The organism is Methylobacterium sp. Leaf91, from assembly GCF_001422815.1.
Taxonomy (GTDB): domain Bacteria; phylum Pseudomonadota; class Alphaproteobacteria; order Rhizobiales; family Beijerinckiaceae; genus Methylobacterium.
In genome coordinates this window covers 109,998-160,113 of sequence record NZ_LMMP01000004.1, presented here as the reverse complement: position 1 = coordinate 160,113, position 50,116 = coordinate 109,998, and the positions used below count along the sequence as shown (strand labels likewise).

The window sequence follows — 50,116 nt, the reverse complement described above, 5'->3', positions numbered from 1 at the left end:
TGGGACATGGACTGTCTCCCGGCCTCGAGGAATCGGTCGATTCATTCTTTCGGAGTAGGTAGTGTTAATCGGGCGTTCATCCGCCGCAAGTGTGGCAGACGCCTATGCAGTCTACATTCGTCATTGCATCGCACTTCGACACTAGCGGTTCTCACACGCCACCGGCACGAGAACACGTTCACGATCAACGACGGACGGCAGATTGGTGCATCGCACAACGATGCATATTCCGCCTCGGTAGTACTCCGTGCTCAGGCCGATTTGGGCAGTGGCGAAAACTCTTACGGATCATGAGAGCGACCTGAGGGCCGACCCTGCGCTGAGCATTCCGCCGGGCGGACGCCTCTTAAATCGATGCGGATGAAGCCGTGAGGGGATCATATAGGCCGCTGCCGGAAAGGTGCGGTGATGGGCTGTCAGAACACAACTGGAAACGACATCGTCACCACCGTGCCGCGCTCGAACCGCGACGCGATCTCGAACTCGCCCGACCATCCCATGACGATCCCCTTGACGATGGCGAGGCCTAAGCCGGTGCCCTGACCCTCGGTCTTTGTGGTGAAGAAAGGATCGGTCGCACAGGCCGCGACCTCTTCGGACATGCCACACCCGTCGTCGATCACCACGAGCTGAAGGCATGGCACCTCGGCAGGACCCTCGGTGAAGCGCCGGTTGCAACGGTCGACCCGCACCGTGATGCGCGATGCCTCGGCCTGCATGGCGTTCTGGACGAGATTGAGCAGGATCTGGGTGACCTCGCTCTCCGTGGCGAGAACCGGGCTCTCGGTATCCCGAATCGCGACATCGAGAGGCGGACGCAGCATTGGCTGGAGGAACGCGCAGGCATTCTCCACCGCATGGCCCAAGGGTATGGCTTCGGGTACCCTGCGCTCCTGTCTGACATAGGCCAGGATGTTGCGGATGACCCCGACCGCCTGATCGCTGCAGGCGAGGATGGTTTCGAGGTCTGCCCGCTCGGGCGCATTCGCCTCGAAATCCGCGAGCATGATCTCCGTCATGCCATGGACCGGCTGAAGCAGGTTATTCAGTTCGTGCGCCACCGAGCCAACCATCTGGCCGAGGGTCTCGAGGCGCTGACGCTCCCGTTCCGTTCGCTTGCTCTCCTCCTGCCGCTGCCGTTCAAGCAGTTCGAGCTTGCTCCCGAAGGCAATGGCCGCCGCGATGGCCAGGGCGCTCAGACAGGCCGACATCCGGCGGATCATGGCCGGCTCGCTGATGGCGATTCCCATCTCCGACAGGGATAGAGTGGCCCCCTCGTGAAGGCCGACAATGTCTTCGAGCGAGACACCTGTCGCGATGGCCTCGCGGCCAAGCTCCTCGATATCGACGAGAGCGGCCTCCCCCTCGGTCATCACGTAGGAGGCCATCCCGGCGGCATAGCGGTCGAGGAAGGCCTTCACACCACGGCTCCGTCGAAGGCGACGCAGAGGACGGAGCAATCGTCGCTCTCGCATCCGAAGCGTGCGAGCAGGCAATCCGCGAGCCTTTGTGGTTCGTCGCGAAACCGCCAGCAGGTCTCGTCGATATCCACGTGCCGCAGGCCGTCGCTCCATAGAACCAGCACATCCGCCGGATCGAACGCGAATGTGAGGGGGCGGATCGCTCGGATTCCTGCCCCGACGATGCCTGCGGCCCCGTCGAAGCGCCGCGTTCGAGCGCCGAATATCCCGCCCTGAATGTTGCCGACCCCCGCAACGGTCAATGTCATCGCGGCAAGGTCGATCTGCACGAGGGTGGCCGCCACGCCCCGTGTGCGCACGATCGCCCGATCGGCCCGTTGCATCCGTTCGGCCAGGCCGAGGCCGGAAGAATCCTCCACGGCGGCCATGAAGGATTCGGCGGCGAGCCGCGCGGAGGTGCCATGCCCGAGGCCGTCCGCCACGGCGATGAGCGTCGAGTCATTCTCCCGCCACCAGGCGACGACGTCACCGCAAGCGGTCTCACCCGGGAATGAGCGCAGGGACGAGGCGATCTTCATATACGGGTCAGGCTGCAGGCGATGCGGGTTCCCTCGCCGGGACGCGTCGTCACCGCGAAGGTGTCGACGAGGCGCCTTGTCCCGGGCAACCCGCATCCCAGGCCTCCGAGGGTCGAGTAGCCATCCTGCATGGCCAGAGCGAGATCGGGTATGCCGGGGCCGTCGTCCTCTGCGGTGAAGCCGATGGTTGGAATGCCGTTCACCAGCGCGGCTGTCAGGTGGATGACGCCGCCACGGTCGGCATGGAGGACGAGATTGGTCGCGATCTCGGACACCGCCGTGGCGAAGCCATAGGCCTGCACCGTCTTGAAGCCATGTCGGCCGGCTATATGCCGTGCGGCCCGCCGGGCCTCGGCCACGTCGATCTCCGCGATGATTCGGAACATCAGCGTTTCGAGGGGGGCCTCGTCCGGACGTTCGGATCCGATGGGCGTCGTCATGTATGCCGCACCATCTGCGCCCGGATCATGGTTCGTCCCGGCCGCGTCTCCACGATCATGTCGTCCATCAACCTGAGGACGGCGGACATGCCGAGACCGAGTCCTCCGCCGGTCGAGAAGCCCGGAGTGAGGGCGGCGGTCACGTTGTCGATGCCGGGTCCCCGATCCTCGATTTCCAGCACGATGGTGCGGGTCAGGACCGCCACCTGTGTGGTGATGCGGCATTGGCCACCGCCGGCGTAGCGGAGGGCGTTGCGGGCCAGTTCGGAGATCACCGTGGCGAGGCGGGTCTGATCGACGGTGCCGAGCCCTATGTTCCGGGCTGCGTCCCGCCCGGCCTGACGCGCGATCAGGATGTCTTCCTGTCCGTGAATCTCCACGACCGATACCAGGATCGCCGACGTCTCGTCGGGAAACTCAGACCTCGGGTGGTTCGTCACGGTGACCTCCGCGGGTGGCCATCGCCCTCTGAACCTTCGCGACGCCGCCTTCGAGGTCGAACGCCGTTTCCATCTGAATCAGGTTCTGGCCCATCTCCACCAGAGTCAGCGCCACGGCGGGGCGCATGCCGGCCAGTACCGCGACACCGCCCATGATGCCGACCATCTTGGCGGTCTCCGACAGCACCCGCGCCATGTACGAATCCACTACGTCGACGGCGGTGATGTCGATGACGAGCCCATCCGCGCGGTCGTCGCGGAGCAGGGCCAGCGCATCGATCTGCAGATCCATGACCTGCTGGTCCGTCAGGTCGGCGGGCAGGGAGGTCAGCAGGACGCGCCCGAGCTTCAGGATCGGGACGCGCATCAGAACCCCGCCTTGCTGGGCGGTGCCTGGCCATCGGCGGAGAGCAGGCGGAAAGCTTCGCCGAGGCCGGCCCGCAAGGTGCCGCGGGTGATCATGCTCGTGAGGTTCACATCGAGCTTCACCAAAGTCTGCGCTGCATCCGGGCTGATGCCGGTGACGATGACCTTGGCGCCCAGAAGGCGTGCCGCCTCCACGGTCTTTGTGAGATGGAGGGCGACGCGGCTGTCGATCACCGGCACTCCCGTCACGTCGAGGATGGCGATGTGGGCTTCCTCCCGCGTCAACGCTTCGAGCAGCCATTCCATGATCTGTCGCGCCCGCTGCGTATCGACGATGCCCACGAGCGGCATCAGCACGATGTGGCGCCAGATCGGCAGGGCCGGTGTCGCAAGGTCGAGAAGCGCACGGCTCTGGCGCTCGATCAGCCGCTCGCGGGTCTCGACGAAGGCCGAGAAGGTCACGAGGGCAACTCTGTCCACCGTGGCATTCAGGTGCGCGAGAGTCTCGAGGAGTTCGGACGAAAGACCGCCGGCTTCGCGCTGGATGACCGCGCTGACGACGGGTTTCAGCGACATGACGAGGGTCGCGGTCTGGGCGGGGGTGTAGCCGTCCCGAGCCCGCGCCGAGCTGATGATGGTTGCCTGTGAGGCGACCTCGCGGAAGCTGTCCTCGGTTCCTTCAATGCCGCTGAGGAAGAACGCCGTCAGCGCGTCGAGAAAGGCGGCGAGTTCGATTCGCAGAACGCGGGGTGAAGCACTCGGTGTCACGCCGGCACCGCGATCGTCGCGTAAACGCTCGATCCATGAATCGATCACCGCATCGCGGTGCTCCGACAGGATACGTCCGAGACTGTGCATCAATTCACTCCCTTCAGACGGGCGGCGAGCAGTTCCGTCACGCAGTTCAAGAGCTCTTGCATGCCCACGGGCTTCATCAGCACGCGGTCGGCTCCGGCCCGGATCGCCTCTTCGGTAGAGAAGAGCTGGGGCATCCGTGGCGCCCCGCCCGTGATCGCCACCAGGGGAAGCGGCCGGGTGCGCGATTTCACGTGCTGGATCAGCGTCAATCCATCCTGTCCCGGCATCCAGAGATCGGTCACGATCAGGTCGAATGAACCCGATCCCAGCGCCTGTTCCGCTTCGCCCACGGAACCGCATTCGGTCACCAAATGACCGCCGCGTTCGAGGAATTTGCGGATGGTCCGCCTGACGACAGGGATGTCGTCCACCACCAGGACGGTTGCCATGCGCGCGTGATCACTTTCTGCTTGTAAACGGTACCAGCGGAGCCGAGAGACCGGACGTTAATGTAGGTTACCATTATCCCGCTCTAGGCGCAGCACGGTGACCCATGGTTTGTGGTTCAGGCCCCATGCGTTTCATATGCAGGGAGCCTAGAAAAGCTCGATCTCGTCGCCGCCTCCGACAACGAGTTTGCGCGGTGGAGATGGGCCATCGGCGTTCGCCACGGCGGCGAACTCATCGAGATCGGGCAACTCGCCCGTGGACTGGGCGGCGTTGCCCAACGCATCGAGATTGTGGCGTGCCGCCGCGAAGATCGTCTCGAGATGTTCGAGACGCTGGCGCGTGACATCCTGGAACTGAATCGAAGCCATGAGCTCGACCACCGGCTGAGCGATGCGTGCGCTTTCGTCCTGAACCTTCACCAGCGTGTCGCGCTGATGCGAGATCAGTCGCTCCATGTTCTCGGTCAGGTCCGATATTGCCGTCGAGATCTTCCCGAGTTCCACACGCTCACCCGCGATGCGGTGACTGACGAGGGTCGTCAGGTTTTCCCGAATCGAGCCACGCAGCGTCATCAAACCCTCGTTGATGCGGGTCGCCGCCTGATCGGAGGCTTGCGACAGCTGCTTGACCTCGGATGCGACAACGCCGAAGCCGGCCCCGAACTCCCCAGCGCGCGCCGCCTCGATAGCGGCGTTGAGAGCGAGGAGATTCGTCCGCCTTGCTATGTCGCGGATACCGCCGACCAGGCCGCTCAGTTGATCCGTCGCGGTTTCCACATCCTCGAGCCGCACGCGGCACTCCTCGATGTCCCGGTCACGGCTTTCGAGAAAGGCCGCGATCAGGTTCCGGTTCGTCACGAGTTGCCGGTCGGTCTCCTCCACGATCTCGATCACGCGGGTGTTGGACCCGGACGAATCGAGGAAGCTCAGAAGGTCCGACATGGCGATGTCGACCGCTCGCAGGCTCATCATGATGTTATAGGCCGCCGCTTCGGTCTCGGATGTCACCGAAGCGGTGTCACGCGAGGCCCGCGCGAAGAGCTGATCGTAGACGCCGAAATGCTGCGTCAAGGCATGGTTGAATGGCGGAGGCTCGGTGCCAGACGGCCTGTCCGGCTCCTCCTCACCCGCCTTCGTCTCAGTCTGCTCATGGACGTCGTCGTCCGCGGCAGGGGCGGAAGCAGGATCGTCGGTTCGACCGCCGGACAGGCGTGTCGCGGTGGAAGCCAGCCACGTCGTCGCGAACCCTGCCGCCGCGATGGCGAGGAGGGCCGGCGTGAGACCGAGCGTGGGCAATCCGGCCGCGCCGACGACGAGGGCCGAAAATCCGGCCGCGAGCGGTGCGATCCGCTCCGGCGGTGGAAGGATGGCTTCCCGCCTCATGATTCAGGCGCCCGGCACGAGCTGGCGAATGACCTTGATGAGGGCGGTCGCATCGACTGGTTTCACAATCCAACCGGTGGCTCCGGCCGATTTAGCTTCGTTCCGTTTGTCCTGCTGCGACTCCGTCGTCAGCATCAGGATCGGCGTGAATTGAAGGCCAGGAAGCTTACGTACACGGCGGATCAGCTCGATCCCGTCCATCGCGCCCATATTGAGATCGGTGATGACGAGAGAAGGCTTGGTTCCGGTCTTTAAAGTCTCGAGCGCCTGCTCACCGTTCGCTGCTTTGACAACGCCGAGTCCAGCTTTGGTCAGAATTCCCTCGATGCTCATGAGCATCGTAGGGGAATCATCGACGATCATGATGGTCGCTGCCATGAATGCTCCTTAGACAAATTATAGAAGTCGAGATCAGTCGTAATTTTCTGGAAACCAATCAATAGGTGCAAAATCATTGATTAGTGGTTTCATTGTTCCAGATCCATCTTCTTTCCCCAGCGCATTTCAGGATAAACGGGTATCAAAAGCCTGATCGGGGTTGAGTTCAGGCCAGAGCCCCCCCAGTTCATCCGCCAGCACGCGATAATCAGCCGCACCACGACTGCGCGGGGCGTAATCGTGGATTGGCCGCCGGGCAGCGAAGGCCTCCGCGAGCTGAATGTCGGATCGGATCCCGCTGAGCAGGCGGTTGAAGCCGAACTCCGTGCCGACATCCTGCAGGGTATCCCGGTGATGGCTCGTGCGCGGATTCAGCATCACGGGAAGCAGGCCCGCCAGCGTCAGCCCCGCATTCACCGTCATGGCGATCCGGAAGAACAGCCGCGTCAGTTGCCGCACGCCTTCGGCTGACAAGGCGTGGGGGATCATTGGGATCAGGACGCTATCGGCGGCCGCCAGGGCATTGACCAGGACCATGTCGAGAGAGGGCGGCGTATCGAGGATGACGAGATCGAACCGCTCGGCGATGGCGGGGGACCGTAAGTTACGTCGCAGAGCCGAGACACTTCGGTCGGCTACGCCCGTCCCGTCGAAGAGCGGGTCGGCGGGCGCCACCGCGACATTGGCCGATACGCTCGGCCGGATGGCCTCCTCGATCGAGAAGCCCGTCTTGGAGAAGATGTGATGCGCCGTCGGCTCGTCCCGGCCCGCCACCACGCCGAAGCCGAGCCCGGCATGCCCCTGTGTGTCGAGATCGACGAGCAAGATGCGATGGCCGCGTGCCCCCCACTCCGCCGCGAGGTTGACAGCCGTCGTGGTCTTGCCGCTGCCTCCCTTCCGGTTGGAGATGGCGAGAATGGCGGTCACCTGTCGGCTCCGATCCCGCTGAGGAACGGCATGATTGCCTGGGCGAGCGTGGGATCCGACGGCGGCGCGATGCTGGCCGGCCGTGCGGCCGCCAGCACTTGGAGCAGGGCCGTGTGCAGGCCGGCGCATTGCGTCAGCACGACCTTGGGCACCTTGACCCGGCCGAAGAAGGCCTGGAGGTCGAGGGCTTCCTCCACCGAGCAATGACCTTCGAAATGCACGGTCGTGCGAGCAATTCTCAGCGGCATCAGATCAATTCCTTGAGGTCCAGGATGAGCAGGACGCGGCCGTCTCCCAGGAGCGCGGTCCCCGAATAGCCCCGCATGCCCGCCAGGGCGCCCTGGAGGGGCTTGAGGATCACGTCCATTCCCTCGCGGAAATCGTCGATGACGAGGCCCACATGACGGCCGTCGATCTGGCAGACGAGGACCGCCTCCTCGGCTTCCTCGTCGCTGTTCCGCTGGCGCGCCGGCACGCCCAGCAGGGTCGACATCCGCATCAGAGGGATGACGATGTCGCGCAGGACGAAGGCTTCGGCGCGCTTGATCCGCTGGATCCGGCTTTCCGGCACCCGGACCGTCTCGGCGATCATGTCCATGGGCACGCCGTAGACGCCATCCGCGGCCTCCACGACCATCACCCGCGTCACCGCCATGCTGAGCGGCAGTGTGAGTCGGGTGGTGGTGCCTTCGCCCAGGCGCGATGTCACGGAAACACGGCCGCCGAGCTTCTCGACCGTGGTCAGCACCACGTCCATGCCGACGCCGCGACCGGACAGGTCGGAGATCTCATGCGCCGTGGAGAAGCCCGGCCTGTAGATCAGGTTGATCGCCTCCTGATCGGACAGGCGGCCGGCCTCATCGGCATCGATGACACCCTTCTCGATCGCCGCGGCGCGGATCCGGGCCGGATCGATACCGCGCCCGTCATCCTGCACCTCGATGACCACGCCGTCGGCTTCCTGGCGGGCCCGCAGACGCAGGCTCGCCGTGCGTGCCTTGCCGGCGGCCTCGCGTATCTCGGGCTGCTCGATGCCGTGATCGAGGGAGTTGCGGACGATATGCAGTAGCGGGTCGCCGAGCGCTTCGATGATCGTCTTGTCGGCCGCCGTGTCTTCCCCTTCCACGGACAGGTCGATCTGCTTGCCGAGCTTGCGGGCGAGATCGCGTACCAGACGTGGGAATCGATCGAAAATGTCCGAGACCGGAAGCATCTGGACCTGCATGATCGCGCCCTGCATTTCCTGCGCGAGGCGGTCGATGACAGCGTATTGCTCCTTGATCTCCCGCGACATGTCCCGGGAGCCGTAGGTTTCCTCTGCCCGTTTGGCCAGGAAGGGCAGGCTGTTCTTCGAGACTACGAGCTCGCCGATCAGATTCATCAGCAGATCGACTTTGGCTTGCTCGACCTTGAGGGTCTTCTGCGGCGCGCGCACCTCCGGAGCTGCATTCCGTGCGGCTCCGTCCGGCCCCGGCCCCGGCCCCGGCCCCGGTGCGGTACTCTTTGGGAGATCGGCAGCTTTCGGCAGGTCGGTTGCCGAGGTAATCGAGGGGAGTGGATCCGACGGGGGGAGGGTATCCGGCGTCCCACCGCTTTCGAGCACGTCCAGGAAGATCAGGAGCGGAAGCGTCGAGCGGCTCTCATGAGTATCGACGATCGCCTGCTGGAACGCATGACGTTGCGCGTCCAGGCCGAGGCCGACGAGCAGGTTGCCGACCACCGCCGCGACGGAGGCCAGCCGAATCTCGTCATACCCGTCCTTGCCGAGGGCTTGCCGCTGGCCGGCAAGAATGCTGCGTGCCACCGCTCCGTTGGGGCCGTCCAATAGCGTGGTCGGAGCCCCCGACGCAGTAGCGGATACGGTGGAATTCCCTGCGCCGCCGAAGCGCCCGGTGCCGGCCGCGTCGATCAGGGCGCGGACGAGGTCGTGGTCCGGAGCGGTGGCGGAGGCTGCGTCTTCGAGCCAGGAAAGGGCGTCGTTGCGCCATAGACCCGGCCCGGTGAAGCTCCGAAGCGTCGCCGCGCTGGCACGGATGGCCGCAAGATCGCCTGCCGCGTACTGGGCCGAGGCCGCCTCGTAAAAATCGTCCCAGACCGGCCCGTCGCTCGGCTCCCCGGCAATCTGGACGAGGTCACGGGCAGAGACCGGGCTGAACGAGACCTGATCCAGCTCGTAGCGTATCGCCTGCTCCACCTCGGTCCGGGGGGCGTCCGTGAGGATGTGGAAGCGTAGGTTGCAATGGTAGGGGTCGAGATCAGCTACCGGTCCCCAGGGCGCCACCGCCTCGATGGTGAAGGCCATGGCCTCGGGAACCTGGAGGGCGGCCTGAAGCGGGTCGGTGCCCGCATAGAAGCAGCCGGGGTCGGGCTCGTAGCACAAGGCCAGAACGGTCGCGCCTCGACAGGCACGACGGAATCCCACCCGAAGGGATTCCACGGGCAGGCGATGCAGCCAGATCGGCGGCGCTTCGGCCGGCAGCGTTGCGTCAGCCGTCGTGGCGGTTTCCGGCGAATCCTTGGAGGCGACCCGAGCACGCAGGCCCGATGCCATCCGGCTGGCTACGCCATCGGCATCGGCGGGAAGCTCGGCGTCGCCTTCGAGACGGTCGACCCAGAGGCTGACCTGGTCCAGGCTGTCGAGCAGCATGTCGACAAGGCTCGAATCGAGGACGATTTCCTGCGCTCGAACCGCACCGAGCAGATCCTCGGCGGCGTGGACGAGACGGGTCAGCGCGGTCGCGTCGAACAGCCCCGACGACCCTTTCAGGGTATGGACGGCCCGAAACACTTCATTGATCGCAGGTCCGTCCTGCGGGTTCTTCTCGAGCCGCAGCAGGCCGCCGGCGGAGGCCTGCAACAGTTCCCGCGCTTCCGGAATGAAGCGCTGCAGCAAGGGGTTGTTACGGCTCGGGTTGCTCATGCCGCTGCACCGGTGAGAAGGCGGGCGGTCTGGACCAGAGCGACGGGATCGGCGGGCTTCACCAGGTAGAGGTTGGCGCCTGCATCATAGGCTCTGGCGGCATCCTGGTCACCGGCTTCGGTACTGATCGCCACCATGGGAATCGCCCGTAGTGCCGGCTCGTTCCGAAGGCGAGACAGCAACTCGTAGCCGTCCATCTTCGGCATGTTGATGTCGACGATCAGCATGTCGAAACGGCCGAGAAGCGCCCGCTCCAATCCCTCGAATCCATTCGCCGCCTCCTCGACGACGAAGCCCGCCCGGCTGAGCACGTCGCGGTAGAACATGCGCATCGTCGCGCCGTCCTCGACCACGAGGATCTGTTTCTGTTCGGCGCTCATCTCAATCGTTCCCGAGAGGCTTCTGATAGACGATCGTGTCGCCGAATTTGCGCGGCTGAAACATCGACGAGATCCGGCTCATGCTCTCGGAATGCCCGAGGCAGATGAAGCCGCCCGGCGACAGGCAGTCGTAGAGTGCTTCGACGGCCAGCCGGCGCGACACGTCGTCGAAGTAAATCAGAAGGTTACGGCAGAAGATGACGTCGACGGCGCGGTAGCGGGTCGTATGTAGGGGGTCGACGATATTGGCGATGGAGAAGTCGACGGATTCGCGTAACTCCTCGCGGAGTTGGAAGCGATCCGGTCCGACACTTTGGAAATACTTCGCACGCAGTGCCGGAGTGAGCCGGTGCAGCGAGCGCTCGCCGTAAATGCCCTGGCGTGCCTCGTTCAGCACGCGGGTGTCGATGTCCGAACCCCTGATCTCGATGGCGAAATCATCGGCCCGCGACCAGTTCTCGATGATCTGGATCGCGACGGAATAGGGTTCCTCGCCGGTCGAGCACGGCATCGACCAGATCCGCAGGGTATCGCCGATCTTACGCGAGCGTGCGATCTCCGGCAGCATGCCCTGGACCAGGGCATTGAACTGATAATCCTCGCGGAAGAAATAGGTCTCGTTCACCGTCATGATGTTGACGAGGCATTGAAGCTCCTCGCCAGAGGCCTGGAAGCGAACCAGATCGAAATAACGCCGGAAGCTTGTGCTTCCCGTCTTTTCCATACGGTCATGCAGGCGCTTCTCAACGAAGTACCCTTTCTTGTCGTTGAATAGAATGCCTGTCCTGCGATAGAAAAACTCGAAGAAGATGTTGTATTCTTCTTCGCTGATCGGAGGGTGCCCCTGTCTCATCGTCATGGCGCTGGAGAGCGGCATTACAATCCTCTGATCCGGCGGATCACGGCCGAAACCGCGAAGGCAATGAAGGGGACGTCGGGGAAACGGCCGGGGAGGGCTTCCAGCGCGGGAATGGCGTGTTCGGTGCCGATCTCGGCCAGTCCCTCGACGGCGGCCGCGCAGACATTCACGTGCTCGTCCTCGGCCACGACCTGCGTCAGCCAAAGCGGCGTGCTGGGATGCGGCAGCAGGCTCACGATGTTCACGGCGAAGATGCGCACGTCGCTATCGGCATCGGCGAGCAACTCGGCGACGAACGGCTCGACCTCGGACGGCATCTCCTGAAGCGCCTCGATGACGGCATTGCGCAGGCCGGTATCCTCGCTGCGCAGGAACGGCAGCAGGCCTTCCACCACGCGCTCGGATTTCAGCCGAATGAGAGACGTGACGATGGCGCTCCGGACACTGAGGGCGCTCTCCACTGCCAGCCGATCGCATAGCAGCGGCACTGCTTCCGGGACTGCGCCGAGGGTCCGCGCGGCACCGCGACGCGCCGAAGCCTCCAGGGAGGCGAGTTCGAGGCTCAGCGTCGCCAGATCGATGGTGGACGCCATTACCTGCGTGTCGCCGAGTGCGGCGGGTTTCCTCAGTGCCATCCTAAGCTCCCTGGGCTCGAAGGCCGGCCTGTGGCCGAAGCCAAGCGGTGAGTTGTGCGGCGATGGCGTGGCTCGGCAGCACCATGCTGGCGCCTCCGAGCTTGATGAGTTCGTTCGGCATGCCGAACACGACGCTGGTGTCGGCATCCTGTGCGATGGTCAGGCCGCCGCGCTGGTGGATCCGGGCCATGGCCTCGGCGCCGTCATTGCCCATGCCGGTGAGTTGCACGCCGATGAGTTGCTCGGCCGGAAAATGATCGAGGGCGCTGACGACCAGGCGGGTGACGCTCGGATGCCAGAGATGATCCTGAGACTGGGGCAGCGGGGTCGCCGAATGACCGGTGCCGCGCTTCGTCACGACGAGGTCGGCGTCGCCCTTGGCGATATAGATCGTTCCTGCCGCCAGCGGCGTCTGGCGCGCCGCCTCGACCACGGACAAGGCGCAGAGCTCGTTCAGGCGCCGGGCGAAGACGCCGGTGAAGCTTCCGGGCATGTGCTGGGCCACCAGGACCGGCCAGGGGAGATCGGCAGGCAGAAGCGGCAGGATTTCCTCCAACACGCTCGGGCCGCCCGTGGAGACGCCCACCAGGACGAGGCCCATGCGGCCCCGCGCGCCGGCCCTTACGCGGTTCGAGACGCTGTCGACGGGAGCCGAAGCGGGTGCGGGGCGCCTCGCCCCGATGCGCTGGCGCAGACCGATGCTACGCCGGATCCGCACCCGTGCAGCACCGCGGATCTTGGTGAGCAACTCGTGGTGGATGCGGTCGATCGACAACGAGATCGTACCGCCGGGCTTCTGGACGAAGTCCACCGCACCGAGCCGCAACGCCTGGAGGGTCGTCTCTGCGCCTTCCTCGGTGATGGAGGAGACCATCACCACGGGGCGCGGGTAATCGCTCATGATCCGGGAGAGGCAGGTGATCCCGTCCATCTCCGGCATGTTCACGTCGAGGGTGATGACCTGCGGGTCGAATTCCTCCAGGCTCGCCAGGGCCTCGACGCCGTTGCGTGCGGCACGGACGATGAAATCGCCCTGGCCTTCGAGCAACTGGGTCAGATGCCGGCGCATGAGCGCGGAATCGTCGACGATGAGCACCTTGATCATGCAACTGTCTGACGGATGAGGTGAAAAGGAGCAGAAGCGCAAGAACGGCACGATCCGGATTCGTGGATCGATGTCCTGTCCCGCGAAGGTCAGCCATGCCCGGGACCGACCGTCATCCGACGCCCATCGAGGGCGGCCGAACGACGGGCGGATTTCCGGAGCCGCCGGGACCGTGAGGCCGGTCCCGGCCGGGTATCAGTGCGTGACCTGTCCGATGGAAGCCGCTTCGTCGGTGTCCAGAAGCTGCAGGATATCCAGCAGCAGGATCATCCGCTTCTGATCCTCGAGGTTGGCCACCCGGCGGATCAGTCGCTTCTGCGCATCCGAGAGGTGAGGGGCATCTCCGATCACCTTGCCGGAGATACGCATCACCTCGGACACGGAATCCACGATGAAGCCCGTGCGCACGTCGCGGATCGTGAAGACCATGATCCGCTGGCGGTCGCTGCGGTCGGCCTGGGCAAGGTTGAAACGCCGCCGCTGGTCGATCACCGGCAGGACGACGCCCCGGAGGTTGATGACCCCCTCGACGAAGGCCGGTGCGCGGGGGATTCGGGTCAGCTCGTCGGGGACGCGGACGATCTCCTGCACGGCTTCGATCGGGACGCCGTATTCCTCGTCCATCAGGCGGAACACCACGAACTGTTCCTCGTCGAGGCTGTCCTGGACCGTCTCCCGCTCAGAACCGGTGCTGGTGCCCATCATCGTCTCCCCGGCCTTCACGGCCAACCGCAGATCGGCGGTGTCGAACATCCGCCCCGCCGAGAGGACCGAGACTAGGCGCTTGCCACCCTGAAGGCGGCAGATCGCCTGGATCTCGTCCATTGTGCCGTCATGGCTGAGAAGGGTCGGCATGGCCTCCACGAGGTTGCGGTTGACCCGCAGGACCTCCTTGACGCTGTCCATCACGACGCCGACCGAAAAGCCGGACTCACCGCCGAGGGACACCACCACCACCTTGTCGGTGCCGCTGAACGCTTTCGCGGGCAGGCCGAACATCTCGCGGAGCGAGACGAGCGGCAGGAGCCGGTTCCGCAGGGTGATCACTCCGAGCACGTGGCCGGGAGTGTTCGGGATCTGGGTCACGTGCTCGGGGAGCTGCACAATCTCCTGCACCTGCTCGATGGGAAAGGCGTATTCCTGCCCGGCCACCTCGAAGCTGACGAGCTGGTCCTCATCGACCACCGCGTCGACCGATATGGAGACGGATGCCGTCCCGTCCGAGCCGATGAGGCCGCCCGCCGAAGACCGCTGGGCAGCGATGGAGCTGAACTCCCGCTGCACCAGCTGCACAGAGTCGAGGATCATGACCATCGATCCGCCCTTGGCGTCCTTGATCATGCCGGTGAGCAGCTCGGTATCGACGGTGCCGCGGAGCGAGGAGGCGGGCTCGATCCGCTCTGCATCTACGGTCACCACATTGGCCATCCGATCGACGACGAAGCCGATCGGACTGCCCTGGTCGAGCACCACCACGCGGGTCGCGTCGTCGTGGAGCACCGGCGGGAAGTTCAGAACGTCCCGGAGGTTGAGGACGGGTAGGACCGTGCCCCTGAGGTTGGCGAGGCCGAGGAGGGAGCCCGGGCTGAGGGGGACTCGGACCACGGTCGGGACCCGGATGATCTCCTGGACATCCGAGAGGGAGACGGCGAACATCTCGGTCTCGATGTGGAAGATCACGAATTGCCGTGCTTCCGTAAGTGCCGCGTCCGAGACGGGCGGCGGGGCGGCGCGAGCCGCTGGAGGCGCGAACTTGGCCTCCAGCGTTTCTAACGCCTGGGCAACTGCTGGTGCCATGGGGGTGTCGTCCCTTCGAGAGAGCTCGGTTCAGGCGGCCTGGAGCTCGTCGGCGAGGGAGGCGATCTCTTCGATGGCAGCGGCGAGTTGTTCGGCGCCCTTGGCCTGCTCGCGGGCCGCGTTGCCGGCCTCGCCCGAGGTGCGCACCGCCTGCTGGGCCGCCGCCGCCACCTGTTCGACGGCGGTTTGAACCTCCGTCACCATGCGGACGATCCCGTCCGAGCCGTTCAGGATCTCGCGGTTGCCGGTGATGATGTCGCCCATCTCCTTGGCAACCAGCTCCAGGTTCTTGGAGATGATCGCCGACTTCTCCACCTCGACGACGGCCGCCTCGGCGATTTCCTGGATATCGCCGCGCACGAACACGACCGTGTCCTGAATCGCCTTGACGGTATCCTTGATCCGCTCGGCATTCTCTGCGGAATCCCGGGCGAGGTTGCGGATATCCGTCGAGACCACTGCGAAGCCCTTGCCGAACTCGCCGGCCCGTGCGGCCTCTACGGAGCCGTTGACGGCCAGCATGTTGGTCTGGATCGAGACCGTGGTGATCGCATCGACGATCTTGTCGATGCGGCGGCTGACCTGTTCCAGGGCCGCGATCTGATCACGGCTGAGGCGACCGGCCTCGACGGATTTCTGGATTCCGTTCACCATCGTGTCCACCAGGGACTTGTTGTCGGTCAGGATGTCGGCGATGGACTGCGCCTTCTCGACCGCAGCCGTCGCGAAGGCGCGCGATGTCTGGGTCCGCCGCTCGATCTGTGTAATCGCGGCAGAGGATTGCTGTGTGGCCGCCGATTGCTGCTGTGCGCCCTTGGTGATCTGGTCCAGCGCGGTCATGATCTGGGTCGACGCCCGGTTGATCTCTTCCACGGCGCTGGACAGTTCTTCCGCCGCGGAGGCCACCTCTTCGGCGCTCTTGCCGATATTGGCGCTGCTCTTGAGCTCTTCGGCGAGTTCGGAGAGCTCCTGGGACGCCTGTTCGCTCTGCGAGAGGGCCGTCGTCTGCTGCTCGATCATCTTGGCGGCCTCCTGGCAGGCGGAACCCTGCTCTTCGGCCGCCGCAGCGATGATCTCCGCGCCCTTCTGAGACTCCTTTGCGGCGATGCCCGATTCATCGGCCGCCTTCGCCATATCGCGGCACCCGGTGATGATCTCGGCCATGTCCTGACGGATGCGCTCAAGCTGCCCCGTCACGGTCACGCCCTTCTCGGCCTCGCTCCGCGAGGAGGCGGCCGAGCTACCGATGCCGTCCGCCACGATCTTCACGTCGCGCTGGATCTGGGCGACCAGCTCCTGGATGTCCCGGGCCGATTTCTCGCTGGTTTCGGCCAGGGTCCGTACCTCGTCGGCGACGACAGCGAAGCCCTTGCCGTGCTGGCCGGCGCGGGCCGCTTCGATCGCCGCATTGAGGGCGAGTAGGTTGGTCTGATCGGCGATGCGTGCAACGGCTTTGACGATCTCACCAATGGTGGTCGCCTGCCGGTCGAGTTCCTCGACAATCTTGACGGAGGCTTCCTGGCGCTCTGATGCCTTGGCGATGGCCGCGATGGTGTTGCCGATCTGGCCGGCGGTCTCGGCGAGCAGGGCGGACAGGTTCTCGGTCTTACGAAGGGACAGATCGGCATTGTCCTTGGCGGCGAGAATCAGGATTGCGCCTTGGTTCACCGCTTTCATGGTCTCCTGCGCGGCGCTGGCTGCCTCCTCGGCTCCGACGCCGATCTGCTCTGCGGCCTTGCGCAGTTCTTCCGCGGCCGAAGATGCCTCGGCGACGCCGCTGGACAGCTGCGAGGTCGCCGAGGCGATCAGCTCCGCCGCCTTCTGCTGGCGTGCGAAGGTCCGCGCCTTGCGCTTCTCGGCTTCCGCCACGAGATGCGATTTGGCCGGAGGCGAATGACCCTCATCCCGCATGCCATGGGAGACGGGCAGAGCGCGCATCGTCGCCTTCTTCGCAAGAGCCATCTGAGTAAGACCTTCCCAATGTAGCAAACGGTTGGGAAGGCTCGCTTCTGCTGAAGGCGCTCCAATCCCAAGATAAATTTGAAATTTCCCGGTAGTCTGTGGTTGGAACCAAATTTAACTTAAGTAATGTTCCGTTCCAGCACGATCCAATTGGCCTATATGAATTAAAAAACAGTTAATGCAGGCATTAAGCTCGCTTAATGGAACTCCGATAGGCAAACGTATTCAATTTTCTGAAATATAACTGCAAATAGTATCCCGCACGACGCATAATGGTGACATTAGATATCGATTGCCGATTTGGTTTGACGGGTTCCTCGGATTGAGGATCGCAAAGCGTTAATTCGCCAATTTTTGCTTCGCGATGAGGCTGAACCGCCTCTACGAATTGCTCGAGCCTCCGCACAAAAACGTGCCGTTAATGCATGCTGCAAGTCAGTCGACCTGTTTCATCATGTAATCCGTTGGACGTGCCAGAACGGGGCTGACCATGCGACCTTCTGGCTCATCATTCGAATGCAGGATGCAGACCGCCGGCGCGGACATGCGGAGCATGTCGTTGGCGATATCGAACAGGTCCGCACGTTGACCGACGTGAACCGGGAGCCGCGATCGAGCCGCGTGCTGGAAGTACTCCCCCGTCGCTGTCTGCGCCTCCGGTCCGTTTTCGTGTTGCGGCGATGAGCGATCGGTCTCGTAGGGACCTCGTTCGCAACGAGGTTGCGGGGACCGGCCCTCTATTGTCATGTGAGGGTTACACTGGAACGCAAAGCTTGAGCGAGGACGCGCCTCACCCTAGGCCCATCAGGTCGTGTTCCTTGGCGTGGTGTAGCTTGGTGAGGGCCACCACGATCACCGGCTTGGGTCGGGAGGATCGGGCTGCCAGGGTCGGCAGGCTGATGAGGGGATCATCGCCGATTGGGGCGATGCTTTCCAGGGTCATGTAGCGGGCACGTTGCACGGCCCATTCGTCGTTCTGCTCCAGCAGGATGGCGCTGACGAGGTGGGTGATGGCGGCCTCGTCGGGGAAGATACCGATCACTTCGGTCCGGCGTTTGATCTCGCCGTTCAGTCGTTGGAGGGGGTTCGTGGAGTGGAGCTTGTGACCCGGTGGGCGGCCGGGAAGCCCATGTCGGCCAGCACGTCGGGCTCCGCCGTGTCCATCAGGGTGGCGCGCTTGGGCGCTATGGGGCGAAGCTGATCGGCGAAGACGACGCGGCGGCCCGAGCGGCCGGCATGGGCGAGCACGTTCCTCATGACGCCGGAGGCGCCGCGAGCGCAGCGAAGCGAACTGGACGCGGCAGCGCTGCCAGGTGGGGTTCATCACCTTGGCCACCGAGGCCTTGATGCCCTCGTGGGCGTCCGAGATCACGAGCTTGACGCCGCGCCGGCCCCGGCGCGCCAGCTTCCGGAGGAACGCCGTCCAGAACGTCTCGGCCTCCGACGAGCCGACGTCCATGCTGAGGACCTCGCGCCGGCCGTCACTGTTGACGCCGACCGTCACGATGACGGCGGCCGAGACGATCCGGTCGTCCTCCAGCCGCTCGGCGCTCTTCTCGTCGTGGGCCGCGCCGGTGAGGCCGCCCACTTCCAGCTCCAAAAGTCGCTCGGCGGCAAAGCCGATCATTTCGCGCAGCAGATCGGTGTCGGCGCTCTCCTCCATCAGCCCATGCAGGGCCATGATCTCGTCGGTCATCGGGGAGCTCTCCGGTTCGGGGCTGGAAGTCGCAACCCGACCCTACTTGGCAACCGCCGATGACCACCCGTCAGCTACACCACTGCCTGGGACACAACCAATGGCGAACCTCATACGCGCAGAATTCCCCATATCGCGCTCCGGTTAGGAAACCGGCTGTAAGCAAGTTGCGGAATGCGAAATCGTCTGATGCATCGAGCAACTGCAGCATTTGTACGACGCTGAAGTGCACCTCGCGCGCACGACCCACGCCCTGAAAGGGCCGCACGAGACGCCAGGCGCTATCGTTAGAAAGCCTAATTGTCGGATCTCCAACGGCATGGTTGAGTAGCGCCATGACGATGCTCAGCACGCGATTAGCGGTGCCCTGACTACGTCGATGATGTTCGGCATTGAAATCCCTGTTCCCGATGCCGCCGCGTATGCTTTTTCTTTTGTCAGCCGGTCGGGAACGTAAAGTTCCGATTGAGTCTAAGCCATAGAGTGCCTTTGGTGTGCGGACCTGCGACGAGTTCATTCGAGCATCACCCGCCCGCGCCATCGGGAGCCCTGGGCCATGCGGCGTGGCACGGGGGCCCTTACGATCCCGACCAAATGGGTGAGGCCAAAATTGTGGCTACGCTCAGCAACCCCATCCAGCATGAGTGTCACCTACCGTCGTCTCGAGTGGAAGCGGTAGCGCCAGCCCTCCTCAAGCCTGCGTTCCTCCGCGCTCTCCTCCGGGAGCGGCTCCAGCCTCAGCAGAAGCACGGCGAAGCCGTTCGGCTGCAGGTACACCTGCTCTTATAGGGACGGTCTATGGAGGTCACGTTTCACGTCGATCCAGAGATCGGCACTGCACGCGGCGAAGTCGCTCGTGACGTTCGGCCGATGCGGACTGCTGTGATCGAGCGAGTGAACTGGGATCGGGCTTCCGACCGCGGAGATGATATCCGGGAAGGAGAGACTGCGGAAGTATCGCTGCACCCGGCCATTGCCCGTCACGACGATGGCGATCCGCCCGGGGTGGTATTGCATATAGGCTCGAGCCACGGCCTTCTTACCAACCGTGAAGTCGCGTGCGAGCGCAGGAACGTGCTGTAGATCTGAGTCCGATAGGCCGCCATGGCGCCCCGCATTAGGTGCCGGGGCATCAACACAAGAGCGGCGAAGCGGTTGGCCTCGACCTGCGCACCGATCCAATCCCAAAGCAGTGAGAGAGCGACCCAGCGTCGCTCGCGCGCTACCGCTTCGCTGGACGTGTCGAGCGCTCTGACAAGGTGCTGCTGACCGACCGTGACGACGAGATGGGCTGGAACCCGTACGCGAACGTACCAGCGACCACGGCGACATTGCAGATATTCAGCGCGGCGCACCGTTGGCTTCGCTGGCCACAGCCACGGTGAGACAGTGTCAAAACGTGGATTGGGATCGAAAGCTAAAAGCCGTTTGTTAACAGCGGATTATGGTCAAATGGCGGAGGGAGCGGGATTCGAACCCGCGATACCGTTTCCGGTATACACACTTTCCAGGCGTGCGCCTTCAACCACTCGGCCACCCCTCCAGTCTCACACGTCGATGCCATCCAAAGAGGCGGCGGCGATGCGCGAGTGGCGTGCTGTACAAGCCGCGTTCTCGGCGTGCAAGGGACCAGAGCACCGATCGGGTGAGGAAACGTCCGATTTCGCGATTGCTCCGGTGTACCTGTGTCTCAATGGCACCGGGCGGGCGCATCGGAACGCGGCATGCGTTGCGCCATGCGAGGGGGGCTTGGACCGCCACGCGAGGGGGTCTTAGACCGCCATGCGGCGGGTTTTGCGCGATCAGGCGCATTGCGCATCGCGGGGGCTCGAGCGTGGCCCGTCATTGCCGGTCCCGTCGTCGAGCGTGGGGATAAGACCTAGTGGTTCGTTTGGTCGTCGGCGCTCGCTTCGGCAGACCCGTATGAACAGACCGTGTCCTGTCGTTTGCTGACGTCACTTCCGTTGAAGGTCCGTTCCGGTTTGCCCGTCTAGCTAAGGCTCGAGGGGCGTGGTTTGCCGAGCATTCCATGGACGGGCGCGTCGGCTTGTAAGACGCCTTCCCAGATAGACTAGTTGGATAGCGGCTCCCCGGTTTCTAGTACTTTTTATGCAATTGCCGCATCACTTCGCATCTGGTTTCTAGAAACGGCAGATTGCGACGAGATCCTGGCGAGTTTTCGTCGTGCATAGACCTGAACGTTGCGATGCAGCGAGGAGCGGGACATGCCTTCGATCAAGTATACGCACGGCGTTGAATTCGATCCTAACGCGAGCCTTGCGATATCGATATCGAACGCGATCTATGACGATGACGGCGCAAAGTACAAATTTCGCGGTCAGATCAACAACGATCCCTATGGGAATGTGATTTCCCAGCTCTATAATGGCATCAACAATCTGTCGGAAGATTATATCCTGGAGCAATATAAAGTAAGCTTCAACATAAATTTCTCCGATACTACTGGGAATGTGACGCTGAATGGGCATGATTTCGATGACATCATTCAGGGCGGCGTGGGAGACGACATTCTTCGCGGTGGTGCGGGCGACGACACGATACGCGGCATGGGCGGTGCCGACACCTTCTGGGGCGGTGACGGCGACGACCGCCTCGTCGTAAGGGAGGCAGGCGCGAGCGTTCACGGCGATGCCGGCATGGACAAACTGTTCCTGCAGGGAGGAGACAGTTTCGTCTTCACCGACGATACGCTGCAGAATGTCGAGACCATTCATCTCGGTGCGGGCTCCGAATTGGACCTCTCCGCCGTCACGGCGGGCGTGACTATCATCCAGACCAGCAAGATCGGACTTCCGGGCACGATCGTCGGCACTCAGGATGCCGACACGATCATCGCAGGTGGTGGATACGTCTCTATCAGGGGCGGCGACGGCGACGATGTTCTCAAAGGGACGACCGGATTGCCCAGCTTCGCCGGAGAGGGTGGGAATGATGTCATCACCCTCGGCATGCGGGGCGGCCACGCAACCGGCGGCGAAGGCAATGACGTACTTGTCGGAAGCTCCGTGGCACCGAGCGCACTGCACGGCGATTCCGGCAACGATCGCATCAAGGCCGGTGCGGGTGGAGCGACGATCGGGGGCGGCGCGGATGCCGACAAGCTGTTCGCCAATTCGGGAGAGGACCTGTTCGTCTTCAGCGCCGGTTTTGGCCGCGACAACCTCTATGGCCTCGATGTCGAGAACGATCGCATCGCTGTGGCCATCGCGGGTGTGGAGTCCGGCGATCTCATGTTCCGTTCGATGAATGGCGGGCAGGATACGCTGGTGACGTTCCGCGGCGTCGAGAGCAGCAACAAGATCATCCTGCACGACGTCCACCTCGCCGACCTCAAAATGGCTCAGGACGACCTGTTCCTCTTTGGTGCGTGACGGCGAGACTGGCCGCGAGATCTCCGCCCCACCGCACGGCTCCGTCCCGAGCCGTCGACCCGCCCGGCTCAGGCCGCGGCGGGTTTCCGGCGTCGCCCGAATGCGCCGAGCATGAGAAGAGTCGGGGATGGCTTTGGACGGGGCCATGGGCCGGGACCCCGGAGGCTTCGATCTGCGCGGTAAAAGCATCACGGAAGCGCCGTCGTTTCTCGCAAGTCACGAATGACACTTTGGCACCATGATCAACATGGGTGTATGTGTTTTCGCGCAAATCCTTAAATTTTGCTTAGTATTCATTAGGTTTGGAACATAAAGGATGAGTATTTATTGACCGCCGTCAGTAACGGAGAATGCCTATGTCGAACATTCGCTTGCTCGCACTCGTCGCTCTACTCGGCATGGTCCCGGTCGGGACCGCAACGGCTCAACAGGGTACAGGGTCGCCGGGCGCCAGCGGGGCTCCAACGGGGGCCGAAGGTCAGAAGGTCGAGACCGGCAAGGAGATGACGGGCGGCGAGCGCGGCGGCGGATCGGGAAATACCGGAGTCCCCGGTGGCTCTCCGGCAGCCGATGGTAACAAGACGCAGGATAGCCGGACCACCAAGACCCGCGATCGCTGATCTGCCCCTGCCTCGTTCCGGCCGGAGCGCTCTGCGCCGAAGCGGATTCCGGTTCGGCGAAAAAGAGCGCGGCACCAGGAAGGCCTGGAGATGTGCCCCGGCCCGACGTGGTCGGGCGCATCTCTCGGCGGATCACTCCGCGCCCAGCAATCGATGCTTTCGGCGCCGTATTAGAGGCGGCCGAGAGCGCTCTCTTCTGGAAGCGAGCCTCCCTCCCCTCCTAGCGCCCCTCCCCTCAAGCCGGTTCGGTCGCCAACGAGCCGGATTTGGTAGTGGCAGTCCTCAAAAATTAACTCTTCGCTAACCCTGAGCCCGGCAATTCTTGCCGGGTCCACGTGGGACGTGAAGGGTGTCGAGTATGAGCGAGACGGGCGCCGCCGCGCCGGCTCAGGGGCCGGGTCTGGGGCAGTTCGCGAGTTTCGCGATGCCCAACCGCGCCAACCTCACCGCTCTGTCGAAGCGCACCGACCTGTTCTTCGCCACCGCGGTGATGGGCATCCTCACGGTGCTCATCTTCCCGCTGCCGGCCTTCCTGCTCGACCTGCTGCTGGCCGTCTCGATCATCATCTCGGTCATCATCATGATGACGGGCCTGTTCATCGACAACCCGCTCGAATTCACCGTCTTCCCGACCCTGCTCCTCGTCGCGACCCTGTTGCGGCTGGCCCTGAACCTCGCCTCGACGCGCCTCATCCTCGGCCATGGCCACGAGGGAACGGCGGCTGCAGGCCACGTCATCGAAGCCTTCGGCAACTTCGTGATGGGCGGCAACTTCGTCATCGGCATCATCGTGTTCGCGATTCTCATCATCGTGAACTTCGTCGTCATCACCAAGGGTTCGGGCCGTATCGCGGAAGTCGCGGCCCGCTTCACCCTTGACGCGATGCCCGGCAAGCAGATGGCGATCGATGCCGATCTCTCGGCCGGTCTCATCGACGAGAAGGTGGCGAAGGCCCGGCGCGCCGCGCTGGAGGAAGAATCCTCCTTCTTCGGTGCCATGGACGGTGCCTCGAAATTCGTGCGCGGAGACGCCATCGCCGCGCTGCTCATCACCTTCATCAACGTCATCGGCGGCATCATCATCGGCGTGGCCCAGCAGGGCATGCCCTTCGGTGCCGCCGCGAAGACCTACACGCTGCTCACCATCGGTGACGGCCTCGCCAGCCAGGTTCCCGCCCTCATCGTCTCGACGGCGGCCGGTATCCTCGTCTCGAAGGCGGGCGTGAAGGGATCGGCCGACAAGGCGCTCGGCAAGCAGCTCGCCAACTACCCGAAGGCGCTCGGCATGTCGTCGGGCGTGATGGTTCTGCTCTCGCTGCTGCCGGGCATGCCGATGCTGCCCTTCCTCGCCCTCGCCGGCGCTTCGGGCTACGCCGCATGGCACTTCGCCAAGGTCGCCCGCGAGGCCCCGCCCCTCGATTCCGACGGTGCGCCGATGGACGCCACCGCCGTGGCCGCCGCCCAGGCCGCCAAGGAGGAGACGGTGACCGATCTCCTCAAGCTCGACGATCTGAAACTGGAAATGGGCTACGCGCTCCTCGCCCTCGTCAACGGGCAGGAGGGCCAGGACCGCCTGACGGACCAGATCAAGGCCCTGCGCCGCCAGCTCGCGGCGGAACTCGGCTTCGTCATGCCCTCGGTCCGTATCCTCGACAACGTCCAGCTCGATTCCAACGCCTATGTGGTCCGGGTGAAGGAGATCGAGGCCGGCACGGGTCAGATCTTCCCCGGTCAGTTCATGGCCATGGACCCGATGGGCGGACAGGTGCAGCTGCCCGGACAACACATGCTGGAGCCGACTTTCGGCCTGCCCGCCACCTGGATCGACGCCTCCCTGCGCGATCAGGCGCAGCTCAAGGGCTACACCGTGGTGGATGCGGCCACCGTGGTCTCGACCCATCTCACCGAGATCATCAAGGCGCATGTCTCCGAGCTTCTCAACCATGTGGAGGTGCAGAAGCTGCTGAAGGAGCTCTCGAAGGACCACGCCGACCTCGTCAAGGAGGTGGTGCCCTCGCAGATCGGCACCACGGGCATCCAGCGCGTGCTGCAATACCTCCTCGCCGAGCGGGTCTCGATCCGCGATCTCGGCTCCATCGTGGAAGGCATCGCCGAGGTGGCGGGCCATGTGAAGAATCCGCGCGACATCGTCGAGCATGTCCGCGCCCGTCTCGGCCGCCAGATCTGCGCGCAGTACCAGGGGCATGACGGCATGCTGCCGATCATCACCCTCTCGCCGCTCTGGGAGCAGGCGTTCCTCGAATCCATCGCCGGGGAGCGCGACGAGCGCTACCTCGCGATGCAGCCCTCCAAGCTGTCGGAATTCGTCAACACGGTGCGCGACCGCTTCGAACAGGCCGCGCGGATGGGCGAGATGCCGGTCCTCGTCACCTCGGCCCAGGCCCGGCCTTTCGTGCGCTCGATCATCGAACGCTTCCGCCGCGAGACGGCCGTCATGAGCCAGGCGGAGATCCACCCGCGCGCCCGGCTGCGGACGGTCGGTTCGGTCTGAGGCCGAGATCCGGAATCACGGTGAGGGTCTGCCCGACCGTACCGCGGCGCTCCTAAAGACTCCTTGAGCCGTTTTCCCAAAGCTCTGCCTCATCCTGAGGTGCCGCGTAGCGGCCTCGAAGGAGACGTTCAGAGATCTCGCGACCACTGGAGGTCTCCTTCGAGGCCTTCGCTGCGCTTCGTCACCTCAGGATGAGGTGAGCTGATTGGATGATGGACCTTGGCACAGGTACCCAATGGGACATCCGAACGATCGGATTCTCAGAGCGGCTTCTTCTCCAGCCGCTTCTCGATCCTGTTCGGATCGATGCCCGGAGCGACGACGGGGGGCGCGGGCACGGCGGAGGCCGGCGGCGCTTTCGCGAGATCGGCCAGGCGTGAGCGCTCGTAGAGCAGGACGACCACCACCGAGATGAGCGCCGGGATCCAGAAATAGAACACCCGGAACACGATGACGGCCGCGATGATCGCGTCCTTCTGGCCGGGATCGGTGATCTGCATCGCCGTGATGAAGACGAGTTCGAAGACGCCGAGCCCGCCCGGGGCGTTCGAGACCAAGGCGACGGAGAACGAGGCGAGGAAGATCGCGATGACCGCGATCGGGCCGGGATTCACCGCTTCGGGCAAGGCGAAATACAGGATGCCGGCGGCGCCGAGCAGTTCGAGGGGGGCCGCCAGGAGCTGGCGTCCCATGATCGCCGGGCGCGGATATTCGAGCTTGAACTTGCGGATGTGGAGCGGCGGAAGGCGCAGGATCGACCCGGCGACGTAGAGCGCGACGAAGGCCAGAAGGCCGATGCCGACGATGAGCGCGGTCTTCGGGTCGGTGAGGAAGCCCGGCAGGATGCCCTTGAGCCGCGAGAGCAGCTGCGGCTCGACCACCAGGACGACACCGCCGAGGAGGACCGTTCCGAGGAAGAAGGTGAAGGAGCAGAGAGCCACCAGCACCGCCACCTGGGCGGCCGAAAGGCCCTTGGCCGTATAGGCCCGGTAGCGGACCAGGGCGCCGGAGAAGACCGAGGCACCGATATTATGGGACAGCGCGTAGGTGGTGAACGAGCACACCGCCACGAAGAACCAAGAGATGCCGCGCACCCCCAGATGCAGCAGCGCGATCCGGTCGTACCAGGCCAGGGCCGCATAGGCGACGAGGGTGGAAAGCCCGGCCAGCACCATGCGATGCGGCGGAATGGCGACGATAGCCGCCCATACCGCCGCCATCGAGGTCGTCTTCAGCTCCTGGTAGAGAAAGTAACCGGAGATGGCGATCGCCAGGATGCCGATGAGCGGCCAGGCGAAATCCTTGATTGTCTTCATCACGAACCGGTCATGCCCCCACAGCCCAGCCTACCTGCACGACCGCGAGGAGCATCGCAAGCGAGACGGCCGGCCCAGGCATTACCCGGACAGATGTCATGTGAACATGACGACTTCGTGCCGCCCGCCGCGCCGCTCGTTCAGGCGCGGATGCGGGAGAGGCCGATACCATCCATGGCGGCCTGATCGCGGGCCGCCTCGGCGACGCGTTCCGCCGTGCGCTCGCGATCCTCGAGGATCTCGATCTTCTTGAGCTCCTCGAACGCCTCGCCGAGCTCGGCCTTGGCGTCCGTGAGCTGGCCTTCCAGGGCGAGCGCGGACTGGCGCATGTTGTCCCGGCGGGTCGCGGCGGCGCGGGCATAGGTCGGATAGGCGAAATGGCCGGTGTCGGTGATGCCCGCGCGGCCTTCCTCGTAGGCGACCTCGCGGTCGAGCTCGGACGCCATCCGGTTGAAATCGGCCATCATCATCTCGATTTGCGTCACCCGCCGACGCTTCTCGTCGACCTGGAAGCGGCGCAGCCGGATCAACGTGTCACGCGATTTCATATTGAGGGTCCCATTCCACGCCACGCACGAAAGGCCGGCGCCGTCGGCGCCGGAGACGAGAGAGAAGACGTTCCGGACGTCACTCAGGCGCCGCCGACGATCGCTGCCAACCGTTGGTAACCCTCGCCTATCGAGGTTGCTTCTTCCTTACTCTGACCCAGAAAAGCCTCGATACTTGGCATCAACCCGACGGCTTCGTCCACTTCCGCCGACGCGCCGGCCCTGTAGGCGCCGAGTCTGATGAGTTCCTCCATGTCGGCATAGGTGGAAAGGATGCGCCGGGCGCGCCTCACGGTCGGCAGATGGACGGGGTCGCAGGAGCGCGGCATGGTCCGGGAGACGGAGCGCAGGACGTTGATGGCCGGGTAGCGTCCCCGCTCGGCGATGCCGCGCTCCATCACGATATGCCCGTCGAGGATGCCGCGCACCGCATCGGCAACGGGCTCGTTATGGTCGTCGCCCTCCACCAGCACGGTGAAGAGGCCCGAGATCGCGCCCTGCCCCGTGCCGGGTCCGGCCCGCTCCAGCAGGCGCGGCAATTCGCTAAACACCGTCGGCGTGTAGCCCTTGGCGGTGGGCGGCTCGCCCGCGGCGAGGCCGATATCGCGCTGGGCCATGGCGAATCGGGTGATCGAATCGATCATGCAGAGAACCTGCGCGCCCTGATCGCGAAAGTACTCGGCCATGGCCAGGGTGACGTAGGCCGCGTTGCGCCGCATGAGGGCCGGCTCGTCCGACGTCGCCACCACCACCACCGAACGGGCGAGACCGGCGGGGCCGAGATCGTCCTGGAGGAATTCCTGCACCTCGCGCCCGCGCTCGCCCACGAGGCCGATCACCGCCACATCCGCCGCCGTGTAGCGGGCGAGCATGGAGAGGAGGACGGACTTGCCGACCCCGGAGCCGGCGAAGATGCCCATGCGCTGGCCGGCGCACATGGTGATGAAGGTGTTGATGCAGCGGATGCCGAGATCCAGCGGCGGGCCGACCCTGCGGCGGGCATGGGCCGGCGGCGGATCGGCGCGCAGGGGGTAGATGGCCGGGCCGGGCGGCAGCGGGCCGAGCCCGTCCACCGGTCGGCCGAGGGCGTCGATGGTCCGCCCGAGCCAGCCGGCGGAGGGGCGGATCGCGCCGGCGGCCTCGTCGCGCACCATGGCCGGACAGCCGCGCCGAACGCCTTCGAGCGAGCCGAACGGCATGGCCAGCGCCCGGTCGCCCTGAAACCCGATGATCTCGCAGGGGACGGCGCCCCCGCCATGCTCCACCATGATGTCCAGGCGCCCGCCGAGCCGCATGGCAGCGACCGGCCCGGCGACCTCGACCAGCAGGCCCTTGATCGCCACGACGCGACCGAAGGTCTCCAGGGTCTGGATGCCGGCGAGTGCGGCCTGGGCCGCAGCGAGATTCAGCGTGGGAGAAACGCGGGGCCGGTCCGTCATCTGCGCGTCTCTCAACGATTCATTTACCTCCCTCCTTAACACTGCGTACATCGGGCTTGAAGCGGTCCGTCGTCATTCATGAACGGACATTCGTTCGTTCCGGGTGCGCGGCATCGCTTGGGCGTGTCAGTTGAGATACAGCTGTCGACGAAGGCAAATCTATCAAGTGCTTAGCTGAATGTTTTCGTGTAATGCTTGCGCCGGCCCCTCACCTCTCGGGGCCGGATCGCCGATCGGTCGCAGCATCATTTTCGGAAACGTTCAATTCTGTGCTTGCCACCGAGAATCAGGTTTTGTTAACGATTAACCATTAGCGTTTCACGTCTATGACGAGGGAGCGTCCGCCACGGGCCGGTGGTGGACGAATGGCGGGGGCTTGCCCGAACGCTGAATACGGCCGGCTGGGCTGGGGACCGACGATGCGGGTACTTCTGATCGAAGACGACAGCGCGACCGCGCAGAGCATCGAACTGATGCTCAAGTCGGAGAGCTTCAACACCTACACGACGGATCTCGGCGAGGAAGGTATCGACCTCGGCAAGCTCTACGATTACGACATCATCCTTCTCGACCTGAACCTCCCCGATATGTCGGGTTACGAGGTGCTGCGCAATCTGCGTGTGGCGAAGGTCAAGACGCCGATCCTGATCCTCTCCGGCATGGCCGGCATCGAGGACAAGGTGAAGGGCCTCGGCTTCGGAGCCGACGATTACCTCACCAAGCCCTTCCACAAGGACGAGCTGGTTGCCCGCATTCATGCGATCGTCCGCCGCTCGAAGGGCCATGCCCAGTCGGTCATCACCACCGGCGACCTGATCGTGAATCTCGATCAGAAGACCGTCGAGGTCACCGGCAGCCGGGTCCATCTCACCGGCAAGGAGTACCAGATGCTGGAGCTCCTCTCGCTGCGGAAGGGCACGACCCTCACGAAAGAGATGTTCCTCAACCATCTCTACGGCGGCATGGACGAGCCCGAGCTCAAGATCATCGACGTCTTCATCTGCAAGCTGCGCAAGAAGCTCGCCAACGCCTCCTCCGGCAAGAACTACATCGAGACCGTCTGGGGACGCGGCTACGTCCTTCGTGAACCGAACGAAGGCGAAGAGCGGATCGCCGTCTGATCCTCCTCGCTTCGGAACTCGGAAAAAAAGGCCTCGCGTGAGCGGGGCTTTTTTGTTGCGGCGAGGGTTCTGCGAATCGGGACGCGGACGATACGAGAGACGGCTTAGAGATCGCGTTTCGACGAACTCGGGCTCGATGCGGAGGGCGCCCCCTCCCCTGTTCGTATCGTCCCGGCGAGGCCGAAGGAGACGTTGGCGCCTTCCCTTCCGTCAGGGACTGAAGGCGGCGCTTCTGACAAGCCGCAAGCCGTCGCGGGCTTCCGCGATCTCGGCTTGGGATCTCGTGTTGGGAGTGGCGGATGCGGGGTATCACCCGACGCATGCGATCGATCCAGGCGCCGGTCGGCCGGCCGGGGTTTCGGAAGACGGCGTCCTTGATCGATGCGCCTTCGCTGCCCAGGCCGGCAGGCCGTGAACTACAACCCCACGACCTTGCGCAGCATCGGCTGAGGCTGCGTGGCCAGGCCCGGCCGTGCCGCGCTTGGCGCCTGTCCGTAGAGGCCGCGATGCTGCGGGTGCGGCACGAGCCGGTCGGTGAGCCCGATCACGGTTTCGGCCGCGCCGAGAAGCACGACGCCATCCGGGGTCAGGCTGGAGCTGAGACGTCCCAAAACGTCGCCCTTCGTCGGCGCGTCGAAATAGATCAGCACGTTGCGGCAATAGATGATGTCGAACGCCCCGAGCGATTCGAATGGGTGCAGCAGGTTCAGTGGGCGGAAATCCACCATCTGGCGCAGGCTGGCGGAGATGCGCCACTGATCGCCCACCTGCTCGAAATGCTTGAGCAGGGATTGTACCGGCAGGCCGCGCTGCACCTCGAAATGGCTGTAGAGGCCGGCCTTGGCCTTATCCAGCACCTCGGTCGAGAGGTCGGTGGCGACGATATCCACCTGCCAGCCGGCCAGGCGCGGTGCCGCGTCCTGGATCAGCATGGCCAGGGAATACGGCTCCTGGCCCGTGGACGCCGCCGCGCACCAGATCCGCAGGCGGCGCTGGCTCGCGCGCCGAACCAGGGCTTCCGGCAACAGCACGTCCCGGAACAGATCGAAGGGCACGCGGTCCCGGAAGAAGAAGGTCTCGTTGGTGGTCATCGCCTCGACCACCGCGCGTTCCAGGCTCGGGTCACGCGGGGACTTCAGCGCGTTGACCAAATCGTGGAGGGTCGCGAGGGTGAAGCGCCGGCAGACGGGCGTGAGCCGGCTCTCGATGAGGTAGCGCTTCTCGGCACTGAGAGCGAGCCCCGACCGCGTCTTCAGGTAGCTGCGCAGGAAGTCGAATTCGAGATCGGTCATGCGCCATGCCCCGTCAGGAGGTTGCGGAGTGCCGGGCCGATCTCGCCGAGCGGTAGGACGGCCTGGGCGAGGCCGGCCTTGGCGATGCTGCCCGGCATGCCCCAGACGGTGCTGGTCGCCTCGTCCTGGGCGAGCACGGCCGCCCCCGCCTCCGTCAGCGAGCGAGAGCCGTTGGTGCCGTCGGACCCCATTCCGGTGAGGATCACCGCGAGGGCCGCCGAGCCGTAGAGGGCTGCGGCGTCGTGGAACAGCACGTCCACCGCCGGGCGGCAGAAATTCACCACCGGCCCATCGTCGAGGCGGATGGAAAGGTCGTTCCGGCTGCCCTGCAGGCCCATATGGCGGCCGCCCGGGGCGACGTAGATTCGGCCCGGCACGATACGCTCGTCGGGCTTGCCCTCCGCCGCCGGAATACCGGTCCTGGCACCGAGATGCTCGGCGAAGACCGCCGTGAAGACCGGTGGCATGTGCTGGACGATCAGGACAGGAAACTGCCGCAGGGTCGCGGTTCCGATCTTCTCCAGCACCTCGCCGACGGCGCGCGGGCCGCCCGTGGACGAGCCGATGAGCAGGCAGCGCGGCGGGATTCCCGTTCGGGTTTTCGGGCGCAGGACGAAGGGCGTCGCCGGCCGTTGGGCCGGTGCCGGGGCGCTCTGGACCGCTCCGACAGGGGCTGGCGCGGCATGGGGCCGCCGCCGGGCGCGGGCCGCCCCGAACACGCGGACCCGCTCGATCAATTCGGCGCGGAACGTATCGGAGGTGGTGACGCCGCGATTGCTTTCCGGCTTGGCAAGGTAATCGACGGCGCCGAGGGCGAGGCATCGCAAGGAGATGTCGGCGTTACGCGTTGTCAGCGTCGACATCATCACGACCTGGACGCCAGGGCTCTTGGCGAGAATCAGAGGCAGGGCCTGCGTCCCGTCGAGCTCCGGCATGTCGATGTCGAGAAGCACCACGTCGGGATCGGTGCGCGACATGGATTCCAGCGCGATCCGGCCGTTCGAGGCCGTCGCCACCACCTCGGACCCGGCTTCGCCGATCCACCGGGCCACGAGGCCGCGAACCACGGCGGAATCATCGGCGATCATGACCCGCACGCGAGCGGCGTTGCTCGCGGCGCCCCCGGTATGCGGAGCGAAGGCGGGGGCGGAGGCGGCAGCGGCCATGGAACTCTACGCTTCGTCGGGACGACGGGAAAACCTCAGCGACGATGGGGCGGGACTGGAACCCCCCCTGTCTCCGGGTCAGGCGGCGTCGGCCTGCTGGCCGAATCCAACCTGTTCGAGCTTGGCCGTGACGATGTCGCGGTCGAACGGCTTCATGATGTACTCGTCGGCGCCGGCATGCAGTGCCCGTGCGATGGCACCGACGTCGTTCTCGGTGGTGCAGAACAGCACCTTCGGCGCCAGGCCTCCGGGTGTCTGGCGCAGGACCCGGAGGAACTCGTAGCCATCCATGGTCGGCATGTTCCAGTCGAGCAGGATGACGTCGGGCATCGCTTCGACGCAGGCCGTCAGGGCCTTGGCGCCGTCCTCGGCCTCCCCGACCTTGAAGTTCATGGACTCGAGGATACGCCGCGCGACTTTCCGGATGACGGCGGAATCATCGACGATGAGGCAGTTCTTCATGGGGCTGTCCTCGATCTGGATGGTCAAGCGGCACCGGCGACGTCGAGTTTCGTTCCGAAGGCGAGCAGCGCGTCGACATCGAGGATGACGAGAAGTCTTCCATCGAGCCGGTGCACCCCGAGGGAGAGATTGCGCCAGCGGGAATCGAGGTTGATCGGCACCGGCTCATGCGTCTCCGCTCCGAGCTTTAGCACCTCGCCGACACCATCGACCACGAGGGCGAAGGTTTCGCCACCCTGTTCGAGGCCGATCGCCATCTTCTGGCTATCGTCCGCACGGTCGGCGAGACCGAGACGGCGGCGCAGGCACAGGGCCGTGACTACGCGTCCGCGCAGGTTGAGGAGGCCGACGATCTCCATCGGCGCCAGCGGGACGGGCGTCACGCCGGCGGGAATGAAGACGTCGTGGACCCGGTCGATCGCGAGGCCGAACATCGTATCGGCGACGAAGACCGTGATGAAGTCGGTGGTGGCGCCGGAATCGACGCCTTTGTTGCTGTTGGCGGCCTGCATCATGGCTCAGATTCTCCGATTCTGTTCGAAGGCCGTGTTCAGGCGGCTTTGGGAAGGCTGACGATGTCGATTTCGCTCAGGGCCGAGATCAGCCCGCTGCGGTCGAACTTCGCCACCAGATCGAGGATCGAAAGCGACCGGGCGCGCTCGATGGCATCGACGCCCACCGTGCCGGAGAGGCCGATGACCGGGAGCTGCGAGACCCGCTCGTCGCCCTTCCGCATGGCGGCGACCAGGTCGAAGCCGTTGCGGCCCGGCATTTCCAGGTCGCACACCACCACGTCGATCCGGCTGTTGTTCACCAGGGTGGTGAGAGCGGCTTCCGCGCTTCCGGCGGTGATCACGTTGTAGCCGGCGGCCTTGAGGACCGGGCTCAGCATGTCGCGGAAGAAGGCGGAATCGTCGACCAGGAGCAGCGTCGCGCTGCGCTTCTCCGGCTTGTGCGCGCCCCGCGCCCAGTCGTCATAGGCGAGCGGCAGGAAGTGGGCGATGTTGATGATCTCCGTGGCGCGGCCGCGCAGGACCGCCGAGCCGATGAGGTCCGAACGCTCGGCCGCGATCTCCACGTCGAGGCGCTCCTCGACGATGTCGATGATCTCGTCCACGACCAGGCCCATGGCCCGTTCGCCGTCCGAGAACACCACCAGCGCCTGCGTGCCTTCGCTCCTGATCTCGATCGACTGATCGGCCGGGACCAGCGGCATGAGCCGGCCACGGTACTGGATCAGCGGGCGTCCGCCGACCCACTCGATCTTGTTGGCTTCGATCTCCTCGAGCCGTGTCACGAGCGAGAGCGGCACCGCCTTGAAGCTGCCTCCGCCGCCCTTGAATACCAGCAGCGTCGCCTTTGCGTCGGCGGCATCGGTCTCCTCCGGCTCGGCATCCACCGGGATGACGCCGGTCTGCGTGCCCTGGCTGACCTGGCGGGCGATGCCGTTCGGATCGACGATCAGGACCACGGCACCGTCACCGAGAATGGTGTTGCCGGCGAAGAGCGGCAGATGGCGCAGCTTCGACGACATCGGCTTCACGACGATTTCTTCCGTGTGGAAGACCTCGTCCACGAGGATGCCGAAACGCTGGCGGCCGACCTGGGCGACGACGACGAAGCCGGAATCGATGCTGTCGGCGTTCTCCTGCTGCCCGAGCACCCCGGTCAGGGTGACGATCGGGAGAAGGCGCTCGCGCAGGCGCAGCACCGGCGATCCGTTGATGCGCTCGACCTTCTGGGCCGTGGCCTTGTCGACGCGCACGAGTTCCAGCACGGCCACCTGCGGCACGGCGTAGCGAAGGTCGCCGGCCTTGACGATGAGGGCGGCGATGATCGCCAGCGTGAGCGGGATCTTGATGGTGAAGGTGGTGCCGCGGCCGAGCTGCGTGTTGATGTCGATGACGCCGCCGATCAGCTCGATATTGGTCTTCACCACATCCATGCCGACGCCGCGGCCGGACACCGAGGTGACCGCCTTCGCCGTCGAGAAGCCGGGATGGAAGATGAACTTCGCCACCTGGGCGTCGGTCATCTTGTCGATCTCGGACTGGCTCGCGACGTTGCGCTCCACCGCCTTGCGGCGGATGGCGGCGAGATCGAGGCCCTTGCCGTCGTCGGCGATCTCGATCGTGATCGTTCCGCCCTCGTGATAGGCGGCGAGACGGATCGTGCCACGGGCCGGCTTGCCCGCCGCTTTCCGGTCGGCGGTGGATTCGATGCCGTGGTCGGCCGAATTGCGCACCATGTGGGTGAGCGGGTCCTTGATGACCTCGAGCACCTGACGGTCCAGCTCGGTCTCGGCGCCGCTCATGATGAGCTCGATCTGCTTGCCGAGTTCCGACGACAGGTCGCGAACCACGCGCGGCAGCTTCTGCCAGGCATTGCCGATCGGCTGCATGCGCGTCTTCATGACGCCTTCCTGCAGCTCGGCCGTCACATGGCTGAGGCGCTGCAGGGGAACCTTGTAGGTGGAATCGTCGTGGCGACGGGCGATCTCGAGGAGCTGGTTGCGGGTCAGCACCAGCTCGGACACCATCGTCATGAGGTGTTCGAGCGTGTCCACGTTGACGCGGATGCTCTGGACCTTCGAGGCTCCGCCCTCGGATTCCCCGGAGGGAGCGTCCGACCCGTTCTTCCGGTTGGCGCCCTTCGAGGACGAATCCTCGGCCAGCGACGCAGGTTCGAACTCGGGAGCGGTGAATTCGGGCTGCTTCGGTTCGGCCATGGCGATGGGTGCCGGCTCCAGCAGGAGCGGCTCCGACAGGTCGGGACCTTCGGCTTCGAGGAAGGCGCGCTCCAGATCGTCGAGGGAGACTTCGCCGGGCTTGAGCTCACGCACGACGGGGTCGGGGAGCTTTGTCTCGACCACGGCGGCCGGTGCCACGAACGGGGCGGCCGACATGGCGTCGAGGGCATTGATCAGGTCGTCGTCGTTTCCGGCCGGCTCGGTGCCGGCGATCTCGAGATCGCCGAGGATCTGCTTGAGCCGGTCCAGCGTCACCAGGATCAGGCTGACGGCGGGGCTGCTCACCGGCATGCCGTCGCGGAACTGGCCCATCAGCGTCTCGGCTGCATGCGCCAGCGCTTCCAGGCGCGGAAGGCCGAGGAAGCCGCACGTGCCCTTGATCGTGTGGACGAGGCGGAAAATGTTCCGCAGGATCGTCTGGTTGTTGGGGTCCTGCTCGAAGCGGACGAGTTCGGCGTCCACCGTGTCGAGATGCTCTGCGCTCTCGGTCAGAAACTCACGCAGCAAGTCATCCATTAGAGGCACTCGGTCCAGACGCGCACTAGGTTTGTGCGAAGTCCACCTTGAGGCCGACAGGTTAGTGAAGAGTTTCGAGAGAGAGACAAATCCACAAGTCGCGGCAGGATTTGATTGAGGCCTGCCGCGACAGTCGGGCCCGTGATCAGGCGAGCGAGGTTTCGGGGGGCTCGCTGTCGGAGGGGCGGGTATCCTCCACCGGGGCAGCGGCGGGGGGCGAGGCCGGCGCGACGGCGTCTACGACGGGCTCCGCGCTGATCGTCACTTCGTCGCCTTCGATCCCGAAGCGCACGTTCATCGCGGCGACACGGGCGACGAGGCCCGCATAGAACGGCAGGATGCTGTGCGCGTCCACCGCGCCGTTCTCCGGCGTTCCCGCGATCAGATCCTCCACATGGGCCGGGATGCGAGCATGCGACCCCTTCGACCTGATGACGATGGAGGGAGCCTCGCCGTCGCCGCTCACGACGACGTCGATGCGGCCGCCGCGCGGGATCGTCGTGGTGGCGATCATCACGAGGTTGAGCAGGAGCTTGACCTTGTTCTTCGGATAAAGCGCCTGCGGCGCGCTCCAGGTCAGCTGGGTCTTCTCGTCGCCGAACATCCCGCGGGAGACCTTCTCGGCATCGGCGAGGTCGATCGAGGCGCCCGCCGATCCGGCGGCGCCGAAGGCGATGCGGGCGAATTGCAGCCGCGCCGAGGCCTGTTTCGCGCTCTTGCTGATGAGTTCGAGGGCGAATTCCCGCATCGAGGTGTCGCTCTCGTCCTCCAGGACTTCGAGCCCGTTCACGATGGCGCCGACGGGGCTGATCACATCGTGGCAGACGCGCGAGCACAGCAGCGCGGAGAGATCGAGGGAATCGAGATCGACGGGGGTCATCGTGCTCTCCGCACAGGGCAATGAATGGGCCGCCGATGCGGCCGGTCCGTCGGCTCCGAGAGATGAAACCGACTGGGTGCGGCACCGATAGACGGCACAGCATGCTTTGAAAAGCGACGCGACGAGTGCGTAGGACGCTTTGAAGCCGACTCTAGAGTCGACAAGGCGCGGCTCGCAAGGCAAGACTTTCCCATGCCCCTCGATCCGCGGATGCGCGACAGCATCGCGACGACATTGACCGACATCGCCTGCGAAGCGGGCGACATCCTCCGACGACATCATGGTGGCGATTGCGCACACGTGATCAAGCCGGACGGGACCCCTTCGAGCGTCGCCGATATCGCCTCCGAAAAGCTGATCATCGAAGCGCTGAAGCAGCGTTATCCGACGATCCCGATCGTTTCCGAGGAATCCACCCACGACCTGCCGCCGGCCGACCTGTTCTTTCTGGTCGATCCATTGGACGGAACGCGCGATTTTCTCGCGGGAAACCCGGATTACAGCGTCAATATCTGCCTGATCGAAGGAAACAGGCCGGTGGCCTCGGCCGTGGCCGGTCCGGGTATCGGCCGCGTCTGGGGGGCCGGCGTCACCGCGTTCGAGGCGGTGATCCATCGCGGGCGACCGACAGGGCGGAATGCGATCCGGGTCCGGAAAGTACCGGAGGACGGGCTCGTGGCCCTGGTCAGCCGCCGCCACGGCGACACCGAGACGGAGGCCTGTCTCGCCGGCCTTCCCATCGGTCAGAGGCGGGGCGTGGCCTCGGCCCTGAAATTCTGCCTCATCGCCTCGGGCGAGGCCGATATCTATGTCCGCTGCGGCCCGACCATGGAGTGGGACACGGCCGCCGGGGATCATGTGCTGACCACGGCCGGCGGCAGGGTCGTCGTGCCCTCGGGGCGCGAGATCACCTATGGCCATTACCGCATCTTCTACCGCAACGGCCCTTTCGCAGCCCTTGGGGATCCGAGCTATACCAGCCGTCTCGGACTCCCCGATCGCGGGCCCAACCTGAATACGATCCGGGAGGGTCACACCGCGCGGCCCTGACCGGGGCGCCCGTGTCAGCGGGTCACGCCGTCCTCCGTGAGCGACTTCAAGCTCGGCCACGTCTCTTCCGCCACCCCGATGATGGCGGGAGACGCCACGACCTTCGCACGATGTTCAGAGTTGCGGAACAGGTAGAGCGCATCTCCCGTCGGACCGGGCAGGATCGCGAAGACCAGCGGGTCCGTATCGACGATCCGGCCATCGACGATCCCGATCGGATCGTAGCCGCCGAGACGCGGTGCGTAGACCGACGGCGCATCCCGGAACGCCGCGAGATTGCTCGCTTTCGAAAAGCGCCAGGTCCGGTTCTTCCAGACCCATTCGTAGGTGGCTTTGCCGGCGACCGGCTGGCCTTCGGGGTCAAGGAAGTAGCTCACCGCGTCGAAACCGTTGAGGGCGATCAGCCCCTGCCCCGCCGAGGCGCTTCGAGGTGCGGCGAGGCACGACGCCAACGCGACCGCCCCGAAGTTACGCCGCGTTAACCCTATCATGCGGTACTTCATGCTCGACTCGGCGCGACGCAAGCTCGTCTCTCCGCTCGTCCCGGACCGGATAAACCCATTCGCCAGAATGTGGGTGATCGGGACGGATGTCGAACCATTGATGGGCGAACATGGAGCTCCGGATGACAGATCCTTCGAATCCCCTCTCCGCATCCGCCGAGCCCTCGCCGCTCACCACCCGTCGGCGCGTTCTGAGCCTCGGCGTGGCAGCCGCCGCGCTGTCGATCGCCGCGTCCGTCGCCCCGGCTCTGGCCTTCGACGAGCCGCCCCCCGGCCGTTTTCGTCCGGCCGAGATCGTGGATAACGGGCATAAGTTCTTCGGCTCAATGTCGCGCGGCCTCGCCCTCACCGTCGAGGAAGCGACCCGCCGTTGGGGCGAGCCCAACGGCTACATCCTCGGGCAGGAAGCCTCCGGCGCCATCGTGGGCGGCGTCCGCTACGGCGAAGGCACACTCTATACCCGCAATGCCGGGCAGCGTCGGATCTTCTGGCAGGGACCGTCCATCGGGTTCGATGTCGGCGGCGACGGCGACCGCACGATGATGCTCCTCTACAACATGCCCTCGGTCTCCGGCCTCTACCGGCGCTTTGCCGGGGTCGACGGCTCGGCCTATTTCATCGGCGGGTTCGGGATGACCGCCGTCACGAATGACGGAATGGTGGTGGTGCCGATCCGGACCGGCGTCGGCGCGCGCCTGGGGATCAATGTCGGCTACCTGAAGTTCACGTCGAAGCCGACTTGGAACCCGTTCTGATCCGCCCGGCTCGGTCGGCGGTGGCTTGTTCCAAGCCGTTCAAAGGATTGGTCTCGCATGGGGGAAATGGTTTAAAGACGTTCATGCCGAGGTCTGTCGGCTCGCGAGCCTGGCCTATGCAAGCCCGCGGCGGCGTGCCAACGCGAGCCTGCTTAGACCGTTGAAATCTCGCAGGTTTCAAGGCGCAGAACCGGTGACCACTTTTGCGAAACCTGCTTAGGAAGAGCATGCCCGCGTGATCGAAACCGTGATGATCTTCGCGCTCGGCTTCCTTGCGGCGAGCCTCTGCGCCCTCATGGTCCTGCCGGCCGTGAACGCCCGAGCGATCCGTCTCTCCAAGCGTCGGCTCGAAGGGCTCGTCCCCCTCTCCGCCTCCGAGATCGCCGCCGAAAAGGATTTCCTGCGCGCGCGTTTCGCCGTCACCCAGCGCCGTCTCGAACGGAAGGTGGAGGCCGCACGCGCGAGCCGCCATTCGGATATGGCCGCCATCGGAGCGCGGACCCTCGAGATCGCCGCACTGGCTCGAAATGTGGAGGAGCGGGATGCCACCCTCGCATCCACGAGAGCGACCCTCGACGGCGTCGAACGCGACCTCGCCACCGCTCGCGCGGAAGGAACCCTCAGCCTCGCCACGCTCGAAGTCCTGGAGAACGCCCATCGCGATCTCATCGATGATCTCCATGCGCTACGCAGCCCAGTGGCATCGTCGGAGACCGTGGAAGGAGACACCGCCAGCGACGAACCCGCGCCGGATCTCCAAGCCCGCTACGTAGCGCTTCTGGAGGAATGCGAGGCGCTGCGAGCGGCACAGGTGCCTCAGGCCAACGTGCAGCAAGACCAGGAGATCGCCGTTCTTCGCCAGCGTATCGTCGAGGTGGCGGATTCGCTGCTGAGGCAGAACCGACTTCCGTCCGTCGATGTTTTCCCCATGCCCGGCGCGCAGGCCGGCCCTGTTCCGTTGAAACAGGCCGAACGGGTCTGAACAGCCGCCGAAGCCTGACAGGCTTGTTGCAGGTCATGGAAGCTGTGGCGTAGAAGCCGCGTTGTTCATGGGATGACCACCGGCGTGCCTTGTTTCGACCATGCATAGGCATCATCGGGTTCGTCACATCTCCACTGTCTGAGACGGATCTCGTTCCCTATGGCATTCAAGTCGACTTCGCTTGCCCTCGCTCTCGCCACCATGGCCGTGTTCTCGTCGGCGGCGGCTTTCGCTCAAGCCGCTCCCCAGACGAAGCGGGGCAACGAGACGTTGAAGAAGTATTGCACCGGCGATTACCTCACCTATTGCGGGAACCTCTCTCCCGACGATCCGGCGGTGGACAAGTGCTTCCAGACCAACTGGACCAAGCTGTCCGAGAATTGCCGCCGCGCGATCGACGCTTACGAGAAGACGGGCGGCAAGAAGGGCTGATCAGCCCGGCTGACACGTAGGTTTGATCCCCTTCCCTGAGGCCTCCGGGCCTCAGGCTGCACAAAGCGTGGCCGTTGCGCTCGCATCGGCGAGCGGCAGCGGCTATGATGCCGCCGCCTGAGGTGCCGGACCCGCGTTGATGTTGTTTCGTTCCCGACTGACGTTGCTCCTCGCTGTGGGCTGCGTGGCCCTCGCCGGTTCCGGCTGCGGCCGGCGCGGTGCCCTGCAGGCCCCCGATACGCGAGCACCGGTGCAATCCTCAGGGATCGGCCTCGGGGCGTCGCCGGTAGCGGATGCGACCGCGGTGGCCGATGGCGACGACCTCGACCCGACTGCGATTTCCGGTACGCCCCAAGCGATCTTCGAGGCTCCCGTACAGACCTCGAGGGGCGTCAAGCGCGGCTATACCGTCCCCAAACAGCCCTTCATCCTCGATCCGCTCCTCTAGAATGACGCGGGCCTGACGTCCGTCCCGACGGGGCTATGTCGGGCGTGCCGTCTTCTGTCAGGTTCGCGTTTCGGGATTCGCGTCCCAAGGCCCGCCATGCACCATTTCCAGTATCGTGACGGCCGGCTGGCCGCCGAGGATGTCGACCTGACCGGCCTCGCGGCCGAGATCGGCACGCCGTTCTATTGCTACTCCACGGCGACGCTCGAGCGGCATTACCGCGTCTTCGCCGAAGCCTTCGCCGGGGACGACGCCCTCGTCTGCTATGCGATGAAGGCGAATTCCAACCAGGCGGTGCTCACCACCCTGGCCCGTCTCGGGGCGGGGATGGACATCGTCTCCGAGGGCGAGTTGCGGCGGGCGCTTGCCGCCGGCGTCGATCCGCAGCGGATCGTGTTCTCCGGCGTGGGCAAGACCCGCGAGGAGATGGCGGCGGCCCTGCATGCCGGCATCTACTGCTTCAACGTGGAGAGCGAGCCCGAGCTCGAAACCCTGTCCGAGGTGGCCTCTTCTCTCGGGGCGACTGCTCCGGTCTCCGTCCGGGTCAATCCGGATGTGGATGCCGGGACCCATGCCAAGATCTCCACCGGAAAATCCGAGAACAAATTCGGTATCCCCATCGGACGCGCGGCCGAGGTCTATGCCCGCGCGGCGTCCCTGCCGGGTATCGCTGTGTCCGGCGTCGACATGCATATCGGCAGCCAGATCACCGATCTCGCGCCCTTCGCCCATGCGGCCGGGCTCCTGGCCGAATTGGCGCGCAGCCTGATGGCGCAGGGTCACCCCCTGCATCACATCGATTTCGGCGGCGGTCTCGGCATTCCCTATCGCGAGGACAACGCTCCCCCCCCGGAGCCCGCCGCCCTGGCGGATATCCTGCGCCCGCATTTCCGGCCCCTCGGCCTGCGCCCGGTCTTCGAGATCGGCCGCATGATCGCGGGCAATGCCGGCATCCTCGTGACCCGCGTCCTCTACGTGAAACGCACGGAGGGCCGGACCTTCGTCATCGTCGACGCGGCGATGAACGATCTGATCCGCCCGACGCTCTACGAGGCCTACCACGCCCTCCGTCCGGTCATCGAGCCCGGTGCCGACACCCCCCGCCTCGTCGCCGACGTGGTCGGGCCGGTCTGCGAGAGCGGCGACTATATCGCGCTGGCCCGGGATATCCCCGATGTCGCACCGGGCGACCTTGTCGCCGTGATGACCGCGGGCGCCTACGGGGCTGTCCAGGCCGGAACCTACAACACCCGCCGCCTCGTGGCCGAGGTTCTGGTGAGCGGCGACCGCGCGGCCATCGTCCGGCCGCGGCAGACCTACGACGACCTCATCGGCCTCGACCGCGTGCCCGACTGGCTGCGGTCGGACTAAGCAGGTTTAGTAAAAGTGGTCACCGGTTTTGCGTTCCGAAACCTGCGACACTTCAAAGGCCTAAGCGAGGTGAAGCGTTGGCTCGCCAATGCGGACCTGCTTGGCCGCGCACCCGCGATGCGGGTGGGCCGATTTGACCCGATCGCAGCGCGCCGCCACCATGCTAGGCTGACATGGCGGGATGCCTGGAGCATTCCCCGCCTCGGGAGCCCAAACAGAATGGACGAGGCCGACGCGACGACCTCCAAAGCGACCCAGATGACGGCGCCGAAGACGCCGGCAGCCCGAAGCCGGCTCGATCGGCTCGTGTCGCAATCGCAGGCCGCCGGATTGTGGGAACGTGCCTGGCCGCTCGTCTGGCGAGCGCTTGCCGTGGTCCTGGCTTTCCTCGCGGCCTCGTGGCTTGGGCTCTGGCTCGATCTGTCGCCGTTCTGGCGTATCGCCGGACTCGCCGCCTTCGCCCTCGCCTTCCTCGCCGCTCTGGTGCCGCTGGTCCGCCTATCCCGCCCGAGCCGCCGCGAGGCACTAGCCCGCCTCGACCGTGACGCCGCCGACGGGGCTTCGTCCCACAACCCGGCTTCCGCCATCGAGGATACCCTTGCCGTCGGAACGACGGACCTGGCGACGCAGGCGCTTTGGGCGCTGCATCAGCGCCGCGCAGCCGAGGCCGTCTCTCGCTTGAGCGTCGGCCTGCCCCGTCCGGGCATGCCGCGCCGCGACCCCTTCGCCCTTCGCGCCGGCCTCGTCGTGGCGGCGTTGGCCAGCCTGTTCGTCGCAGGCCCGGAATGGCGCCAGCGCATCGGGAGTGCGTTCGACTGGCACGAGGCCGCCGGCCCGGGACCAAACTTTCGCGTCGATGGCTGGATCGATCCGCCGCTCTATACGAGGCTTCCGCCCCTCGTCGTCACGATGAGCGGGACCGAGCAGCGCCTGCGCGCACCGGTCAACTCCACGCTGATCGTCCGGATCGCCGGACAGGGCGATGTCGTGCTGACGCCGAATGCGGGTTTCAAGCCTCTGCCCGGCAAGGAAGCGCGCCCGGACCTTCGTGAGGACCGTTTCCAGCTCGTCGGCGGCACCGCCGATCTCATCATCGCCGCGGGCTCGGCGCCCAAGCAGCATCTCATCGTCGAGACCATCCCGGACCTCGCCCCGGAAGTCCGGCGCGTCGGCGCCCTGGAGGTGAATGCGCGCGGCACCTTCAATCTGAGCTACCGCGCCAAGGACGATTACGGCATCGCTTCGGCCGACGGGATCGTTGAACCCCTGACAGGCAGTCGCTCCCTGGTGCCCCTTCCGAAGATGCCTCTCGCTTTGCCCTCGGACGCGAGCGGCGAGACCGATACGAAGACCCTTGTGGACCTCACCGACAATCCCTGGTCGGGCGCGCGGGTCCGGCTGACCATCGCGGTGAAGGACGAGGCCGGCCAGGAGGGGCGAACCGAGACGGCGGAGATCACGCTGCCGGCCCGGCCGTTCCGCGAGCCCCTGGCGCGCGCCCTGGCCGAGGAGCGTCGGCGCCTCGTCACCGCTCCCGACGAAAGCCGGCGCCGGGTGCAGACCGCCCTCGACGCGCTGATGATCGCACCGGATCAGTTCACGCCGCAGCCCTCGATCTTCCTCGGGTTGCGCACCGCGTCCCGCCGGCTCAAGGCGGCACGGACCGACGAAAACCTGATCGAGGTGGCCGACCTACTGTGGGAGATGGCGCTCAAGATCGAGGATGGCGACCTCTCCGATGCGGAGAAGAGCCTGCGCGCTGCCCAGGACAGGCTGAAGGACGCCATCGACCGGAACGCGCCGGACGAGGAAATCAAGAAGCTGACGGAGGACCTGAAACAGGCCCTCGACAAGTTCATGAAGCAGATGGCCGAGCGCCAGCAGAAGCAGCCTCAGCAGCAGGGCGAGAAGGGCAAGTCGCAGCAGAACGCCAAAACCGTCACCCCGGACGATCTGAACAAGATGCTGAAGGACATGGAAGAGGCGATGAAGCGCGGCGACACCGCCGAGGCGCAACGCCTGCTCGAACAGCTGCGCAGCATCCTCGAGAACCTCCAGACCGCCGAGCCGGGAGCCAAATCCGACCCGAATGGCCGTGAGATGAGCAAGCAGGCCGAGGAACTCGACAAGATGTCCCGCGAGCAGCAGGCGCTCCGCGACGAGACCTTCAAGGACGGCCAGAACAAGCGCGGCCAGCAGCCCGGGCAGAAGCAGGGCCAGAAGCCCCAGCGTGGCCAGCAGGGGCAGCAGCAGAATGGCGACCAGGGCCAGCAGGGCGGAGAGCAGGGCCAGCAAGGGCAACAGGGTCAGAAAGGCCAGAAGGGCGAGCAGGGCCAGGGTGGCGCCGGCGAACGCCAGCAGGCTTTGCGCCAGCGTCTCGAAGATCTGCAGAAGCGGATGAAGGAGCTCGGGATGCAGGGCGAGGAAGGCCTCGCCGATGCCGAAGAAGCGATGCGCGACGCCGAAGGCGCCCTCGGCGAGGGCAAGGAAGGCGATGCCGTCGACGCTCAGGGCCGCGCCCTCGATGGGCTCAAGCGCGGCGCGGACGGCATGCAGAAGCAGATGGAGGAGATGGCCCAGGGCGAGGGTGAAGGCGAGGGCGAGCAGGAGGGTGGCGAGAACCCGAGCCAGCAGGGGCAGGCCGGCAATCGTGACGACGATCCGCTCGGCCGCCCGACCAAGGGCCGCGACCTCTCCGACGGCCGTGGCAAGGTCCCGACCGCCGACGAATCCGCGGTTCAGCGCACGCGCCGGATCATGGAGGAGTTGCGCCGCAAGCTCGGCGATCCGAGCCGGCCCAGGGAAGAGCTCGACTATTTCGAGCGCCTGCTCCGGCGAAACTGAAGGTCGCGCCCGTTCCGCAGGTGCGATCCCCTGCCCTATGGGCTAGTGGATCGGCAGAGCCATATGGGCTTCGTCCCCCCGTTCCGAGCGCGAGCCTCCATGTCATCCAACACCCTGGTCCTCGTCGCCTGCCTTGCCGTGGCCGTCGTGCTGTTTCTCGGTCTCATCAACATGATGCGTGGGGGCAGCGCCAACCTGTCTCAGCGGCTGATGCGCCTCCGCGTACTGCTCCAGTTCTTGGCGATCATTTTCATCATGGGCGTCGTCTGGTGGCGCTCCGCCTGAGCAATTATCACATCTCGGTGAGTGTGGCGGCTGGGTCTCACCTCTCGTCTAAGACGATATCGGGACGGGATTACTGATCGGCCGGGCTGACACCAGCGTATTCCTGCGTGGTAGGAAGGTCGGGTTCACTTTGGATCCGTCATCGATGCAAGCCATCTGCTCTCGCCTGGTCGCCGGCATTCTCGCCCTGCCCGTCGTGTGTTCCGCCCAGGCCGCCGATCTCGGATCGCCGCCTCCCGCCGCGGCCTACGTCACGCCTGTCCAGCCGCTGAGCATCGTGTCCGAAGTGCGTATCGGCGGGGCCGTGCAGGATCCCGGCAGCGCCGAGAAGAACACCAACGCCATCAACGGCGAGATCCTGTTCTCCAAGCCGGTGGTGAGCCTCGATCCGTTCTGGCAGGCCTTCGTGCCGCGCCCGACCGTGGGCGGCAGCTACAATTTCGATGGTCGCACCAGCTTCGCCTATATCGGCGCGACCTGGACGGTGGACCTCTTCCCGCAGACCCTGAACAACCGGGTCTTCCTCGAAGGTTTCTTCGGCGCGGGCGCGCATAACGGTTATACCGGCCTGAAGGCCAACGCACCGGCGGGCTTCAACGCCCTGGGCTGCAACCCTCTCTTCCGCGAAGCGGCGGCGCTCGGCTATCGTCTGACCGAGCATTGGAGCATCATGGCCACCGTCGAGCACATGTCGAATGCCGGCCTGTGCCACGAGAATCGCGGCCTGACGAATTTCGGCGGCAAGATCGGCTACACGTTCTGAGCCCGACGCCCGGATCTGAGATCGGATAACCCTTGGTCACCCTGAACCGCATCTACACGCGCACCGGCGACAAGGGCTCCACGGCGCTCGCCAATGGCGAACGTCGCTCCAAGGCGGATCTGCGGGTCGAGGCCTACGGGACGGTCGACGAGACCAATGCCTGCATCGGTCTCGCCCGTCTCCACGCCGATATCGTCCTCGACGCGATGCTCGGCCGTATCCAGAACGACCTGTTCGACCTCGGGGCCGATCTCGCGACCCCGGAAAGCGACGAGCCGCCGGCCTACGAGCCCCTGCGTATCGTCGCCAGCCAGGTGAAGCGGATCGAGGCGGATATCGACGTGCTCAATGCCGAGCTGTCGCCGCTGAAATCCTTCGTGTTGCCCGGCGGTTCCGCGGCCTCAGCCGCGCTCCATCTCGCCCGCACGATCTGCCGCCGGGCCGAACGCCTGACGGTGGCCCTTGCCGCCGTAGAGGGCCAGCGCGTTTCGCCCGAGGCGCTGCAATACCTCAACCGCCTGTCGGACTTCCTTTTCGTGGCGAGCCGCACGGCCAATGCCAATGGAGCCGACGACGTGCTCTGGGTTCCAGGCAAGAACCGCTGAAGCGGGAAATCTGGTAGACCGCATACAAGCGAGCGTGAATTACGGATCGCATGTGTTCGACGCGGGGCTAGACTGTCGCACGCGTTGACAAGTCTGAAATCCCCCCGTTACGGTCCGCCGCTTCATTCCAAGAGGGTGCCCGGACCTTCGACCGCGTCGAAGGCCCCTCGCGCGCTGCGCCGGCCCTTGCCAAGAAAATCATTGGAGGATTGTGACCGCCATGAAGGTTCTGGTGCCCGTCAAGCGGGTCGTCGACTACAACGTCAAGATCCGCGTCAAGGCCGACGGTTCGGGCGTTGAACTCGCCAACGTCAAGATGTCGATGAACCCGTTCGACGAGATCGCCGTCGAAGAGGCGATCCGTCTGAAGGAGAAGGGCAAGGCGACCGAAATCGTCGCCGTGTCCATCGGTCCGCAGCAGGCGCAGGAGACCTTGCGCACCGCTCTCGCCATGGGCGCCGACCGGGCGATCCTGGTGAAGACCGACGGGCTCGTGGAGCCGCTGGCGGTGGCCAAGATCCTGAAGGCCGTCGTGGAGAAGGAGGCCCCCGGCCTCGTCATCCTCGGCAAGCAGGCCATCGACGACGATTCCAACCAGACCGGGCAGATGCTCGCCGCCCTGCTCGATTGGCCGCAGGGCACATTCGCGTTCAAGCTCGAATTCGGCGAGGGTTCGATCGACGTCACCCGTGAGGTCGATGGCGGCCTGCAGACCGTCACCCTCGCCCTGCCGGCGATCGTGACCACGGATCTGCGCCTGAACGAGCCGCGCTACGCGTCGCTGCCCAACATCATGAAGGCGAAGAAGAAGCCCCTCGAGGAGCTGAGCCCCGATGCGCTCGGCGTCGACGTGACGCCCCGGGTCAAGGTGCTGAAGACCGTCGAGCCGGCCGAACGCAAGGCGGGCATCAAGGTCGGCTCCGCGGCCGAACTGGTCCAGAAGCTGAAGGGCGAAGCCTCGGTCATCTGAGCTTCAGGCTCCGTCCGCGCTCCGGCCGTCGCAGGATGGCCGGCGCCGGCCCACAATCCTTATCCTCGGCCGCAATCCGGCGCGACGCCGCGACGGATGCCAGGCCGCACCGCATATGAGGTTCGACGCATAGCATGGCCATTCTCCTCCTCATCGAGCACGATAACGGCGCCGTGCGCGACGCCAGCCTGAAGGCGCTCTCCGCCGCCAAGGAAATCGGCGGACCGATCCACGCCCTGGTCGCCGGTGCGGCGAGCCGCCCGGCAGCCGATGCCGCCGCCGCACTCGACGGTGTCGAGAAGGTGCTGCTGGCCGAGGATGCCGCCTACGACCACGCCCTGGCCGAACCGACGGCGGCGCTGATCGTCTCTCTCTCTGGCGATTACGACGTGATCATCGCCGCCGCCTCCACCACCGGAAAGAACGTGCTGCCGCGCGTGGCCGCTCTTCTCGACGTGGCGCAGATCTCCGACATCATGAGCGTGATCTCGCCCGACACGTTCGACCGGCCGATCTATGCCGGCAACGCGATCCAGACCGTCCAGGCCGCCGAGGGCAAGAAGGTCATCACGGTCCGCATGGCGGCGTTCAAGGCCGCTGCCGCCGGGGGATCGACGGCTCCGGTGGAGCCCGTCACGGTAAGCGCGCCCGCTTCGTCCAAATCCACCTTCAAGGGCGAGGAGATCGCCCAGTCCGATCGGCCCGAACTGGCCGCCGCCAAGATCATCGTCTCGGGTGGCCGCTCGCTCGGCTCCTCGGACAAGTTCAAGGAGCTCATCGAGCCGCTGGCCGATGCCCTCGGCGCGGCGGTGGGTGCCTCGCGCGCCGCTGTCGATGCGGGCTACGCTCCCAACGACTGGCAGGTCGGCCAGACCGGCAAGGTCGTGGCGCCGGACCTCTACGTGGCGGTGGGCATCTCCGGCGCGATCCAGCATCTGGCCGGCATGAAGGATTCGAAGGTCATCGTCGCCATCAACAAGGACGAGGATGCGCCGATCTTCCAGGTGGCGGATTACGGCCTCGTCGGCGACCTGTTCCAGATCGTCCCCGAGCTTCAGGCCGAGATCGCCAAGGCCAAGGGCTGACCCTACGCCCCGGAACCACGACAGGACTCCGCCGCAGCCATCCGCGGCGGAGTTCTTTTCCCATTTAAGCGCTTGCCCGGGCTGCACCTCAGCGAGAAAATGATCTAGGAATTTTGTGCGCCGCATTTCAATTGCGGCGCCAACGCCTCGATCGCTAGGCGGGCGTTCTGCGGCCGAACCGGCCGCGCCTCAGGGGTGCGAGTTCAAGCGATGGCCATCGAGATCAAGACCGTCGGAATCATCGGCGCCGGCCAGATGGGAAGCGGCATCGCCCATGTCTGCGCCATGGCCGGACTGGACGTGCGGCTGAACGACCGCGACACCGCCCGGATCCATAGCGGGCTCGCGACGATCGACGGCAATCTGGCGCGTCAGGTCTCCAAGGGTACGATCACCGACGAGCAGAGGCGCAGCGGCGTCGCCCGTATTCAGGCCGCCGAGAGCTATGACGACCTCGCCCCCTGCGACCTCGTCATCGAGGCGGCGACGGAGGACGAGGCGACCAAGCGCCAGATCTTCACCGCCCTGTGCCCCTCTCTGAACCCCGACGCCATCGTGGCGACGAACACGTCGTCGATCTCGATCACCCGCCTCGCCGCCGCGACCGACCGGCCGGAGCGGTTCATCGGCATCCATTTCATGAATCCGGTCCCCGTCATGCAGCTCGTTGAGCTGATCCGGGGCATCGCGACGGCGGACCCGACCTACGTTTCGGCCAAGGCGTTCATCGCCAAGCTCGGCAAGACCTCCACCATGTCGGAGGATTTCCCGGCCTTCATCGTCAACCGCATCCTGCTGCCGATGATCAACGAGGCGATCTATACGCTCTATGAGGGCGTCGGCTCGGTGGAGGCCATCGACACCGCGATGAAGCTCGGCGCCAACCATCCAATGGGACCGCTGCAGCTGGCCGATTTCATCGGCCTCGATACCTGCCTGTCGGTGATGCAGGTGCTCTACGAGGGGCTGGCGGATTCGAAGTACCGCCCCTGCCCGCTCCTGGTGAAATATGTCGAGGCCGGCTGGCTCGGCCGGAAGACGAAGCGCGGCTTCTACGATTATCGCGGTGAAACGCCGGTTCCGACCCGCTGAGAGCCGGCGGGCGACGCGCGGAGACCTTCGAATCGGCTTTCGAGGGCAAGGATCGAAAGCCGATCGGAGCACGTGAGGTCAGACGAAGAAGCCGGACTCCACTCCGCCGGGCGCGATGTCGTTGAGCACCACCGTCCCGCCGCCCGACAGGGTGATAAGCGCGTCACCGTAGATGTCGTGGCCGACGGTGTAGGACTGTCCCGATAGGTCGATGCGATCGCCGTCACCGAACCTGAAATCGATGATGACGTCGTGGCCGGAAGCGGTCTCGAACACGAAGCGATCGGCGCCGTTGCCTCCAGTCAGCTGGTCCGCGCCCGCGCCGCCGACGAGGACGTCATTGCCGGCGCGCGCATGGATCTTGTCGTCGCCGGCGCCGCCCCG

General features: G+C 65.2%; 46 protein-coding genes, 1 tRNA gene and 1 pseudogene (1 of these 48 running past the window's edge). 17 read left to right on the top strand and 31 right to left on the bottom strand.

Going from position 1 to position 50,116, the window contains the following annotated elements:
• Positions 1–416: 416 nt before the first annotated feature.
• The 20 genes and pseudogenes from ASF32_RS06195 to ASF32_RS06095 form a co-directional block, all read right to left on the bottom strand.
• A complete protein-coding gene (locus ASF32_RS06195) occupies positions 417–1,421 on the bottom strand; it encodes an ATP-binding protein (RefSeq protein ID WP_056424968.1) in 1,005 nt (334 codons plus the stop codon).
• On the bottom strand, positions 1,418–1,999 hold the full coding sequence (locus tag ASF32_RS06190; RefSeq protein WP_056424965.1) for a SpoIIE family protein phosphatase: 582 nt from the start codon (positions 1,997–1,999) through the stop codon (positions 1,418–1,420). Before ASF32_RS06190 ends, ASF32_RS06195 begins: the two co-directional genes overlap by 4 nt.
• Positions 1,996–2,439, bottom strand: coding sequence for an ATP-binding protein (locus ASF32_RS06185; protein ID WP_056424963.1), 444 nt, complete (start codon positions 2,437–2,439; stop codon positions 1,996–1,998). Before ASF32_RS06185 ends, ASF32_RS06190 begins: the two co-directional genes overlap by 4 nt.
• Positions 2,436–2,879, bottom strand: a complete 444-nt coding sequence (locus ASF32_RS06180) for an anti-sigma regulatory factor (protein ID WP_082470523.1) — start codon at positions 2,877–2,879, stop codon at positions 2,436–2,438. Before ASF32_RS06180 ends, ASF32_RS06185 begins: the two co-directional genes overlap by 4 nt.
• Positions 2,857–3,246: an STAS domain-containing protein gene (locus ASF32_RS06175; RefSeq protein WP_056424960.1), complete on the bottom strand. Its 390-nt coding sequence runs from the start codon at positions 3,244–3,246 to the stop codon at positions 2,857–2,859. The genes ASF32_RS06180 and ASF32_RS06175 overlap by 23 nt, the downstream gene beginning before the upstream one ends.
• Positions 3,246–4,103, bottom strand: coding sequence for an STAS domain-containing protein (locus ASF32_RS06170; protein WP_056424957.1), 858 nt, complete (start codon positions 4,101–4,103; stop codon positions 3,246–3,248). Before ASF32_RS06170 ends, ASF32_RS06175 begins: the two co-directional genes overlap by 1 nt.
• Positions 4,103–4,477: a response regulator gene (locus ASF32_RS06165; protein ID WP_244483599.1), complete on the bottom strand. Its 375-nt coding sequence runs from the start codon at positions 4,475–4,477 to the stop codon at positions 4,103–4,105. Before ASF32_RS06165 ends, ASF32_RS06170 begins: the two co-directional genes overlap by 1 nt.
• 162 nt (positions 4,478–4,639) lie before the next feature.
• On the bottom strand, positions 4,640–5,875 hold the full coding sequence (locus ASF32_RS06160; protein ID WP_056424952.1) for a methyl-accepting chemotaxis protein: 1,236 nt from the start codon (positions 5,873–5,875) through the stop codon (positions 4,640–4,642).
• Positions 5,876–5,878: 3 nt separating this feature from the next.
• Positions 5,879–6,253: a response regulator gene (locus ASF32_RS06155; protein ID WP_056424947.1), complete on the bottom strand. Its 375-nt coding sequence runs from the start codon at positions 6,251–6,253 to the stop codon at positions 5,879–5,881.
• 126 nt (positions 6,254–6,379) lie between these two features.
• On the bottom strand, positions 6,380–7,180 hold the full coding sequence (locus ASF32_RS06150; protein ID WP_056424944.1) for a ParA family protein: 801 nt from the start codon (positions 7,178–7,180) through the stop codon (positions 6,380–6,382).
• Complete coding sequence (locus ASF32_RS06145) at positions 7,177–7,428, bottom strand: hypothetical protein (protein WP_056424942.1); 252 nt, start codon at positions 7,426–7,428, stop codon at positions 7,177–7,179. The genes ASF32_RS06150 and ASF32_RS06145 overlap by 4 nt, the downstream gene beginning before the upstream one ends.
• On the bottom strand, positions 7,428–10,100 hold the full coding sequence (locus ASF32_RS06140) for a chemotaxis protein CheA (protein WP_056424940.1): 2,673 nt from the start codon (positions 10,098–10,100) through the stop codon (positions 7,428–7,430). Before ASF32_RS06140 ends, ASF32_RS06145 begins: the two co-directional genes overlap by 1 nt.
• A complete protein-coding gene (locus ASF32_RS06135) occupies positions 10,097–10,480 on the bottom strand; it encodes a response regulator (protein ID WP_056424938.1) in 384 nt (127 codons plus the stop codon). Before ASF32_RS06135 ends, ASF32_RS06140 begins: the two co-directional genes overlap by 4 nt.
• A 1-nt stretch (position 10,481) precedes the next feature.
• The gene (locus ASF32_RS06130; RefSeq protein ID WP_244478146.1) at positions 10,482–11,357 is read right to left on the bottom strand and encodes a protein-glutamate O-methyltransferase CheR; all 876 of its coding nucleotides are present in this window, start codon (positions 11,355–11,357) and stop codon (positions 10,482–10,484) included.
• Positions 11,357–11,974 (bottom strand): HEAT repeat domain-containing protein, encoded by a 618-nt coding sequence (locus ASF32_RS06125; RefSeq protein WP_056424935.1) that lies wholly within the window; start codon positions 11,972–11,974, stop codon positions 11,357–11,359. The genes ASF32_RS06130 and ASF32_RS06125 overlap by 1 nt, the downstream gene beginning before the upstream one ends.
• Before the next feature lies 1 nt (position 11,975).
• The gene (gene cheB, locus ASF32_RS06120) at positions 11,976–13,079 is read right to left on the bottom strand and encodes a chemotaxis-specific protein-glutamate methyltransferase CheB (RefSeq protein WP_056424932.1); all 1,104 of its coding nucleotides are present in this window, start codon (positions 13,077–13,079) and stop codon (positions 11,976–11,978) included.
• Positions 13,080–13,274: 195 nt separating this feature from the next.
• Positions 13,275–14,876, bottom strand: a complete 1,602-nt coding sequence (locus ASF32_RS06115; RefSeq protein ID WP_056424929.1) for a chemotaxis protein CheW — start codon at positions 14,874–14,876, stop codon at positions 13,275–13,277.
• Positions 14,877–14,906: 30 nt separating this feature from the next.
• On the bottom strand, positions 14,907–16,838 hold the full coding sequence (locus tag ASF32_RS06110) for a methyl-accepting chemotaxis protein (RefSeq protein ID WP_056424924.1): 1,932 nt from the start codon (positions 16,836–16,838) through the stop codon (positions 14,907–14,909).
• A gap of 877 nt (positions 16,839–17,715) precedes the next feature.
• Positions 17,716–18,534 (bottom strand): annotated as a pseudogene (locus tag ASF32_RS06105) (transposase); the annotation flags it as partial.
• A 1,453-nt stretch (positions 18,535–19,987) separates the two neighbouring features.
• A tRNA-Ser gene (locus ASF32_RS06095) sits at positions 19,988–20,077 on the bottom strand.
• 682 nt (positions 20,078–20,759) lie between these two features.
• Between ASF32_RS06095 and ASF32_RS06090 the strand changes: the two genes are divergently transcribed.
• The 3 genes from ASF32_RS06090 to flhA all read left to right on the top strand — a co-directional run bounded on the left by ASF32_RS06090 (position 20,760) and on the right by flhA (position 25,058).
• Positions 20,760–21,926, top strand: coding sequence for a calcium-binding protein (locus tag ASF32_RS06090; RefSeq protein ID WP_056424919.1), 1,167 nt, complete (start codon positions 20,760–20,762; stop codon positions 21,924–21,926).
• 356 nt (positions 21,927–22,282) lie between these two features.
• Positions 22,283–22,546: a hypothetical protein gene (locus tag ASF32_RS06085; protein WP_056424916.1), complete on the top strand. Its 264-nt coding sequence runs from the start codon at positions 22,283–22,285 to the stop codon at positions 22,544–22,546.
• A 358-nt stretch (positions 22,547–22,904) separates the two neighbouring features.
• The gene (flhA, locus tag ASF32_RS06080; RefSeq protein WP_056424913.1) at positions 22,905–25,058 is read left to right on the top strand and encodes a flagellar biosynthesis protein FlhA; all 2,154 of its coding nucleotides are present in this window, start codon (positions 22,905–22,907) and stop codon (positions 25,056–25,058) included.
• 260 nt (positions 25,059–25,318) lie between these two features.
• Here the strand turns inward: flhA and ASF32_RS06075 are convergent, their stop codons facing one another.
• The 3 genes from ASF32_RS06075 to fliI all read right to left on the bottom strand — a co-directional run bounded on the left by ASF32_RS06075 (position 25,319) and on the right by fliI (position 28,361).
• Positions 25,319–26,374 carry a lysylphosphatidylglycerol synthase domain-containing protein gene (locus ASF32_RS06075; RefSeq protein ID WP_056424910.1) on the bottom strand — a complete coding sequence of 352 codons (1,056 nt, stop codon included), beginning with the start codon at positions 26,372–26,374 and terminating at the stop codon, positions 25,319–25,321.
• A gap of 140 nt (positions 26,375–26,514) precedes the next feature.
• A complete protein-coding gene (gene fliJ / locus ASF32_RS06070) occupies positions 26,515–26,922 on the bottom strand; it encodes a flagellar export protein FliJ (RefSeq protein WP_027174293.1) in 408 nt (135 codons plus the stop codon).
• Between the two features lie 83 nt (positions 26,923–27,005).
• Positions 27,006–28,361 carry a flagellar protein export ATPase FliI gene (gene fliI / locus ASF32_RS06065; protein WP_056424907.1) on the bottom strand — a complete coding sequence of 452 codons (1,356 nt, stop codon included), beginning with the start codon at positions 28,359–28,361 and terminating at the stop codon, positions 27,006–27,008.
• Between the two features lie 419 nt (positions 28,362–28,780).
• Here fliI and ASF32_RS06060 point away from each other — a divergent pair, with 419 nt between their 5' ends.
• On the top strand, positions 28,781–29,482 hold the full coding sequence (locus ASF32_RS06060; protein ID WP_018042682.1) for a response regulator transcription factor CtrA: 702 nt from the start codon (positions 28,781–28,783) through the stop codon (positions 29,480–29,482).
• 416 nt (positions 29,483–29,898) lie between these two features.
• Here ASF32_RS06060 and ASF32_RS06055 read toward each other — a convergent pair whose 3' ends face one another.
• The 6 genes from ASF32_RS06055 to ASF32_RS06030 form a co-directional block, all read right to left on the bottom strand.
• Positions 29,899–30,774 carry a protein-glutamate O-methyltransferase CheR gene (locus tag ASF32_RS06055; RefSeq protein ID WP_056424904.1) on the bottom strand — a complete coding sequence of 292 codons (876 nt, stop codon included), beginning with the start codon at positions 30,772–30,774 and terminating at the stop codon, positions 29,899–29,901.
• Entirely contained in the window at positions 30,771–31,940 is a 1,170-nt protein-coding gene (locus tag ASF32_RS06050; RefSeq protein ID WP_056424901.1) for a chemotaxis response regulator protein-glutamate methylesterase, read from the bottom strand. The genes ASF32_RS06055 and ASF32_RS06050 overlap by 4 nt, the downstream gene beginning before the upstream one ends.
• A gap of 78 nt (positions 31,941–32,018) precedes the next feature.
• A complete protein-coding gene (locus tag ASF32_RS06045; RefSeq protein ID WP_056425005.1) occupies positions 32,019–32,402 on the bottom strand; it encodes a response regulator in 384 nt (127 codons plus the stop codon).
• Positions 32,403–32,425: 23 nt separating this feature from the next.
• On the bottom strand, positions 32,426–32,914 hold the full coding sequence (locus tag ASF32_RS06040; RefSeq protein ID WP_056425002.1) for a chemotaxis protein CheW: 489 nt from the start codon (positions 32,912–32,914) through the stop codon (positions 32,426–32,428).
• A gap of 38 nt (positions 32,915–32,952) precedes the next feature.
• Positions 32,953–35,667, bottom strand: a complete 2,715-nt coding sequence (locus ASF32_RS06035) for a hybrid sensor histidine kinase/response regulator (protein ID WP_056424900.1) — start codon at positions 35,665–35,667, stop codon at positions 32,953–32,955.
• A gap of 145 nt (positions 35,668–35,812) precedes the next feature.
• Complete coding sequence (locus tag ASF32_RS06030) at positions 35,813–36,547, bottom strand: histidine phosphotransferase family protein (protein ID WP_056424897.1); 735 nt, start codon at positions 36,545–36,547, stop codon at positions 35,813–35,815.
• 192 nt (positions 36,548–36,739) lie between these two features.
• Between ASF32_RS06030 and ASF32_RS06025 the strand changes: the two genes are divergently transcribed.
• Positions 36,740–37,597 carry a 3'(2'),5'-bisphosphate nucleotidase CysQ gene (locus ASF32_RS06025; RefSeq protein ID WP_056424893.1) on the top strand — a complete coding sequence of 286 codons (858 nt, stop codon included), beginning with the start codon at positions 36,740–36,742 and terminating at the stop codon, positions 37,595–37,597.
• Positions 37,598–37,611: 14 nt separating this feature from the next.
• Here the strand turns inward: ASF32_RS06025 and ASF32_RS06020 are convergent, their stop codons facing one another.
• Positions 37,612–38,088 (bottom strand): YHS domain-containing (seleno)protein, encoded by a 477-nt coding sequence (locus ASF32_RS06020; protein WP_244483598.1) that lies wholly within the window; start codon positions 38,086–38,088, stop codon positions 37,612–37,614.
• Positions 38,089–38,222: 134 nt separating this feature from the next.
• Here ASF32_RS06020 and ASF32_RS06015 point away from each other — a divergent pair, with 134 nt between their 5' ends.
• The 12 genes from ASF32_RS06015 (at position 38,223) to ASF32_RS05960 (ending at position 49,732) form a co-directional block, all read left to right on the top strand.
• Positions 38,223–38,855 (top strand): DUF1134 domain-containing protein, encoded by a 633-nt coding sequence (locus tag ASF32_RS06015; RefSeq protein ID WP_056424999.1) that lies wholly within the window; start codon positions 38,223–38,225, stop codon positions 38,853–38,855.
• 235 nt (positions 38,856–39,090) lie between these two features.
• On the top strand, positions 39,091–39,837 hold the full coding sequence (locus ASF32_RS06010) for a hypothetical protein (RefSeq protein ID WP_056424887.1): 747 nt from the start codon (positions 39,091–39,093) through the stop codon (positions 39,835–39,837).
• Between the two features lie 159 nt (positions 39,838–39,996).
• Positions 39,997–40,269, top strand: a complete 273-nt coding sequence (locus ASF32_RS06005; protein ID WP_056424884.1) for a hypothetical protein — start codon at positions 39,997–39,999, stop codon at positions 40,267–40,269.
• A 139-nt stretch (positions 40,270–40,408) separates the two neighbouring features.
• Positions 40,409–40,717, top strand: a complete 309-nt coding sequence (locus ASF32_RS06000; protein ID WP_056424881.1) for a hypothetical protein — start codon at positions 40,409–40,411, stop codon at positions 40,715–40,717.
• 96 nt (positions 40,718–40,813) lie between these two features.
• The gene (lysA, locus tag ASF32_RS05995) at positions 40,814–42,088 is read left to right on the top strand and encodes a diaminopimelate decarboxylase (protein WP_056424878.1); all 1,275 of its coding nucleotides are present in this window, start codon (positions 40,814–40,816) and stop codon (positions 42,086–42,088) included.
• Between the two features lie 219 nt (positions 42,089–42,307).
• A complete protein-coding gene (locus ASF32_RS05990) occupies positions 42,308–44,932 on the top strand; it encodes a TIGR02302 family protein (protein ID WP_056424875.1) in 2,625 nt (874 codons plus the stop codon).
• Positions 44,933–45,031: 99 nt separating this feature from the next.
• Positions 45,032–45,217 carry a twin transmembrane helix small protein gene (locus tag ASF32_RS05985; protein WP_056424872.1) on the top strand — a complete coding sequence of 62 codons (186 nt, stop codon included), beginning with the start codon at positions 45,032–45,034 and terminating at the stop codon, positions 45,215–45,217.
• A gap of 145 nt (positions 45,218–45,362) precedes the next feature.
• Positions 45,363–45,980, top strand: coding sequence for an acyloxyacyl hydrolase (locus ASF32_RS05980; RefSeq protein WP_056424869.1), 618 nt, complete (start codon positions 45,363–45,365; stop codon positions 45,978–45,980).
• 32 nt (positions 45,981–46,012) lie between these two features.
• Positions 46,013–46,585: a cob(I)yrinic acid a,c-diamide adenosyltransferase gene (locus ASF32_RS05975; protein WP_056424867.1), complete on the top strand. Its 573-nt coding sequence runs from the start codon at positions 46,013–46,015 to the stop codon at positions 46,583–46,585.
• A gap of 220 nt (positions 46,586–46,805) precedes the next feature.
• Entirely contained in the window at positions 46,806–47,555 is a 750-nt protein-coding gene (locus ASF32_RS05970) for an electron transfer flavoprotein subunit beta/FixA family protein (RefSeq protein ID WP_056424864.1), read from the top strand.
• Positions 47,556–47,689: 134 nt separating this feature from the next.
• Complete coding sequence (locus ASF32_RS05965) at positions 47,690–48,640, top strand: FAD-binding protein (RefSeq protein WP_056424860.1); 951 nt, start codon at positions 47,690–47,692, stop codon at positions 48,638–48,640.
• A gap of 210 nt (positions 48,641–48,850) precedes the next feature.
• Entirely contained in the window at positions 48,851–49,732 is an 882-nt protein-coding gene (locus tag ASF32_RS05960; RefSeq protein ID WP_056424857.1) for a 3-hydroxybutyryl-CoA dehydrogenase, read from the top strand.
• Between the two features lie 78 nt (positions 49,733–49,810).
• Here the strand turns inward: ASF32_RS05960 and ASF32_RS25175 are convergent, their stop codons facing one another.
• Positions 49,811–50,116, bottom strand: partial view of a calcium-binding protein gene (locus ASF32_RS25175; protein ID WP_056424853.1) — the final stretch only. The gene runs 1,194 nt beyond the window's last position; only the last 306 of its 1,500 coding nucleotides appear in the window; its start codon lies beyond the right edge, outside the window; the stop codon is at positions 49,811–49,813.

Excerpts from the sequence above, each read along its gene's own strand:
- ASF32_RS06015 (WP_056424999.1), top strand. The coding sequence starts at position 38,223 with ATGACAGATCCTTCGAATCCCCTCTCCGCATCCGCCGAGCCCTCGCCG.
- ASF32_RS06030 (WP_056424897.1), bottom strand. The coding sequence starts at position 36,547 with ATGACCCCCGTCGATCTCGATTCCCTCGATCTCTCCGCGCTGCTGTGC.
- ASF32_RS06060 (WP_018042682.1), top strand. The coding sequence starts at position 28,781 with ATGCGGGTACTTCTGATCGAAGACGACAGCGCGACCGCGCAGAGCATC.
- fliJ (WP_027174293.1), bottom strand. The coding sequence starts at position 26,922 with ATGAAATCGCGTGACACGTTGATCCGGCTGCGCCGCTTCCAGGTCGAC.
- ASF32_RS05965 (WP_056424860.1), top strand. The coding sequence starts at position 47,690 with ATGGCCATTCTCCTCCTCATCGAGCACGATAACGGCGCCGTGCGCGAC.
- ASF32_RS06110 (WP_056424924.1), bottom strand. The coding sequence starts at position 16,838 with ATGGCTCTTGCGAAGAAGGCGACGATGCGCGCTCTGCCCGTCTCCCAT.
- ASF32_RS06025 (WP_056424893.1), top strand. The coding sequence starts at position 36,740 with ATGCCCCTCGATCCGCGGATGCGCGACAGCATCGCGACGACATTGACC.
- ASF32_RS06055 (WP_056424904.1), bottom strand. The coding sequence starts at position 30,774 with ATGACCGATCTCGAATTCGACTTCCTGCGCAGCTACCTGAAGACGCGG.
- ASF32_RS06115 (WP_056424929.1), bottom strand. The coding sequence starts at position 14,876 with ATGGCACCAGCAGTTGCCCAGGCGTTAGAAACGCTGGAGGCCAAGTTC.
- ASF32_RS05960 (WP_056424857.1), top strand. The coding sequence starts at position 48,851 with ATGGCCATCGAGATCAAGACCGTCGGAATCATCGGCGCCGGCCAGATG.
- ASF32_RS06175 (WP_056424960.1), bottom strand. The coding sequence starts at position 3,246 with ATGCGCGTCCCGATCCTGAAGCTCGGGCGCGTCCTGCTGACCTCCCTG.
- ASF32_RS06050 (WP_056424901.1), bottom strand. The coding sequence starts at position 31,940 with ATGGCCGCTGCCGCCTCCGCCCCCGCCTTCGCTCCGCATACCGGGGGC.
- ASF32_RS06145 (WP_056424942.1), bottom strand. The coding sequence starts at position 7,428 with ATGCCGCTGAGAATTGCTCGCACGACCGTGCATTTCGAAGGTCATTGC.
- fliI (WP_056424907.1), bottom strand. The coding sequence starts at position 28,361 with ATGACGGACCGGCCCCGCGTTTCTCCCACGCTGAATCTCGCTGCGGCC.
- cheB (WP_056424932.1), bottom strand. The coding sequence starts at position 13,079 with ATGATCAAGGTGCTCATCGTCGACGATTCCGCGCTCATGCGCCGGCAT.
- ASF32_RS06020 (WP_244483598.1), bottom strand. The coding sequence starts at position 38,088 with ATGATAGGGTTAACGCGGCGTAACTTCGGGGCGGTCGCGTTGGCGTCG.
- ASF32_RS05980 (WP_056424869.1), top strand. The coding sequence starts at position 45,363 with ATGCAAGCCATCTGCTCTCGCCTGGTCGCCGGCATTCTCGCCCTGCCC.
- ASF32_RS06155 (WP_056424947.1), bottom strand. The coding sequence starts at position 6,253 with ATGGCAGCGACCATCATGATCGTCGATGATTCCCCTACGATGCTCATG.
- ASF32_RS06005 (WP_056424884.1), top strand. The coding sequence starts at position 39,997 with ATGGCATTCAAGTCGACTTCGCTTGCCCTCGCTCTCGCCACCATGGCC.
- ASF32_RS05970 (WP_056424864.1), top strand. The coding sequence starts at position 46,806 with ATGAAGGTTCTGGTGCCCGTCAAGCGGGTCGTCGACTACAACGTCAAG.
- ASF32_RS06190 (WP_056424965.1), bottom strand. The coding sequence starts at position 1,999 with ATGAAGATCGCCTCGTCCCTGCGCTCATTCCCGGGTGAGACCGCTTGC.
- ASF32_RS06130 (WP_244478146.1), bottom strand. The coding sequence starts at position 11,357 with ATGCCGCTCTCCAGCGCCATGACGATGAGACAGGGGCACCCTCCGATC.
- lysA (WP_056424878.1), top strand. The coding sequence starts at position 40,814 with ATGCACCATTTCCAGTATCGTGACGGCCGGCTGGCCGCCGAGGATGTC.
- ASF32_RS06125 (WP_056424935.1), bottom strand. The coding sequence starts at position 11,974 with ATGGCACTGAGGAAACCCGCCGCACTCGGCGACACGCAGGTAATGGCG.
- ASF32_RS06045 (WP_056425005.1), bottom strand. The coding sequence starts at position 32,402 with ATGAAGAACTGCCTCATCGTCGATGATTCCGCCGTCATCCGGAAAGTC.
- ASF32_RS06185 (WP_056424963.1), bottom strand. The coding sequence starts at position 2,439 with ATGACGACGCCCATCGGATCCGAACGTCCGGACGAGGCCCCCCTCGAA.
- ASF32_RS06075 (WP_056424910.1), bottom strand. The coding sequence starts at position 26,374 with ATGAAGACAATCAAGGATTTCGCCTGGCCGCTCATCGGCATCCTGGCG.
- ASF32_RS06140 (WP_056424940.1), bottom strand. The coding sequence starts at position 10,100 with ATGAGCAACCCGAGCCGTAACAACCCCTTGCTGCAGCGCTTCATTCCG.
- ASF32_RS06160 (WP_056424952.1), bottom strand. The coding sequence starts at position 5,875 with ATGAGGCGGGAAGCCATCCTTCCACCGCCGGAGCGGATCGCACCGCTC.
- ASF32_RS06035 (WP_056424900.1), bottom strand. The coding sequence starts at position 35,667 with ATGGATGACTTGCTGCGTGAGTTTCTGACCGAGAGCGCAGAGCATCTC.
- ASF32_RS06170 (WP_056424957.1), bottom strand. The coding sequence starts at position 4,103 with ATGCACAGTCTCGGACGTATCCTGTCGGAGCACCGCGATGCGGTGATC.
- ASF32_RS06135 (WP_056424938.1), bottom strand. The coding sequence starts at position 10,480 with ATGAGCGCCGAACAGAAACAGATCCTCGTGGTCGAGGACGGCGCGACG.
- ASF32_RS06000 (WP_056424881.1), top strand. The coding sequence starts at position 40,409 with ATGTTGTTTCGTTCCCGACTGACGTTGCTCCTCGCTGTGGGCTGCGTG.
- flhA (WP_056424913.1), top strand. The coding sequence starts at position 22,905 with ATGAGCGAGACGGGCGCCGCCGCGCCGGCTCAGGGGCCGGGTCTGGGG.
- ASF32_RS06090 (WP_056424919.1), top strand. The coding sequence starts at position 20,760 with ATGCCTTCGATCAAGTATACGCACGGCGTTGAATTCGATCCTAACGCG.
- ASF32_RS05985 (WP_056424872.1), top strand. The coding sequence starts at position 45,032 with ATGTCATCCAACACCCTGGTCCTCGTCGCCTGCCTTGCCGTGGCCGTC.
- ASF32_RS06085 (WP_056424916.1), top strand. The coding sequence starts at position 22,283 with ATGTCGAACATTCGCTTGCTCGCACTCGTCGCTCTACTCGGCATGGTC.
- ASF32_RS06040 (WP_056425002.1), bottom strand. The coding sequence starts at position 32,914 with ATGCAGGCCGCCAACAGCAACAAAGGCGTCGATTCCGGCGCCACCACC.
- ASF32_RS05990 (WP_056424875.1), top strand. The coding sequence starts at position 42,308 with ATGGACGAGGCCGACGCGACGACCTCCAAAGCGACCCAGATGACGGCG.